A 57,250-nucleotide genomic window follows, 5' to 3' on the forward strand; every position below is an offset into this window, starting at 1 on the left:
AGCCGCAGGTCGCCGAACCGCCCCAGGCCAAATTCCAGTCCCAACATCAAACGCTCCGTGAATCATCACTCAACCCACGGAATCAGCAATCAAATCGCCTAGCAAGATGTGTGCATACGAGAGCCGCAAGCGGGGCGAGGTAAAGCAGAGCAATTCCGATCAAACACGGCGACAACGTCACGGCTACAGCGCTTGCAGGCGGCAACCAAACTGCCCATCATCGCGCCAACAACAAACCGGGAGCACGCCGTGGCCAAATCGCAATACAGCTTCAAGACCGCCGTCGAATTGTCGAAGGCGCTGCGCAACAAGCAGGTCTCGGCGGTCGAGCTCGCACAGGACGCGATCGGCCGCATCGAGCGCCACGACGGCAAGGTCAACGCGGTCTGCGTGCGCGATTTCGAGCGCGGCCTCGCCGCTGCGCGCGCCGCTGACGCCGCGATCGCGCGCGGCGAGCACAGGCCGCTGCTCGGCATCCCCATGACGGTGAAGGAATCCTACAACGTCGCCGGATTGCCGACGACCTGGGGTTTCCTGCCACACAAGGACTTTGTCCCGACCGAGGACGCGCTGTCGATTCAGCGCGTGAAGGACGCCGGCGGCGTGATCCTCGGCAAGACCAACGTGCCGGTCGGGCTCGCCGACTGGCAGAGCTACAACGAGGTCTACGGCACCACCAACAACCCCTACGACCTCGGCCGCACACCGGGCGGCTCCTCCGGCGGATCGTCGGCGGCGCTCGCCGCGGGCTACGGCGCGCTGTCGCTCGGCTCGGACATCGGCGGCTCGCTGCGCGTGCCGGCGTTTCATTGCGGCGTCTATGCGCACAAGCCGACCTTCGCGCTGCTGCCGTCGCGCGGCCACACCGCGCCGCCGGCGCCGCCCATCATCTATGAGCGCGACCTTGCGGTGACCGGCCCGATGGCGCGCGGCGCGGCCGACCTGTCGCTGCTGCTCGACGTGATGGCCGCTCCCGATCCGCTCGATGGCGGCAAGGCCTATCGCCTCGACCTGCCGGCGGCGCGCCACGCCAGCCTGAAGGATTTCCGCATCCTCGTCATCGACACCGATCCGGTGCTGCCGACCGACAAGGCGGTTCGCGGCAGCATCGACAAGCTCGCGAGCCACCTCGACAAGGCCGGCGCGAAAATATCGCGTTCGAGCCCGCTGCTGCCGGATTTCGCGGCGTCCTCGCGGCTCTATATGCGGATGCTGCTGTCGTTCCTCGCCGCGACCTTCCCACCGGAGGTCTATGCCGGCGCCTGCGCGGCGGCAGCCGCGCTGCCGGCCAGCGACAACAGCCTGCAGGCCGAACGGCTGCGCGGCATCGCGCTCAGCCACCGCGACTGGGTGCAGGCGACGGTCGCCCGCTCGCGGCTGCGCGCGCAATGGCGCGAGCTGTTCAAATCGTTCGACGCGGTGATCTGCCCGATCATGCCAACGCCGGCCTATCCGCACGATCATGCGCCCGACCAGGAGCAGCGGCGGATATTGATCGACGGCGAGCCTTACATCTACACCGACCAGCTCGCCTGGCCCGGCATCGCGACCCTGCCCGGCCTGCCTTCGACTGCGATCCCGACCGGCTTTGCGCCCGACGGATTGCCGGTCGGCGTGCAGATCGTCGGCTCATGGCTCGAGGACCGCACGCCGCTCAAGCTCGCCGAGCTGATCGAGCACGAATTCGGCGGCTTCGTGCCGCCGAAGATGTTCGATGATTGATCAGCGGTCATTGCAGAGCGACGAAGGGCACCTAACTCTATCGCCGTCACCCTGAGGAGCGCGCCGTTGCGCGCGTCTCGAAGGGTCGACGGCCCGACTGCGGGCCGTGCATCCTTCGAGGCTCGCAAGAGCTCGCACCTCAGGATGACGGTATACAGCGCTCGCGCAGCAATGACGAACAACAGCAACCGGGAGGAAACCAATGAGCAACGATCTCGAGGAGCTCACGAAGCTCAACAAGGACTACGTTGACTCGGTCCAGAACTGCGACGTCAAGCGCTTCGACGAAATTCTGGCGCAGGACTTCTACTGCACCAATCCCGACAAGAGCCTGGTCGACCGCGCTGCCTTCCTGAAGCAGACGGCGATCCCGGTGAAGATCAAGGGGCTGAAGGCCGAGGACGTCAAAATCCGCATCCTCGGCGATTTCGCCATCATCCACGCCCAGACCAGCTACACCAACGCGGACGGTGAGCCGGCGTCCGGCCGCTACACCGATTGCTGGGCGCGGCAGAACGGAAAATGGCTCGCGGTATCCGCGCATGTCGCGCGGTAGTTCGAACCGTCATTGCCGGGCTTGACCCGGCAATCCATCGCCTTCGAAAGATTCATTTGAGGATGGATGCCCGGGTCAAGCCCGGGCATGACGCGCAGCGCGGAATCAGTTGTCGAACATGATCACGCTGCGCAGCGTCTTGCCGGCTTTCATGTTGGCAAAGCCCTCGTTGATTTCAGAGAGCTTCAGCTTGGCCGAGATCCAGTCTTCCAGATGCAGCTTGCCGCGCATGTAGAAGTCGACGAGGCGCGGCATGTCGACGCGGAAGTGGTTGGAACCCATCGACGAGCCCTGGATGCGGCGCTCGCGCAGGAAGTCGAAGCCGTGCAGCTCGATCTTCTGGCCGAACGGGATCATGCCGACGATGGTCGCGGTGCCGCCCGCCGCCAGCATGGCGAAGGCCTGCTCGGCGGTGTCCTTGCGGCCGAGCACCTCGAAGGAGTGCTGCACGCCGCCGCCGGTGAGCTCGCGTACCTGCTGGACCACGTCGCCGCGGGCCGGATCGACGATATCGGTGGCCCCGAGCTTGGTCGCAAGCTGCAGCTTCGCCGGATTGGTATCGATCGCGATGATGCGGCCGGCGCCGGCGATCTGCGCGCCGTTGATCGCGGCCATGCCGACGCCGCCGCAGCCGATCACAGCCACCGTCTCGCCGGCGGTGACCTTCGCGGTGTTCACCACCGCACCATAACCGGTGATGACGCCGCAGCCGATCAGCGCGGCAAGATCGAGCGGCATCTCCTTCTTGATCTTCACGATGGCGTTCTCGTGCACCAGCATCTGCTCGGCGAACGACGACAGATTGAGAAACTGATTCAGCTTCTCCTTCCTGCCCCATGACAGGCGGTTGGAGGCGCCGGGCAGCATCTTCACCGTGGTGTCGGTGCACAGCACGGTGCGGCCGGTGGTGCAATTGTCGCAGGTGCCGCAGAACACCGACAGACAGGTGACGACGTGATCTCCGGGCTTCACGTAATTGACGTCGGAGCCGACCTTCTCAACCACGCCGGCCGATTCATGCCCAAGCACCGCCGGCAGCGGGTGCGGATAGAGGCCTTCCATGAAGTGCAGGTCGGAATGGCAGAGGCCCGCGACCGCGGTGCGGATCAGGACCTCGCGCGGCCCCGGATTGGGCACGCTGACATCCTCGATCACCAGCGGCTGATTGACTTCATGCAGAACGGCGGCCTTCATCGGGGTCTCCCTTGACGTTTTTGATTGTTTGAAAAGTTCGCTCGCGCGGCAGCCTACGCTGCGTCAAGCAATTCGCCAACCTCGGCCATGCCGACCGCGCGATCGCCGAGCAGGTGCTCGGTCATTGTGCGCTGAACGGTATTTTCCGTTAGCCGGAACGGATCGCCCGGCAGCACGCGGTGATCGATCACCATCCGCGACAGCAACAGCCGACGCGCATCGCCGCGCACCTCGTGGATGCGCCCGCCCTCCCACGCCAGCGCGACCGCGCTTGCGACATGATAGAGCAGGCTGGTGGCGCGCCGCGCGTCGCCCTCATTGTCGATGCGGCTCGCCACCTCGCGCGCAAACGCGACCGCACGGTCGCTAAGATCGCGCAGCCGGTTGCGCCAGGCCTGCGGCACATTCGGGCTGTCATCGAGCCGCGCATGCAGATCGGCGGCGAGCGCATTGTCGGCGCCGTGACGTCCGACCGCGCGCTTCAGCGCATCGATCGCGACGATATTGCCGGTGCCCTCCCAGATCGAGCCGAGATGCGCGTCGCGCAGCAGCCGCGGCGTGACGAATTCCTCAATGTAGCCGATGCCGCCGCGCATCTCCATCGCATCGCCGCAGACCTTTCGGGCGTCGCGAGTGGCGCGGAATTTCAGCGTCGGCGTCAGGATGCGGAGCAGCGCCGCGGCGTCCTGGCTGCCGGCCTCGGCGCGGTCGAGCGCGTCAGCGGTCAAAAAGCTCATCGACAGCGCCTGCTCGGTCGGCAGCATGATCTTCATCAACTGCCGCCGCGCCAGCGGCAGGTCGATGATGCGCTGGCCGAACACCACGCGGCCCTTCGCTACGGTGATCGCGTCGTGCCAGGCGCGGCGCATCAGCGCGGTCGATTTCACGCCGTTGGAGAGCCGCGACGAATTCACCATCTCGGCCATCTGCACGAAGCCGCGGTCGAGCTTGCCGACGGCGTAGGCAATCGCGCCATCGAGCTTGATCTCGCCCGAGGCCATCGAGCGGGTGCCGAGCTTGTCCTTCAATCGCACGATCCGATAATAGTTCTGCGAGCCGTCGTCGAGGAAACGCGGCATCAGGAACAGGCCGACGCCGCGGGTGCCCGGCCCGGCGCCTTCCGGTCGCGCCAGCAGCATCACCACCTTGGCATCGGCGTTGGAGCAGAACCACTTCTCGCCGTAGAGCCGCCAGTGGTCGCCCTCCTGCACGGCGCGCGTGGTCAGCGTGCCGACATCGGAGCCGCCCTCCTTCTCGGTCATGAACTGGCCGCCCTGCGTCAGCTTGCTCATGTCGGTCTGGGTCAGGCCGTCGAGATATTTCGCCTTCAACGCCTCGCTGCCGAAATTCGCCAGCAGCTTTGCACAACCGTCGGTGACGTTGATCGGGCAGCCCATGCCGAATTCGGTCTGGTTGAACAGGAAGGTGAAGGCGTGCTTGGCCACGACAGGGTATTTGTCGGGCCAACCCATGATGCCCTTGCGGAGCGACAGCGCGTGAATGCCGAACTCGCCGAACGCGGCCTTCTCGATCTCGCGATAGGCCGGATGATACTCGATGTGCTGCACGTCGCGGCCGAACTTGTCGCGCTGATGCAACACCGGCGTATGCCGATCGGCAAGCCGCGCACATTCGTCGAGATAACCTCCGGCCAATCCACCGAGGCGGTCGAGATGCGGCTCGATATGGCGGAACAATGCATCGGGCAAATGCATCTTCAGAAGGTCTGTCAGCGCCGGATCGGCCCGGTAGAAATTCATTCCCGTCGTGTCGGGCGCCAGCAGGCCCGGTTGGCTGACGGCTGACGTTTTCGGATCCTGCTTGTGCGGCTGCATTGAATTCCCGGCTTCGGTGCTCATTTGTTTGGGCACGACTATCCTCCTCCGGCCGAGCAAAGGAAAGCCCAATGGATATTCCAAAATACAAGATCGCCCTGATCGTCGGTGCCGGCGCGGGCCTCAGCGCCTCGTTGACGCGGCTATTTTCGCGAGAGGGAATTCGCGTGGCACTGGGCGCCCGCAGCATCGAGAAACTCGGCGCGCTCTGCACCGAAACCGGCGCACGCGCCTATGCCTGCGATACCACCAAGGCCGAGGATGTCGAACGGCTGTTCGGCCTTGTCGAGCGCGAGATCGGAACGCCTGATCTCGTGGTCTACAACGCCTCCGGCCGCTCGCGCGGCCCCTTCGTCGAACTCGTGCCCTCAGAGGTCGAGCAGGCGATCGCGGTCTCGGCGTTCGGCGGATTCCTGGTGGCGCAGGAAGCGGCGAAGCGCATGCTGCCCAACAAGAAGGGCGCAATCCTGTTCACCGGCGCTTCCGCCAGCGTGAAGGGCTATGCGCAATCGGCGCCGTTCGCGATGGGCAAGTTCGCCTTGCGCGGCCTCGCGCAGAGCATGGCGCGCGAACTGTCACCGCAGGGCATCCACGTCGCGCATTTCGTGATCGACGGCGGCATCCGCAGCGCCGCCCGCGCCGAGCCCGCCGACCGGCCGGACTCGATGCTCGATCCCGACGCGATTGCACTGAGCTACTGGAACGTGCTGCAGCAGCCGCGCAGCGCCTGGACCTGGGAGCTGGAATTGCGGCCCTGGGTTGAGAAGTTTTGAGATGACGAAGATCCATGTAAGCAGCGTAGGCTGGCGAAACGCCAGCGTGATCAAGATCGCGAGCAAGCTGTGAGGCGGTGCGCACGAGGCTTGGCGCCTTTTGCTCACCGCGTGAAGTAACTTTCACCGTCATTCCGGGATGGTGCGCTAGCACCAGACCCGGAATCTCGAGATTCCGGGCTCGATGCTTCGCATCGCCCCGGAATGACGAAACAAACAGACATGGGGAGCGACGACATGACCGCTGAAATCAAGATCGAGACCGGCACCGACGAACTGCTCTGCGTGATCCGCGATCGCGTCGCCGTCATCACGCTGAACCGCCCGGACGCCCGCAACTCGCTGTCGGACACGCTGACGCCGGCGCTGCGCACCATGATCCGGACCTGCGGCGAGAATCCCGAGGTCGGCGTGCTGCTCGTCACCGGCGCCGGCAAGGCGTTCTGCGCCGGCGGCAACGTCAAGGGCATGGGCGCGCATCGCGACAAAAAGAAGCTCGAAATGTCCTATGAGGACAAGGTCGCGGATTTGCAGGAGCGCCAGCGCTTGCTCACCGGCGCGCTCGCCTCGGTGCGCAAGCCGACCATTGCCGCCCTTCCCGGTCCCGCGGTCGGCGCCGGCCTTGCGATCGCGATGGCCTGCGACATCCGGATCGCGGCTCAATCCGCCTTCATCTCGACCGGTTACCTGCGCGTGGCGCTGAGCGGCGATTACGGCATGGCCTGGCTGTTGACGCGGCTTGTCGGCACCTCGCGTGCCCGCGAGCTGATGTTCACTTCGGAGAAGGTCGACGCCGCGAGATGCGAGCAGATCGGCCTCGTCAACCGCGTGGTGCCGGACGAGTCGCTGCAGGACGAGGCCTTTGCGCTGGCGAAGTCGATCGCCGAAGGCCCGACGCTTGCGCTGCGCTACATGAAGGACAATCTCGACGAGGCGCTGCAATTCGACTTCGCCACCGCGCGCGACCACGAGGCCGAGCGGCTGATCCGCCTCACCACGACAGCCGATCACAAGGAGGCCGTGCAGGCCTTCATCGAGAAGCGCAAGCCGGTGTTTCGGGGGAGTTGATCCCAGTTCAGCGTCCCGTCATTGCCGGGCTTGACCCGGCAATCCATCGCAAGGGAATGCCTTTGCTTGATGGATGCGCGGGTCAAGCCCGCGCATGACGATCTCGTAGCCCGGATGCAGCGCAGCGCAATCCGGGATCGGTCTCACCGCGGACGCAGTCTCCCCGGATTGCGCTTCGCTTCATCCGGGTTACGGGCTGCCGCGCGAAAAATCCACGAACGCCCGCAGCGCGGCCAGCAATTGGCGGCGGCTGGGGTAATAGAGGAAGAACCCGGGATAGGCCGGGCACCAGTCGGCCAGCACGCGTACCAGTTTTCTTTTGGCGATCAGCGCCTCGACCTGCGCCTCGAACACATAGGCCAGCCCTGCCCCCTCGAGCGCCGCATCGACCATCAGATCCTGGTCGTTCAGCGTCAGCGGCCCCGCGACATCGATATCGACCTCGATGCCGCCGCGCTCGAACTCCCAGCGATAGATCGCGCCAGAGGTGAAGCGGTAGCGAATGCAGGGCAGGCCTTTCAGGTCGTGCGGCGTCACCGGCGGCTTGTGGGTCCTGAAATAGGCCGGCGAGCCGACCACGGCAAAGCGATGCCGCGGCCCGATCGGCACGGCAATCATGTCGGCAGCAATGGTCTCGCCGAACCGCACGCCGGCATCGAAACCTGCGGCGACCATGTCGATCAACGCGTCGTTGATCATGATCTCGACGTTGATATCAGGAAACGCCTTCAGGAAGCGCGTGACGATCGGCAGCAGCACCAGTTGCGCCGACTGGCGCGCCGCGGTGAAGCGCAGCGTGCCCACCGGCCGTCCGCGAAAATTGTTGAGATCCTCCAGCGCATCGTCGATGTCGCGAAACGCCGGACTGATCCGCGCGAACAGAAGCTCCCCGGCCTCGGTCAGCGCCACGCTGCGCGTGGTGCGGTTGATCAGGCGCAGATCAAGCCGCTCCTCGATGTTGCGCAGCGCATGCGACAGCGCCGAGGCGGACACGCCAAGCTCGGTCGCCGCCGCGCGAAAACTCTTGTGGCGGGCGATGGCGAGGAAGGTGGCGAGGTCGGACGGATCGATCCGCATTGATGAATTTTTCTCAGTAGCTTGAGGAATTCATAGCGGATTATCTCAATTATGGCGAGGCGCTATCCCTTCGCCCATCAGCCCGGCAGCGCGCCGGGCCTTCCAGGAAAGGGCAAGATCATGCGTGTCTGGTTCATCACAGGAGCTTCGAGGGGATTCGGTGCCCTGATCGCGGAAGCCGCGCTCAAGGCCGGCGATGCGGTGGTGGCCACCGCCCGCGATCCCGCAACCGTCACCGCCCGCCTCGGCCAGCATGAGCAGCTGCTGGCCACCAGGCTCGACGTCACCAGCGAGGCCGAGGCCCACGCCGCGGCCGGCGAGGCGGTCAAAAAGTTCGGCCGCATCGATATCCTGATCAACAATGCGGGCTACGGCCTGCTCGGCGCGATCGAGGAGGCCAGCGCAGCGGAGACCCAGCGGCTGTTCGGCACAAATGTGTTCGGCCTGCTCGGCGTCAGCCGCGCGGTGCTGCCGCATATGCGCCGGCAACGCTCGGGCCACATCATCAACATCTCCTCGGTCGGCGGCTACACCGGCTATCCCGGCTGGGGTGTCTATGGCGCGACCAAGTTCGCGGTGGAAGGCATCAGCGAGGCGCTGGCCGCCGAAGTCGCGCCGCTCGGCATCAAGGTGACAGTGGTCGAGCCGGGCTTCTTCCGCACCGACTTCCTCGACGAGAGTTCGCTGTCGCGCACCGCGCATCAGATCGAGGATTATCATGCGAGCGTCGGCAAGACCCGCACCGCCGCCGCCGATTTCAACCACGGCCAGCGCGGCGATCCGCGCAAGCTCGCCGGCGCGATCCTCAAGCTCGTCAACGCCGACAGCCCGCCGCTGCGGCTGCCGCTCGGCAGCGACACCGTGGAGCGGATCGAGACCAAGAATGCGTTCGTCGCGAGGGAGCTCGCGGAATGGCGGACGGTGGCGACGTCGACGGATTTTACGGAGTAGTTTGATCCATCATTGCCGGGCTTGACCCGGCAATCCATCGAAAGAAGCGCTTTCGCTCGATGGATGCGCGGGTCAAGCCCGCGCATGACGAGCGGAAATCGCGGCAAAAGCACGGGCTATAGAAAAGGGCCCGGTTCTGGAGGGGCCAGAACCGGGCCTAGTCAGTCAAACCGCAAGCGAGGACATCGCGGCCAAGCGGGAAGTGGCGGCAAGCCGCCAGCTGGCACAGGGAATGTCTTGCGGTTCGACGTGGATCTCTTTCACGAAGCGCACCAGCTTCCAGTCGCCGGGGCTCTGGGTGAAGGCGTAGCCCGACTTGCGGGCGAGGCCGATCATCGTTGCATTGGAACGCAGCGTGTCGCCGAAGATGCGTTCGGCTCCGAAGGACGCCGCACGGCATTCGAGATTCTTCAGCAACGCCTTGCCAATGCCGTGGCCCTGCCACCGGTCATCGATCGACAGGCCGAACTCGACGCTCGACGTATCGGCATGGAAGGCGTAGCGGGCTTCGCCGACGATGGTCTCAAAGCCATCGACCAGCATCGTCGCGACCACCGTGAACCGGTCAGCCTCGCCGACATGGATGAAACGCTCGAGCTCCGTCTTCGGCAGCTCGCTCAACGCGCCCAGGAAGCGGTTGTAACGGGACCCCGCGGAGAGCGAGCGGATGTAGCTCTGCAGCTCCTCGCGGTCGCGCGGCTCGACGAAGCGCACCTTGACCTCGCTGCCGTTCTTGGCGCGCAGCACGTCAGAGTATTGCTTGAGATCGTCGAGATGCAGCGCAACCATGACACGCTCCTCGGGTGAAGAAATTAGCCGGCGCCCCTCGATCGAGGCGACGCCAGCGGTGGCGTCCTTCTCAGGCCCGCCAGAACGGCTTCTCGGTCTCGAACACGATGTCGCTGCGGGACATGCCGATGTCGTGCAGGTCGCGCTCGGTCCACTGCGACAGCTCGCGGCGGCGCTCGTAGCGCTCCCACCAGACATGCAGCGTCTCGCCGACCTGGTTCAGCAATCCGGGGGTATGATGATTTGTCATCGGTTCATGGGTGAAAATGGACATCTGCGGCTCCTGTCGGTAACCTGTTGGCGGTAATATCTGAGCTATTCGACCCGCCCACAAACGACACTTTGTACCGTTTCGCATGAATTAAAGTCATGTATTTGGAGGCGCCCCAGAGATGACCAGCCGCCTGCCTTCGCTGAATGGCCTGAGGGCGTTCGAGGCCGCCGCACGGCGTATGAGCTTCACCCTGGCGGCGTCCGAACTGAACGTGACGCAGACCGCGATCAGCCATCAGATCCGGCGGCTGGAGGAGGAGCTCGGCGTCCGCCTGTTCGTCCGCCAGAACCGCTCGCTGAGCCTGACGCCGGAGGCTGCCGAATACCTTCCCGGCGTGCGCGCCGCCTTCAACGACCTCAGGCTCGCCACCGATCGCCTGCTGCGCAGGGACGACGATCACGTGCTGACCGTCTCGACGCTGGCATCGCTTGCCGCCAAATGGCTACTGCCGCGGCTGTCGGCCTTCCAGGAGGCGCATTCCGGCATCGACGTTCGCATCACCACCTCGACCAGCCTGGTCGACTTCCAGCGCGACAAGGTCGATGCGGCGATCCGCTATGGCCGCGGCCAATGGGCGGGCCTGCGTGCCGATTGGTTGATGGCGGATGAACTGTTTCCGGTGTGCAGCCCGTCGCTGTTGCAGGGAACCAGACCGCTGAAATGCCCTGAAGACCTCAGGGATCACACGCTCCTCCACACCAGCAACGCCAACAGCGACGACTGGCGGCTGTGGCTGACCGCGGCGGGGCTGCCGACCGATATTTCCAAGCAGCCCGGCGTCACCTTCGACCTGCTGTTCGTGACGATCCAGGCCGCGATCGACGGCATCGGCATCGCGATGGGCCGCACCTCCTATGTGCAGGACGACATCGCCAAGGGCCGCCTCGTGGTTCCCTTCAAGATCGCGCTGCCGGCCGACGCCGGCTTCTACCTGGTTTCGCCGCAGGGACGCGCCGATACGCCAAAGCTCTCCGCGTTCCGGAGCTGGCTCGGCACAACGGCGCACGCCGCGCCTTGATGCGCCGCACGCGACGGCCGGGGCTTCGGCCCTACCAGAGCCGAAGCGCCAGATCGTTGTTTTGACAAGGTTTCTTCGCGCGAAACGGTATCCCCTTCGCTCGAGACGCTCCCTGCGGTTTCCACCTACGGCTTTTTTCCCATAGCCCCCCGCGTGATTTCGGGTTGGTCGCGCCGGACAGGCGTGCCAAATTGCCGCACATGGCAGTTAACTGCTTTGGCCGGCGAGACAATTTGCGCCGGCCGTTTTTGTCACGGGGAGGAAAGGGCGTTATGTCGCAGTCGAGTTCATCGCAAGTCCCGCAGATCAAATCGCGTCTTGGCGCCATCCTGCGCGCGACCAGCGGCAATTTCCTCGAGCAGTTCGACTTCTTCCTGTTCGGCTTCTATGCCCAGGCGATTGCGAAGGCCTTCTTCCCCTCCGAGAACGAGACCGCGGCGCTGCTCAACGCGTTCGGCGTGTTCTGGCTCGGCGCCCTGATGCGCCCGGTCGGCGCCGTCGTGCTCGGCGCCTATATCGACCGCATCGGCCGCCGCAAGGGCCTGATCGTGACGCTGTCGATCATGGCTATCGGCACCGTGGTGATCGCGCTCTGCCCGAGCTATGCGACCATCGGCATTGCGGCGCCGATCATCGTGCTGATCGCGCGCCTGCTGCAGGGCTTCTCCGCCGGCGTCGAGCTCGGCGGCGTCTCGGTCTATCTCGCGGAGATCGCCACGCCCGGCAATCGCGGCTTCTACACCTCGTTCCAGTCGGCGAGCCAGCAGGTCGCGATCTTCGTCGCCTCGATCCTCGGCTTCGTCCTCAGCGAGAGCATGCCGGCCGCGACCGTGGCCTCCTGGGGCTGGCGCATCCCGTTCTTCGTCGGCTGCCTGATCATCCCGGTGATCTTCTTCCTGCGCCGGACGCTGGAGGAGACCCCGGCGTTCCTCGCGATGAAGAAGCATCCGACCGCAAGCGAGGTGTTCGCCTCGGCGATCGCGAACTGGCGCATCGTCGTGCTCGGCATGATGATCGCGGTGCTGACCACCACCACCTTCTACTTTGTCACGGTCTATACGCCGACCTTCGGCAAGACCGTGCTGAAGCTCTCGACCCAGGATGCGCTGCTGGTGACGCTGCTGGTTGCGGTGACCAATTTCATCTGGAATCCGGTCGGCGGCGCGGTGTCCGACCGGATCGGCCGCAAGCCGGTGCTGCTGGCGATCGCCGGCCTGTCCCTCATCACGGCCTATCCGGCGCTGCACTGGCTGGTGACCAATCCCTCGTTCGGCAAGATGCTGGCGGTCGAGATGATGTTCTCGTTCTATTTCGGCGTCTACAGCGGCACCATGCTGGGCTGCCTGGTCGAGATCGTGCCGGCGCATGTCCGCACCACCTGCTTCTCGCTGGCCTTTGCGCTGGCGGCGGGGCTGTTCGGCACCTTCACGCCGTTCGCCTCGACCTGGCTGATCCAGCAGACCGGCGACAAGGCTTCGCCCGGCTACTGGCTGATGTGCGCCGCAGCTCTCGGCATCGTCGCCGCGCTGATCGTCTATCGTGGCGGCCAGACCATCGAGCAGCGCGAGACGGTTGCGGCCTGATATTCCACTTCGCGGCCGGGCGGGCTCGCTGGGCATGACTTCTCCGGAAAATCGCGACACGCTTTTCCGGATCATGCTCATGCGCCCGGCCGTGTTGCTTTCCATGCTAACAACGATAACAAGAGCGCATGGTTGATCTGACGCGCAGGTTCGACGTGCTGGTGATCGGCGGCGGCAACGCCGCGCTCTGCGCTGCGATCAGCGCACGGCGCGCCGGCGCCTCGGTGCTGGTGCTGGAAGGCGCCCCGAAATTCTATCGTGGCGGCAACACCCGCCACACCCGCAACATGCGCTGCGCCCATGACGCGGCGACCGAGATCCTCACCGGTCCCTACACCGAGGAGGAATTCTGGAAGGATTTGCTGCTGGTGACCGGCGGCCAGACCGACGAGGAACTGGCCCGCTTCATGATCCACGAATCCAAGGACATCCTGAACTGGATCGTCGAGCAGGGCGTGCGCTGGCAGCCGTCGCTCGGCGGCACGCTGAGCCTTGGCCGCACCAACTCGTTCTTCCTCGGCGGCGGCCGCGCGATGCTGAACGCGCTCTATCGCACCGCCGAGGAACTCGGCGTCGACATCCTCTACGATGCCGAGGTCATCGACCTCGCGATCGAGGACGGCATGTTCCTTTCGGCGCAGCTGAAGCAGCCGGTCGGCGGCAAGACCGAAGTCCGCGCCTCGACCCTGGTTGCGGCCGCCGGCGGCTTCGAGGCCAACATCGATTGGCTGAAGGAATCCTGGGGCGATGCGGCCGACAATTTCCTGATCCGCGGCACGCCCTATAATCGCGGCGCGATCCTCAAGATGCTGCTCGCCAAGGGCGTGCAGGAGATCGGCGATCCGACGCAATGCCATGCGGTGGCGATCGACGCCCGCGCACCGAAATTCGACGGCGGCATCATCACGCGTCACGACTCGGTGGTGTTCGGCATCGTCGTCAACAAGCATGCCGAGCGCTTCTACGACGAGGGCGAGGACATCTGGCCGAAACGCTATGCGATCTGGGGCCGCCTGGTCGCCGCGCAGCCGGACCAGATCGCCTACATCATCTTCGACTCGACCGTGGTGACGAGCTTCATGCCGACGCTGTTTCCGCCGATCGCGGGCGCGACGATTGCCGAGCTCGCCGGCAAGCTCGAGCTCGACGCGGCCGCGCTGGAAAAGACCATCACCGAGTTCAACGCCGCGGTGCAGCCCGGCACCTTCGACCACACCGTCCTCGACGACTGCGCTACCCAAGGCATCACGCCACCGAAGACGCATTGGGCGCGCCGGATCGAGACGCCGCCCTATCTCGCCTATCCGGTGCGGCCCGGCATCACCTTCACCTATCTCGGCACCCGCGTGAACAGGGAGGCGCGGATACTGATGAAGGACGGCAAACCGTCCGCCAACATGTTCGCCGCCGGCGAGATCATGGCCGGCAACGTGCTCGGCAAGGGCTATGCCGCCGGCATCGGCATGACCATCGGCAGCGTGTTCGGCCGCGTCGCCGGCCGGGAAGCAGCCAAGAATGCGCGGAACTGAAGGCGGGACTGACGCGATGCACGGGACGAGGATCTTGCAGGAAGCCGACCGTCTGATGACGGTGTGCAATTCCTGCCGCTATTGCGAGGGCCTGTGCGCGGTGTTTCCCGCGATGGAGATGCGTCGCGCCTTCTCCGACGGCGATCTCAACTACCTCGCCAACCTCTGCCATAGCTGCGGCGCCTGCTACACCGACTGCCAGTTCTCGCCGCCGCACGAATTCAACGTCAATGTGCCGAAGACGCTGGCGGTCGCGCGCGCCGAATCCTATGCCGCCTATGCCTGGCCGCGCGCCTTTGCCGGCGCATTCGCGCGCAACGGCCTCGTCATCAGCCTGATCGCAGCGCTCAGCGTCGCCGCCTTCATCTTCGGCTTCGCCGCGGTCAATGATCGCGGCGTGCTCACAGGCATCCACACCGGTCCCGGCGCGTTCTACAAACTGATGCCGCACAATGCGATGGCGCTGCTGTTCGGCGCCGCCCTGCTCTACGCGATCCTGGCGCTGGTGATGGGCGTGCGCGCGTTCTGGCGCGACATCGGCGAGCCGGTCGGCATGACGACGGATGCGAAGGCACTGTTGCAGGCGGTCCGCGACGCCGGCGAGCTGCGCTATCTCGACGGCGGCGGTGTCGGCTGCTTCAACGAGGACGACCAGCCGACCGACCGCCGCAAGCTGTATCACCACTTCACCTTCTACGGCTTCATCCTGTGCTTCGCCGCGACCTGCGTCGGCACGCTGTATCACTACCTCTTGGCGCGCGAGGCACCTTATGCGTGGTGGGATTTGCCCGTCGTGCTCGGCACGCTCGGCGGCATCGGGCTCGTGGTCGGTCCGCTCGGACTCCTGTCGGAGAAATGGAAGCGCGACCGCGTGCTGGTCGACGAACAGCGCATGGGCATGGACACCGCGTTCATCCTGATGCTGTTCCTGACCAGCATCACCGGCCTCGCCTTGCTGCTGTGGCGCGAGACCGCCGCGATGGGCCCGCTGCTGGCGCTGCATCTCGGCGTGGTGTTCGCGCTGTTCATCACCATGCCCTACGGCAAATTCGTGCACGGCATCTACCGCTTTGTCGCGCTGGTGCGCTACGCGCGCGAACGGCAGATGATGGCGGAATGAATGGTGGTGGGTTAACGCAGCGTAGCGCGGCTTACGCACTCATCCTGCATCGGGCTTTGTCGCCAGGGCACAGAACCACTCATTTGTCTCGACCAGCCGAGCCTGCGTGAAGCCGGCTGCTGCCAGCTGTTCCGCCACCCCTTCCTTGGGCTGTCCGGAGTAACGCGTAAAGCCGAGTGCGATCCTGCCGCCCGGCTTCATCACGCGCCGGACCTCCCGTAGCCCGGCGACGGCGTCCGGCCAGACTTGCATCGAGTTGATCGCCAGCGCCGCATCGAAGCTGTCCGCATCGAATGGCATGCGCTCCACCGAGCCAAGCCAAAGCTCGACACGACCATCCTCGATCGCGGCCGCGTTCCGGGCGCGAGCTTGCCCGACCATCTCCTGCGACGGATCGATGCCCGCGACGCGTCCCGCCGGCACCAATGTCGACAGGCGTTGAAGGACGACGCCCGGACCAAACCCGACTTCGAGCACGCTGTCGTCAGGTCCGACCTCAAGGCGATCTGCGACCCACGCGCCGCAATCGGCATTGGTGCGCGCCATGATCATGCCGCCGAGCCTCCCCAGCAGGCCCCGGGGACGGCCAAACGCTCGCAAGAGGATGCTTTGCATGACGCTCACCGATTGCCATCTCCGGTGAACAGGATTTCGGGACGGTCGCGGCTACAGATCCACCACCACGTAGTCGCTCTCCACCGCAACCTTGATGGTCTCGGCGACATACGGCCCCTTCACCACATTGGTACCCGGCTCGACGCTGACCGGATAGGCACGCACGCGGAAGCGGCGCGGATCGCAATAGGACTGGCCGGTGCGGATGTCGAACTCCCAGCCGTGCCAGGGGCAGCGCAGGATCTCGCCGAGCTTGGTGTATTCGATCTCGCCGGGGTCCGACGACGACGCGAGCCCGATCAGCGGCCCCTCGCACAGCGCCGCGCCCTGATGCGGGCAACGGTTCAGCAGGCCGAAGAACTCGCCCTTGACGTTGAAGACGGCGATGGGCCGTCCGTCGATCTCGAGGAATTTTCGCGAGCCCGGAGGCAGTTCGTCCACCGGGGCGATCACATGCCGCGCCATCAATCGTTCTCACGCATGATCTGATTCGAAAAACCGGTTCCCACTTTTTCGGATCATGCGATACCGTACAGCTGCTTGGCGTTGTCGAGATAGAACGCCTGGCGATTGGCATCGCTGACGCCGGCCGGCAGCACGCGCGACGGCTCGTCGTAATCCCAATGCGGGTAATCGGTCGCGAACAGCAGCCTGTCCCAGCCGATCCACTCGATGGTCTGGAACAGATGGTCGCGGCTCTCCGGATCCTCCATCGGCTGCGTCGTCCACCAGATGTGGTCGCGGATATATTCCGACGGCTTGCGCTTCAGATGCGGCACCTCGGCATGCAGCCGCGAAAGCACCTTGTCGAGCCGCCAGGCCAGCGACGGCGCCCAACCGAAGCCGGCCTCGACCATCACCATCTTCAGTTTCGGGAAGCGCTCGAACACGCCCTCGAGCACGAGGCTCGCCAGCGCGGTCTGCTGGCACTGCGAATGCCCGACCATCTCCTCGATATAGTAGCTCGGCCACCCCGACGCGGTAATCGGGTTGCCGCCGAAGCCGAAGGCGTGCACACCGATCGGAAGGCCGGCTTCCTGTGCCGCCTCATAGATCGGCCAGTAACGGCGCTGGCCGAGCGGCTCGACATTGCGGCTGAGCAGCAGCACCTGGACGAAATTTGTGTCGCCCGCGCGCTTGCGGATTTCGGCGGCGGCCGACATGCCATCCTCATTGGCGACGACGACCGAGCCTTTCAGGCGCGAATCCTTGCTGGTCCATTTCTCGATCTGCCAGTCGTTGATTGCCGAACAGATCGCGCCGGCGAGATCCTGGTTGCGGATGCCCTGTCCGGTGTTGAGCGGGTTGAGCACGCCGAGCGCGACATTGTTGGGATCGAGGTGCTGCTTCTGCATGAAGGACAGCGACGAGCCCTGCGGGCCGCCTTCCGGCGGATAGGCATCGCGGCGCGACGCATTCGGCTGCGCCTTCGGATAGGGCGGGCCTCCCATCATGCCCTGATAGGCATGGACGCCGAAGGTCTCGAGATGCGCATGCCAGCGCTTTTCGAGATAAGGATACAATTCATCCTTGGTGGCGCGGGCCGGATGGATGTCGCAGTCGGCGATCGCGGTCTTGATGCTGGTCGGCGATGCGGTTTCGGGACGCTCGCGGAGCTGGATGTTCATGGCGTCATCTCCTTCACCTTGAGCCGGCCATAGGTCGCATGCGGATTATCGATCATGATCTTGCGTACCAGATCCTGCGACAGCCCGTGCGGCAGCACCTCGTCACCGTCGAACTGCCAATGCGGATAATCTGACGAGAATAGGATCAATTCGTCCGACTGCATATGGTCGAACAGGCGGTTCAGCGTGTCTCCGTCCGGCGGCGCATCGACCGGCTGCAGCGAGAAGCGGATGTTGCTGCGCACAATCTCCAGCGGCGCACGGTCGACCCACGGGGTCTCCATGCGGACGCCGCGCCAGAACTTGTGCAGCCGCCACAGGAATGGCGACAGCCAGGTGAAGCCGGACTCCAGCATCACCATTTTCAGGTTCGGATGGCGCGCGAACACGCCCTCGACGATCAGGCTGGTGAGCTGGGTCTGGAACGCCTGCGCCTGCGCAACATAATCCTCGATGTGATAGGAGCCCCAGCCGACCGAGGTCGGCGGATTGTGATAGGCGCTGCCGGCATGGATGCCGACCGGCAGGCCGAGCCGTTCCGCCGCGGCGTAGATCGGCCAGTAGTGCCGCTTGCCAAGCGGCATGTCGCCCATCACCAGCATCAGCACCTGCACGAAGCGCTTGTCCTGCGCACAGCGCTCGATCTCGGCGACCGCCTTTTCGATGCTCTGCACCGGGATCACGATCGAGCCGCGCAGGCGATCGTCCTTGTCGAGCCATTCCTTGACCAGCCAGTCGTTCAGCGCGCGGCAGAACGCATCGGCCATGTCCTCGGAGAACACCATCTGCACGCCATAGAGCGGATTGCAGATGCCGTAGGCCGTGCCGAACCTGTCGAGCGCCTGATGCTGCATGTCCGCAAGGCTCGAGCCCGGCTTGCCTTGCGCTGGACGCCAGTCCGGCCGCGACGAGATCGGCGAATTGGTCGGATAGGATTGCGAGATCAGGTCGGTCATGCCGCGCGTCGTCACCTGGTCGCGCCAGTAGTCGTTCATGTACGGCAGCAGGCTGGTGAGGTGAGGTACGGCGGGATGCAGATCGCAATCCACGCCGCCCGCGATCGGCGACGTCATGATGTTTCCTCCGCGCACGCTCTCACGACAAGCTTGTCGGGCGGCGCTTGGTTCTTGTCTTGCATTCAATCAGGCCATGCCGCGACCTGCAACTCGGCAAGGGCCTGCGTGCTGTGCTAGGAAGGCAGGACGCCCCACGGGATTTTCATGGCAAGCAACGAGAAAGAAGGCCGATGAACGCGCTCACATCCATCGCCGAACAGGTCGCCGCAAAGCTGATCGCGAACAAGCAGACGATTGCGGTCGCGGAATCCTCGACCGGCGGACTGATCTCCGCATCGCTGCTCGCGGTTCCCGGCGCGTCGGCCTATTTCCTCGGCGGCGGCGTGATCTACACCCGCGACGCGCGGCGTGCGCTGATGGACATTCCCGACGACGCCATGCGCGGCATCCGCTCGGCATCGGAACCCTACGCGGAATTGCTGGCGCGGCAGATCCGCGAGCGCCTCGCGACCGATTGGGGATTGTCGGAGACCGGTGCCGCCGGCCCGACCGGCAACCGCTACGGCGATGCCGCCGGCCACAGCTGCATGGCGGTCGCAGGCCCCCGCCAGCAGGTGATCACGCTGGAGACCGCGAGCAGCGACCGGCAGGCGAACATGCAGGCATTTGCGAAGGCGGCGCTGGAGCTGTTGTTGAAGAATCTCGAACGGTGACTTCGTAGCCCGGATGAAGCGAAGCGCAATCCGGGACGACTTCATCCGCTGCGCGACTGTTCCCGGATTTCGCTGCGCTTCATCCGGGCTACAAGAGCAGCGCGCGGCTCACTTCTCGCGGAACGAGCGCATGAACTGGTCGCTCATCGGCTTCATCAGGTAGGACAGCATGGTGCGGTCGCCGGTCTGGACGAAGGCTTCCACCGGCATGCCCGGGATGATCTTCACCTCGCTGCCGAGGCGCGCGACTTCTTCCGGCGGCATCGAGACGCGGATGGTGTAATAGCTCTGCCCGGTGCGCTGGTCGGTGGTGACGTCGGCGGAGACGCGGGTGACGACGCCGTTCAGCTCCGGCGTGGTGCGCTGGTTGAAGGCGGAGAGCCGCAGCACGGTCTTCTGTCCGACCTGCAGCTTGTCGATGTCCTGCGGATTGACCTTGGCTTCGACCGACAGATCGTCCGCCTTCGGCACGATCATCATGATGGCGTCGCCCGCGGTGATGACGCCGCCGACGGTGTGCACGGTCGACTGCAACACCACGCCGTCCTGCGGCGCGCGGATATCGATGCGGCGGAGCTGATCCTCGGCGGTCACCTTACGCTCGACGAACTCGCCGATCTTGTCGTTGGTCTCGCGCAGGTCCTTCGAGACCTCTGCCAGCATGTCCTTGTCGACCTGGATGATCTGCAACTCGGTCTCGGTGATCTTGCCCTTGGCCTGCGCGCGCGAGGCGATGTACTGCGCGCGCTCGCCGGAGAGCCGCGCCGCGTCGCGCTCGAGCGTGGTCAGGCGGGTCAGCTGCACCAGATGCTGCTCATAGAGCTGGCGGACGCCGACCAGCTCCTGCTGCACCAGCGCGATCTCCTTGTCCTTGGCGCTCTCCTGCGCCTGCAGGCCGGAGATCTCCTCGTTGAGCTGGGTGACGCGCTCGCGCAACTGCGCCTTCTGGCCGGTGCGGCCGTTGACGCGAACCTCGAACAGCTTGGTTTCGCTCGCCATGATGTCGCGAACGTCCGGATCCTTGGCCTGCTCGAGCAGCTGCGGCGGGAAGGTGATCTTGTCGCGGCCCTGCTGCTCGGCCTCGAGCCGGGCCGCGCGCGCATAAAGACCGTTCAGCGTCTTGACCACGATCGCAAGGCTGGCCTTCACGACGGTCTCGTCGAGGCGCACGACGATGTCGCCCGCCTTGACCACGTCGCCGTCGCGCACCCGCACCTCGCCGACCACGCCGCCGGTCGGATGCTGCACCTTCTTGACGTTGGATTCGACCACCACCGAGCCCGGCGCGATCAACGCGCCCGAGATCGGTACCGTTGCGGCCCAGCCGCCGACACCCCCGCCGAGAATCAGAACCACGGCAAGGCCGACGATCAGATGCTTGCGGATCGAGCGATGGGCATTGCGCGGTTGATCGGTCATGACTTGGCGGCTCCCGCATCCGCGACGATCTTGATCGGCGTCGGCACCGGCGGCGCGGCACGCTGCAGCACCTGTGCGAGCACGGCCTCCTTCGGCCCGAAGGTCTGCATGCGGCCGTCCTTCAGCACCAGCAGATGGTCGACGCCCTCGATGCCGATCGGCCGGTGCGCAACCACAATGACGACCGCGCCGCGCTCGCGGGCGCCGCGCACCGCGCGGGTCAGCGCCTCGTCGCCTTCGCTGTCGAGATTGGAGTTCGGCTCATCCAGCACGATCAGGAACGGGTTGCCGTACAGCGCCCGCGCCAGCGCCACGCGCTGCGCCTGGCCCGCAGAGAGCGCGGTGCCCTGCTCGCCGACCTGGGTGTCGTAGCCCTCGCGCATCTTGATGATCATCTCATGCACGCCGGCCTCCTTGGCGGCCGCGATGATGCCGTCGGACTTGGCGTCGGGATCGAACCGGCAGATGTTCTGGGCGACCGTACCGGCAAACAGTTCGACGTCCTGCGGCAAATAGCCGACGTGGCGCCCCAATTGGTCGGACGACCATTGGTCGAGCGCGGCGCCGTCGAGCCGTACCTTGCCCCGCGCCGGCATCCAGACGCCGACCAGCGCCCGGATCAGCGACGACTTGCCGGAGCCGCTCGGGCCGATCACGCCGACGCCGCTGCCGGCTTCGACGGCGAAGGTGATGTCCTGCACGATGGCGCGCTGGTCGCCCGGCGCGACCATGGTCACGGCCTCGACCGAAAGCTTCTTCTCCGGCGCCTCCAACAGCGTCTGCTCGGGCCGCGCCGGAATTTGCTGCAGCAGGCGGTTGAGCCGCTGCCAGCTCTGCCGCGCGGCGACGAAGCCCTTCCAATGCGCGATCGCGAGATCGACCGGCGCCAGTGCCCGCGCGCTCAGGATCGAGCCGGCGATGATGATGCCGCCGGTGGCCTCCTGATGGATCACGAGATAGGCGCCGACCGCGAGCACGGCGGACTGCAGCATCATGCGCAGCACCTTGGCGACCGCGCCGAGCCCGCCGGTGACGTCGCTCGCACGCTGGTTGCCGGACAGATATTCCTCGTTGGCCTCGTTCCAGCGCCTGTTCATGCGGCCGGCCATGCCCATCGCCACCAGCACTTCGGCATTGCGGCGGCTGGAGGCGGCAAGATCGTTGCGCCGCGCCGCCAGCGTCATCGCTTCCTTGGCCGGCGTGCGCGACAAGTATTCGGTGATCAGCGTCAGCGTTACCAGGATGATCGCGCCGATCAGCGCCGTAACGCCAAGCAGCCAATGGAAGGCAAAGCAGATCACCATGTAGAACGGCAGCCAGGGCAGATCGAAGAACGCGCCGGGACCCATGCTGCCGAGGAAAGAGCGCACATTGTCGAGGTCGCGCAGCGGCTGCAGGCCTTCGCTGCGATTGCCGGCCATCAGCGGCAGCCGCACGACGGTGTCGAACACCCGCGCATTGAGCGCTTCGTCGAGCGATGTGCCGACGCGGCCGAGGATCCGTCCGCGCAGCAGGTCGAGCACGCCCTGAGCCATGTAGAGGACCGCGGCGATGACCACGAGGCCGACCAGGGTCGGAACGCTGCGGCTCGGCAGCACCCGGTCGTAGACTTGCAGCATGAACATCGAACCTGTCAGGTAGAGCAGGTTGATCATGCAACTGATGAGGCCGACGCCGATAAAGGCGCTGCGGCAAGCGCGCAGCGCCTCAGCCAGTTCGGAACGCCGGACAGCGGGCGCGGCTGCCATAAAAACTGATCTCTGCAAAACAAAAGGGTTACGTGATCGCCACGTTGTATAGACGTTTGCGACCACCGTCCATTTTAAGTCGCGTGAACCAAAGCATGGTTCGCGGCCTCATTTTGTGATTGCACCGACAGTTGACGGAATAAATTAGGGTTAACCGGCGGCGGAACCCTAGCCTCGCGCGGGCGCGCTTCCCGGAAGCGGCACGAGAATGACCGACATCGAGACCCGGCCGATCTCGCCATCCACATCGAGCAGCACCCCGCTGCCGACGCCGAGCCCGGCCTCCGGGCGCCAGCGCGCATCGGCGCGAACGCCGATCCAGGCGCCTCGCGGTGGCCTGAACAGCTGCACCGCGAGGTTCGGATTGGGGTCGGCCACCACGTTCTGGACGGGCCGCGCGATGCCGTGGGTCCAGTCAGCCGGGCCGAGCACCCGCGCCAGCGGACCGGCGCCCGCCATGACGGCGTGATGCAAGCGAAACCAGGCGGTATCGCCGCCGGCACGGGCTTCCATCGCATCCATGAACCAGCTGCGGCCATGGACCGCGTGTGGGCTGCGCAACGGAAACACCGTGGGATCCACCGGATCGGCTGCGCTCCCGTAAAATCCCGGGACCTCGACGGCACGCTCGCGCGACAGCGTCACGCGTACCGTCGCGCAGGGTTGCTCCTCACCGGCCGGCCAGAGCGTGTTGTCGACGACACTGACCCGGCCGCCTTCGGTCACCACGGTGACGTGCGTGCGCAGTTCCGCCATTGGCGTCGGCCGCAGGAACCAGGCCGCCGCCGAGATCGCGGTGCCCCAATTGCGCGCGCCGGCCATGGCCTCGACCTCGCCAGTCAGCAGGCTTGCGACCGCCCCGCCCTGAAGGCCTGTGAACGGCCCGGCCGCCAGCGCCGCCGGCTTCCAGTGATGGGACGTGGCGAGCGGTTCGAAGATGGCCAAGGCGAATGATCCCCTGAGATGAGCAGGATTGAGCGTTTGGCCAATCTGATCCAAGAATAGCGGCCATGACAAAAGGCAATTCATCACTTCAGGTGAGCAAGATTCACCCATTGGATGCCCCCGATCCGCGGGTGATCCCGCCGCTGCCGGCGCTGCTCGCCTTCGAGCGCGCCGCCACTCAACTCAGCTTCCGGCGTGCCGCGCGAGACCTGTCGCTGAGCCCGTCGGCAATCAGCCACCAGATCCGCGGACTGGAAGAGCAGTTCGGCACCAAGCTGTTCGTCCGCGGCGCGCGCCAGGTGCGGTTGACCGACGACGGCGAGCGCTACCTTGCAAAAGTGTCGGCCGCGCTGGCGACACTGCAGGAGGCGAGCCGGGACATGCTGCGGCAACGCGGCGAGGCCAGCGGCGAGCTCTGGATCAGCTCATTGCCGTTCTTCACCAGTGCCGTGCTGCTGCCGGCGCTGCCGGAGTTCAAGCGGCGCCATCCGCAACTGACGCTGCGGATCGAGGCCACCCACCAATATGCCGACTTCAACGGATCGCGCGTCGATGTCGCGATCCGCTACGGGCGGGAACATGCCACCGGGCTGAAGGTCGAGCCGCTGGTACAGGTCAAAGGAATGCCGGTCTGCACGCCGGCACTGGTCAAGGCTGGTCTTCGGACCCCAGCGGACCTGTCGCGCGAGGTACTGATCCATGTCACGACGCAGCCGCGGGCGTGGCCGGCCTGGCTGAGGGAGGCCGGGCTGCCGAATCTCGCTCCGCGCGGACATCTGTGGCTCGACAGCGTGCCGGCGATGCTGGAGGCCGCCGAACACGGGCTCGGCGTCGCGATTGCGATCGCGCCGCTGATCAAGGCGCGGCCGGGCTTCGGCAAGCGGCTGGTGCCACCGTTTGCGTTCGAGGCCGCATACAGCGAGACGATCTACCTGGTCTCCCGCACCGAGCAGGCGCGGGACCGCCGCATCGCCGCGGTGCGGCGCTGGATCACGGACGCGGTCGCGCGCGCAAGCTAAACCGTGGCGGGCGCCGGCTCGGCCAGGATGCACCGTGCCAAACGGCCGGGAGCGACCTGCACGACCGGCGGCAGGCGCTCGCTGCAGCGCGGCTCGGCGAACTTGCAGCGCGGTGCGAAGGAGCAACTGGACGGCGCGTGATCGAGCGAGGGCGGCGTGCCCGGGATCGTCTCCAACCGCTGGCCGCGCATCGCGCCGTGAATGGTCGAGGCCAGCAAACCCTTTGCATAGGGATGCACCGGCGAGCGCACGATGTCGCGCAAGGCGCCCTGCTCCACGATCTGGCCGGCATACATCACCGCGACCCGATCGCAGATCTCGATCGCGACACCAATGTCGTGGGTGACGAAGATGACCGACATGCCGAACTCGCGCTGCAGCTCGCGCAGCAGCAGCAGGATCTGAATCTGGACGGTGGCATCGAGCGCCGTGGTCGGCTCGTCGGCGAGCAGGATCTTCGGCTTGCAAGCCAGCGCCAGCGCGATCATCGCACGCTGGCGCATCCCGCCCGACATTTCGTGCGGATAGGAGTCCAGCCGCCGCTTCGCGGAGGGGATCCGCACCACCTCGAGCATTTCGAGCGCGCGGGCCGTAGCCTCGCGCTCGCTCTTGCCCTCGTGGCGCATCACCGTCTCCGCGATCTGGCGGCCGATGGTGTAGACCGGATCGAGCGCCAGCGCCGGCTCCTGGAAGATCATCGAGACGGTCTGGCCGCGGAACGCGGACAGCGCCTCATCGTCCATCGCCAGCACCTCCTGGCCCAGCACCTTGACGCTGCCGGAGATCTGCGTGCGCTTCTTCGGCAACAGCCGCATTAACGCGCGCAGCGTCACGCTCTTGCCCGAGCCGGACTCGCCGAGCAGCCCCAACACCTCGCCCTCGCCGAGCTGTAGGCTGAGATCGTTCACGGCATGGACCGTGCGATCGCCGGTGAAGCGGATGTTGAGGTTGTTGATCTCGACGAGGTTGGTCATGCGAGCTTGGGCACCCTGGCGTGGAAATCGGTGGCGCGCTGGAACGCGGCGCCGATCCGAAGCAGAACCGCTTCCTCGAAGGAGCGGCCGATCAGCTGCATGCCGACCGGCAGACCCGTCTTCGTGAAGCCGGAGGGAATCGAGAGCGACGGCAGACCGAGATAGTTGACCGGGCGGGTGAAGCGCGTCAGCCGCTGCAGCACCGCGTCGGCGCCCGGACCATTGCCGACATCACTCTCGGCAATCGTGGGCGCCGGCACCGGCGACGACGGCGCGATCACCGCATCGACCCCGTTGACCGCCGCGTTGTGCGCGGCGAGCGCGGGGCCACGCCAGCGCATCGCCTCGAGATAGGTGACCGCCGGAATGGTCAGGCCGTTCTGCAGCCGCATCAGGACCTGCGCGCCGTAATCCTGCGGCCGCTCGATCATCCAGCGCTTGTGGAAGGCGGCAGCCTCGACCGCGAGCACCAGCTGCGATGCCGAGGAGAGCTGGCGCTGATCGGGCAGCTCGACCTTGACGATCTCGGCGCCCTCTTTCTTCAAGGTGGCGATAGTCTCGTCGAGGATACGCGCCACCTCAGGGTCGAGGTCGTCGACATAGAACGCCGTCGGGACGCCGATCTTCAGACCCTTCAGCGACTGCTTGGTCGCGGCCAAGTAGTCGGGCACCGGCTGCGTCGACGCTGTCAGGTCCTCCGGGTCCGCCCCGGCCATCAGGCCGAGCAGCAGCGCGCAGTCCTCCGCGGTCTGCGCCAGTGGGCCGACCGTATCGAGCGACTGCGACAGCGGCATCGCACCGGCGCGGCTGACGCGGCCGACCGTCGTCTTCAGGCCGGTGACGCCACAGAAATGCGCCGGCATGCGCACCGAGCCGCCGGTGTCGGAGCCGAGCGCGGCGAAGGTGAGCCGCGCGGCGACCGCCGAGCCCGAGCCCGACGACGAGCCGCCGGTGATGTGCTCGGTATTCCAGGGATTGCGCACCGCGCCGTAATGCACGTTGTGGCCGGTCGGCCCATAGGCGAACTCGACCATTTGCAACGAGCCGAGGCGGACCTGTCCGGCATCCTTCAGCCGCTGCAGGGCGGTCGCGGTCGTCTTCGGCACGAAGTCGCGGCGAATCAGCGAGCCGCAGGTCACGACCTTGCCGGCGTCATAATACATGTCCTTGTGCGCCAGCGGCACGCCGTGCAGCGCACCGCGACTATCGCCCTTGGCGAGCGCGGCATCGGCCTCGGTGGCGGCGGCCAGCGCCTGCTCGGATTCGACCGCCATATAGGCGTTGAGGCGTGGCTGCCATTCCGCAACGCGATGCAGCACGGCGCGCGTCACCTCATGCGAGGAAACTTTCTTGTCGGCAATCGCCTTGGCGACCGCGGTCAGTGTCATCAGGGCCGGTTCGCTGCTCATTTCGACACCTTTGCGATCTGCGCCAGCAGGAAGCTCGCGGGTTCAAGATCGAAGGGCAGCGTGCCGGAGATCGGTGCGAAGCCGTCGAATGCCGGCCCGATCGAATTGGCGATGCGGGTGGCGACTTCGTCGTCGGCGGGCACGCCGGCGACGTGCGCGATCACCTTGACATCCTTGGGCGTGGGTCTGGTCATGCCGCGTTTTCTCCTTTTGCTTTTGCCGGCGCGCGGCTGTGCCCCGAGCCAGGAATGGCCATGTAGCACGCCGCTTGATGGCCCATTGTATCGAGATCGCTGAGTTTTGGCGTGTCGTTTGCGCAGAGCGGCTCCGCAAACGGGCAACGGGTGTGAAACCGGCAGCCCGGCGGCGGATCGATCGGATTGGGCGGATCGCCCGAGATCGGCGGCACCTCGGTGCGCTTGTCGGGATCGGATGACGGCATCGCCGCCAGCAGCGCGCGGGTATAGGGATGCGCCGGCGCGTCCCACACCGCATCGACCGGGCCGAGTTCGACGACCTCGCCGAGATACATCACCAGCACGCGGTCGGAAATGTAGCGGACGACGTTGAGATCGTGGCTGATGAACAGGTAGGTCAGGCCGAATTCCCGCTTCAGGTCGGCGAGCAGATTGAGCACCTGGGCCTCGACCGATTTGTCGAGCGCGGACACCGCTTCATCGAGGATCACGAGCCGCGGCGACAGCGCGAGCGCACGCGCGATATTGACGCGCTGCCGCTGGCCGCCGGACACTTCGTGCGGATAGCGGTTGGCGAAAATCTCCGGCCGCAAGCCGACCTTACCGAGCAATTCGCGCGCCAGCGTCCGCGCCGTGTCGTCGGCCATGCCGTGGACCTTTGGCCCGAAGGCGATCGATTCCTCGATGGTGAGGCGCGGATTGAGCGAGGCGTAGCTGTCCTGGAACACCATCTGCACGCCGCGCCGCAAATCGCGCAGCGAGAGCGACGGGCCGACCTGCCTTCCGTCATAGATGATATCGCCGGCATCGCGTGCCATCAGGTGCATCAACAGCCGCGCGGTGGTCGATTTGCCGCAGCCGGATTCGCCGACAATGCCGACGGTCTCGCCCTTCATGACCGCGAAGGTGACGTCGTCGACGGCGCGCACGGTCTTGCGCGGACTGAACAGGCCGCCGCGCACCGGGAAGTGCTTGGTCAGTCCCTTGACCTGCAGCAGCGGCTGCGCGGCGCCGCCGATGTCGGCGACCGGCTCCAGCATATCGACGGAGAGATTGGCGTCGCTCATGCTCTAATTCCTGATGTCCATGGCGCTGCGCATGCCGTCGCTGAGCAGATTGAAGCAGATCGAGACCGCGAAGATCATCGCGCCCGGCAGCGCCGCGACCCACGGATTGACGTAGATCGCGGTGCGCAGCGTATTCAGCATCAAGCCCCATTCCGGCTCCGGCGGCTTGGTGCCGAGCCCGAGGAACGACAGACCGGCGGCGAGGATCATCGACACCGAGATCAGGCCGGTGGCGTAGACGAAGATCGGACCGAGCACATTGCCGAGCATGTGGACGCGCATGATGGTGAAGGGCCCGGCGCCGGACGCGCGCGCCGCCTCGACGAAATCCATGTTGCGGACGCCGGTGGTGACGCTTTCGGCGACGCGGGTGATCTGCGGCACGAACACGATGGTCAGCGACACGATCGAATTGGTGATGCCGGCGCCGAGCGCGCCCGAGATCGCAATCGCCAGCAGCACCGACGGGAAGGCGTAGAACACGTCGACCGTGCGCATGATCGCGGTGTTGAGCTTGCCGCCGACATAGCCGGCGACGAGGCCGAGCGAGGTGCCGATCACGAAGGCGAAGATCACCGGCAGGATGCCGATGACCAGCGACAGCCGCCCGCCATAGATCAGCCGCGCCAGCATGTCGCGGCCGAGCTCGTCGGTGCCGAGCGGATAGCCCGGCGTGCCGATATGGCGCAAGCGGCGGATCATCGAGCCCTGATAGGGATCGGCAAGATGCAGCCACGGCGCCAGCAGCGCCGAGGCAAAGATCAGCACCAGGACGATGGCGCAAGCCATGCTGACCTTGTCGCGCCTGATGCGGCGGCCAACCGTCGCCCAATAGCCGCGCGCCTTGGTGGTCGGGGCAGCCTGCAACGCAGTATCGCTCATCGCGCTCATGCTCTAACTCCGCTTGATGCGCGGATCGATCGCGGCCTGCGCGATGTCGACCAGGAGATTGAGCAGCACGAAGAACAGCGCCAGCACCAGGATGGTGCCCTGCAGCAGCGGCAGATCGCGCTGGAAGATCGCCGAGTTCAACAGCAGGCCCGAACCCGGCCAGGAGAACACGGTCTCGATCAGGATCGAGCCGCCCAGCATGTAGCCAAGCTGCAGGCCCATCACCGCGAGCGCGGTCGGCGCCGCATTCTTGATGACGTGACGGAACACCTCGGTCTCGCGCAGGCCTTTTGCGCGCAGCGCCTCGACGAAATCCTGGCTCAGGATGTCGCCGGTCAGCGCGCGCACCGTGCGGGTGACGATGCCCATCGGAATCACCGAGGTGGTGATCGCCGGCAGCACCAGATAGCGCAGATGCTCCCAGTCCCACGCCCAGGCGCCGGAGCCGCCGGGTCCTGCGCCGACCGCGGGCAGCCAGTTGAGCTGCACCGAGAAGATGATGACCAGCACCATGCCGAGCCAGTAATGCGGCAGCGACACGCCGGCTATCGCAACCGAGGTCGCGACCTTGTCGACCCAGGTGTCGCGGAAATAGCCGGCGATCAGGCCAAACAGCAGGCCGAGCGTAAAGCCGATCATCGCGGCCGCGATCGCCAGCATCACGGTGTTGCCGACGGCGCGCATCACCTCGGTCAGGACGGGCCGCCCGGTCGCGATCGAATTGCCGAGATCGCCATGGATCGCGCGCCACAGCCACAGGCCGAATTGCACCGGCAACGGGCGATCGAAGCCGTAGGCCGTGCGCAATTGCGCGGCGAGCTCCTGCGAGGCATCGGCCGGCAGCACCGCGACCAGAGGGTCGCCGGGCGTGATGTGCACCAAGAGGAAGCACACCAGCGCCACGCTGAGCACGATCGGAATGACGTAGACGATCCGTCTGGACGTATAGGCGAACACGTTGCGTTCTTTCTTCCTTCTCCCCTTGTGGAAGAAGGTGGCGCGCCGAGCGCGCCGGATGAGGGGTTTCTATCCGCGGACAAGGTCATTTCGGATCGGAGAGGAGTGCCCGCGGAGACAACCCCTCACCCGGCTTCGCTTTCAGCGAAGCCACCCTCTCCCACAAGGGGAGAGGGTGCACCTGTTGCGCGACTAGCGCCTCACGGCGCGACCGTGACCGGAGAGAAGTCGACGAACCAGCTCTTCGGCTGCACAAATCCCTTGATCTTCGGGCTCATCGCGCGCGGCGCGACGTCGTGGGCGACATAGAGGAAGGCCGCGTCGTCGACCGAGGCCGCATGCAGCTCGGCCAGCGCGGCGTCGCGCGCCGCCGGCTCGAAGGTCTGGCGGGCCTTCTTCACCAGCTCGTCGAACTTCGGGTTGTTGTTGAAGCCCCAATTGTTCGATACCGGCGGCGCCATGCCCGACTGCAGGAAGCGCACCAGCGCGAAGAACGGATCCATCGCCGCATAGGTGACGTTGATGGCGTTCGAGCCGTTGGCGGTCGGATCCTTGGTGCCGCGCCGCCAATTGGTGAACAGCGTGTTCCACTCGATGACGTCGAGCCGCACATCAAAGTAGCACTCGGCCAACGCCTGTTGCAGATACTCGTTCATCGGCAGCGGCAGCATCTGGCCCGAGCCAGATGCCGAGGTCTGGATCTTGACCGTCAGCTTCTTGTTCGGACCGAAGCCCGCCTCCTGCATCAGCTTCTGGGCGGCCGGCTTGTCGTACTTGATCTGGAAGGTCGGGTTGCCGCGCCAGGGATGACCGGGCTCGAAGGTGCCGGTCGCCGGCACCATCAGGCCGGCGAGCAGGCCGTCACGCAGCCCTTCGCGATCGATGCAGAGATTGGCCGCCTTGCGGACGCGGATGTCATTCCACGGCGAGCCCTCGACGCGCGAGAACTGCCACGGCCAGACATGCGGCTCCTCGTTGGAATAGAGGTTGAAACCACGCTGCTTGATCTCGGGCAGGGCGTCCGGCGCCGGCGCCTCGATCCAGTTGACCTGCCCCGACAGCAGCGCCGCCGTCCGGGCATTGGCTTCCGGCATCGGCAACAGCACCATCTTGTCAGCCTTGGGCACGCGCGCCTTGTCCCAGTAGTTCTCGTTCTTCACCAGCTCGAGCCGCTCGCGCGGGGTGAAGCTCGACATCTTCCAGGGGCCGGTGCCCGACGCGTCCTTGGCAAACGCGGCCCACGCGGCCTGCGACTTCGCCTTGGCGTCGGCGCCTTCGGCCTTGTCGTAGAATTTCTGCCACTTGGCCGGGCTCGCCATGAACAAATTGGTGAGGTTGATCGGCAGGAAGCTGTCCGGCTCCTTGGTGGTCAGCTCCACCGTCATGTCGTCGATCTTGCGCGCCGAAACCAGCGTCGGCATGCGCGAGGCGGTGACGCCGACCTGGCTCGCATCGTATTGCGGCGCGTCCTGCTTCAAGACCTTGTCGACGTTCCAGACCACGGCGTCGGCATTGAACGGCGAGCCGTCATGAAAGGTGACGCCGGAGCGCAGCTTGAAAATCCACTTGGTCTTGTCGGCATCGTCGACCTTCCACTCGGTAGCGAGGCCGGGGATCATCGCGCTTGCCTTGTCCGACGACGACAGGTCCCACATCGTCAGCGCGTCATACATCGTCAGACCCGTGAAGCGATTGCCCTCAAAACCCTGGTCGGGCTGGCCGAGCGTGCGCGGAATATCGGCAGCGGTCATGCCAATGCGCAGCACGGTCTCGGCACTGGCGATCGCCGGCACGCCTGTGGCTATCGCAAGCGCCAGCATGATCGCCGTCGCATTGGTTTTCCTGTTACGCATCTGAGCAGCCCCTTCGAGTCTGGTGACGTTTTGGTGATTATTTCTTGGGCAAGCGTATGCAATGCCTGTGCCAAGGGGAATAGTTCATCAGCAAATAACCGCCGGGCGCGTCATTTCTTCCCACCTCAAGCCTGAACGGAGCGAAGATGCCTATTCTGGCATCATGCTTGCAGGATTTGGCTCCAACGTCTTTCCAACGGAGCCTTCATATGCGTGCGCGCAATTCGATCCTGATGGCGGCAATGGCGCTTGCCTTGACCGCGGGCTGGCCGGCCATGTCGGCGCAAGCCGAGTCCATTGTGCGCTACGGCATTTCGATGGCCGACATTCCGCTGACCACCGGCCAGCCTGATCGCGGCGCGGGCGCCTATCAGTTCACCGCCTACACGATCTACGATCCGCTGGTTGCCTGGGAGATGGATGTAGCCGACCGGCCGGGCAAACTGGTGCCCGGGCTCGCGACCGAATGGAAGGTCGACGACAACGACAAGACCAAATGGCGCTTCACGCTGCGCAAGGGCGTGAAATTCCATGACGGCAGCGACTTCAATGCCGACGCGGTGATCTGGAATCTCGACAAGGTGCTGAACGACAAGGCACCGCAATTCGACAAGCGACAGAGCGCGCAGGTCAAGACCCGCCTGCCTTCGGTTGCGAGCTACGCCAAGGTCGACGATTTCACCATCGAGATCACGACCAAGACGGTCGACTCCTTCTTCCCCTATCAGATGCTCTGGTTCCTGGTCTCCAGCCCCGCGCAATATGAAAAGCTCGGCAAGGACTGGGACAAGTTCGCCAGTCAGCCCTCCGGCACCGGTCCGTTCAAGCTGACCAAGCTGGTGCCGCGCGAGCTCGCCGAGCTGACGAAGAACCCGGACTATTGGGACAAGAAGCGGCTTGCGAAGGTCGACAAGATGATCCTGATCCCGATGCCGGAAGCGCTGACCCGCACCAACGCGCTGCTGGCCGGCCAGGTCGACCTGATCGAAACGCCGGCGCCCGACGCCGTACCGCAGCTCAAGGCCGCCGGCATGAGGATCGTCGACAACGTGACGCCGCATGTCTGGAACTATCACTTGAGCGTGCTGCCGGGCTCGCCATGGACCGACATCCGCCTGCGCAAGGCGCTCAACCTCGCGATCGACCGCGACGCGGTGGTTGGCCTGATGAACGGCCTCGCCAAGCCGGCCAAGGGCCAGGTCGATCCGTCGAGCCCGTGGTTCGGTAAGCCGACGTTCGAACTGAAATACGATCTCGCGGCCGCGAAGAAGCTGGTGGAAGAAGCCGGCTATTCGAAGGACAAGCCGCTGAAGACGACTTTCATCATCGCCCAGGGCGGCACCGGGCAGATGCTGTCGCTGCCGATGAACGAGTTCCTGCAGCAGAGCTTCAAGGAGATCGGCATCGACATCGACTTCAAGGTGGTCGAGCTCGAGACATTATATACGCACTGGCGCAAGGGCGCGGCGGACGAGATGAATGCCGGCATCACCGCCAACAACATCGCCTATGTCACGTCGGATCCGCTCTACGCCATCGTGCGGTTCTTCCACTCCGGCCAGGTCGCGCCGGTCGGTGTCAACTGGGGCGGCTACAAGAACCCGAAGGTCGATGCGTTGATCGACGAGGCCAAGCAGACCTTCGATTCCGCCAAACAGGATGCGCTGCTGGCGCAGGCACACGCGCTGATCGTCGACGATGCCGCGCTGGTGTGGGTGGTGCACGACACCAATCCGCACGCGCTGTCGCCGAAGGTGAAGACCTTCGTGCAGGCGCAGCACTGGTTCCAGGATCTGACCCAGATCGGGCTGGAATAGACATTCCATCGTCGTCCCGGCCTGGTGCGCAATTGCGCACGGGAGCCGGGACGACATCGGGTTTGCGTCGGCTATTTCGTCGTCAACGCGAATGCGCCGTTCCAGTCGTCGGGCGGCGGCTCCTTCTGGAAGGCGTGGATGCGCGCCTCATAGAGGCGATAGAGATATTGCAGCGTCTGCGCGTCGTCGGTCTTGCGGCCGCGTTCGATCGCGGCGAGCGCGCCGTCCCAATCGCGGCCGCGGTAGCAGGCGAGCATCTCGATGGTCAGGTTGCGCAGGCGCTGGAAGCGGCCGGAGCTCGCGACATCCTCACGGCCGGCAATCGCGTAGATCACCTCGGGCTCCTTCTTGCCCTTGACCATGATGAAATCGAGTTCGAGGATCGCAAACTTCTCCTTCACCGCAAGCGCGGTTTTCGATCCCACGATGATCGGGAAGCCGTATTCCTTGGACTGCCCCTCGAGCCGCGAGGCCAGATTGACGCTGTCGCCGAACACCGAATAGTCGAAGCGCACATCGGAGCCCATATTGCCGACCACGCAGGAGCCGGTGTTGAGACCGACACCGATGTTGAGCGGCACATAGACGTGGCCGCCGTCCTTCGCCTCCTGCTCGCGCTCACGGTTGAGGTCGTCGACGCGCTCCAGCATGTCGAGCGCCGCATCGCAGGCGTTGAGCTGGTGCTGCTTGTCATCGAGCGGCGCGTTCCAGAACGCCATGATGGCGTCGCCCATATATTTGTCGATGGTGCCCTTGCGGGCGAGGATCGCGTTGGAAAGCGGAGTAAGGAAGCGGTTCATCAGCGCCGTAAGGCCCTGCGGATTGCTCCTGTAGGTTTCCGAGATCGAGGTGAAACCGCGCATGTCCGAGAACATGATGGTCATCTCGCGTTCCTCGCCGCCGAGCACCAGCCGCTCCGGCGACTGCGCCAGCTGCTCGACCAGCGCGGGCGACATGTACTGCACGAATTGCGACCTGATCTGTCGGCGCTGCTGCTGCTCGCGCACGAAGGCGGAGAAGATCAGCGTGAGATAGATCGCCGTGGTCGACATCAGCGGATAGGTGAAGTCGATCAGCAGCCGGTGCTGGGAATAGAAATACCAGGACGTGCCGATCAGCACCGAGGCAAACATTCCGCCGACGGCGACCAGCGTGATCGGACCGAACTTCGGCGCAAAGGCGATCACAAGGAGCCCCATGATCAGCGCGGCGAAGAACTCGATGCCGATGCCGTAATTCGGCTGCGAAACGACATCGCCGGTCAGCGCGCTCTCCAGCACCTGGGCGTGAACCTCGACACCGGGCATCGCCGGCGTCACCGGCGTCGTCTTGATGTCGTTCAGCCCGGTCGCTGAGGTGCCGATCACGATCAGCTTGCCGGCAATTCGGTCCGGTGGGACGCGCCCGTCCAGCACATCGACGGCCGAGACATAGATCGAGGGATCGCGGCGAGCGTAGTGGATCCAGAGTTGGCCGTGGAGATCGGTCGGGATCGCAAAGCCCTTGAGACCCAGGCTCTTGATACCGGCCTTGTCGGCCTTGATCAGGATCGTGCCCGAGCCGCTCGCCACCCGCAGCATCTCGAAGCTCAGCGACGGCATGGTGATGCCCTGCGCCACCATGATCATCGGCACGCGCCTGACGATGCCGTCGCGCTCCGGCCTGATCGTGAACAGGCCGCGCCCGGCAGCCGCCTCCTCGAGCAACGGCACGTTGCGCAGCAGCCCCGGGAACATGAACATGAAAGGCTGCGGCTCCTCGCCGAGCATCGCAAGTCCGGTGACCGGAAGCTTTTCGTTGAGGTCGGCGCGCACGTTGGGTCCGCCGGATTCGCCGAGCACCACGCGCGAGTTCTTGATGGCTTCGGCCATGATGCTGTCGTTGCTCGGCAGCTGCCGCAGCCTCGCGCGCATCTCCTCATCGAGGCTGCTGAACGTATCGGCGGCGATATCGGGGTTGAGACGATCCGGCTCGGAGAACACCGCATCGAACGCGATCACCACGGCGCCGAGCCGGGTGAGATTGGTGACGATGTCGGCGAGCCGCGTCCGCGGCCACGGCCACTGTCCGAGCCGGGGATCGGCGAGGCTCTTCTCGTCGATATCGACGATGGTGACCGGCCGTGCGGTCTTCTGGCGCGGCTGCAGCGCCTGGAATGTGTCAAACGTCCTGACGCGAAGCTCCTGAACCGGAGCCGGATCCACGATCCGCAGCGCGGCAATGCCGATCAACAGCGCCACGCAGACCAGCCGCGCATAGCCGAAGCGCCGTGCGAACCACCTGCGTATCGCCTTCAGCCGTTTCATGCCATCTGGATATCACGCGCGCAGAATTGTTCCAATCGAGCAAGCGTGCGCAGTGCACAATCAGCCGGGCCAGCCCCCTGGCGGCACGGCCGCGCGCCCGTCACGTAAAATGAATAATGAAGTCGTTCTGGGACAGGCTCGCCTTCGCGACATTGTGCAATGTGATCGTGTCTGCGCTGTCGATCGTGATCAGCGTATCCGCCGAATTGGTCGGCGATGTCGCAACATGCTGATCGAACCAGCTACTGAAGGTGCTTGCCGAGACGACCGTGGACAGGTCGATCTGGTCCTCGCCTGGCGTGAAGTTCAGGATCGTGTCGTGGTTGAAGTTCGGCGCAAACACGAACTTGTCCTGGTAACCCGACCCGAAAAACACGTCCTTGTCGCTGGTCCCGGTCAGAATCACGGGCTCGGGCCGATCCTGTTGGACGTTGAAGATCAGGTTGACCGTATCGGTTGCGCCATGGCCATCGGTCACGGAAAGCGCGATCGTGTCGGTCGCCGGAGCCGTCTGGCCGGGGTTGTAAACGAGACCCGACGATCCAAGCGCGGTGTTGATGCCGGAGAGAAGCCCCTCCTGCGACGAAGGCGCAACGCTGCTGCCCGCACCGGGCGTCGTCGCCGCGACCATGGTGAAGGTCTCGTCGGCCGTCGCATCGGCGTCCGTCACGGTCAGGCCGGAGATCGTCTCGGTCCCGTTGGGATGTTCGATGATACTGACGTTGTCGGTATGGATCACGGGCGTGTCGTTGGCGCCGATCACGTCGATCGTCAGCTTCGCGGTCCCGACGGCGCCATGCGCGTCGATCGTCTCCACATCGAACGTGTCGGCATAGGTGCCCTTGCCGAGCGCGTTGATCGCGGCAGCATCGGGAACATAGCTGTAGGTGCCGTCCGGGTTGACGGTCAGCGAGCCGTAGAGGCCTGCGATCTGCGTGACCGCGGCGTGGTCCGAATTGAGCGCGGCATAAGTCAGCGTCGCGGTTTCGCCATGGTCGACGTCGTTGCCATGGAGCGTGCCGGTCAGCGTGCCGAACGTGTCGTTATCAGCGGTATCGGTGAGCGTGCTGGCATTGACGTCGGCGAGTATCGGCGCGTCGTTGGCGCCGTTGATCGTGATCGTCACAGGCTCGTTGATGACGCCGCCATGGTGGTCGTCGATCTGGATCGTGTAGGTCAGCGTCAGCGTCTCGCCGAGGGCGAGATAGTCGAAATTCTGGTCCGCGGCCGAGAACGTCCAGGTCGACGATCCGGTTGAACCGCCGGTCGCGTCCGTCAACGTACCCAGCGACAGCCAGTTCAGGATCGTGGACTCGTCGGGCAGGCCCGTGGTCGCCCCGGATTCGGCGACGCCGGTGATGGTCATGGTGTGGGTGTCGCTGAGATCCACATCGGTGAACGTCACGGTGCCGGATGCGCTGTCCAGCGTCGATGAACCGGTCGTATCGGGTTGTTCGGGGATGATGGCCGCCTGAGGCACCGACGTGACGATCGGCGCGTCATTGCTGCCGGTAATCGTGATCGTCACCGGTTGGCTGATCACGCCGCCATGATGGTCATTGACCTCGACCGTATAGGTCAGCGTCAGTGTCTCACCGTCGGCAAGATAATCGAAATTGCGGTCGGCGGCCGAGAAGGTCCAGGCCTGGGATCCGGCGACCCCGCCGGTCGAATCGGTCAGCGTCCCCAGCGAGAGCCAGTTCAGGATCGTGGACTCGTCCTCAGGCAGGCCTGTGGTCGTTCCGGATTCCGCGACGGCGGTAATGGACACAATGTGGGTGTCGCTGAGATCGACGTCGGCAAATATCACCGCGCCCTGGGCCACGTCGAGCTTGATCGATCCGGTCTCGCCGATCATCTCGGGGACCGTGGCGGTCGGCGGCTCCGACGTGAACGTCGGCGCGTCGTTGGTGCCCGTGATGGTGATGGTGACGGGCTGGGTGACGACGCCGCCGTGATGGTCGTCGACCTGGATCCGGTAAGTCAGCGTCAACGTCTCACCGGCAGCGAGATAGTCGAAATTTCTGTCGGCGGCTGAGAAGGTCCAGGCGCGCGATCCGGTTACGCCGCCGGTCGAATCCGTCAGCGTGCCGAGCGACATCCAGCCCAGTATCGTCGCCTGATCGGGAAGCCCCGTGGTCACGCCAGTTTCGGTGACGCCGGCCACGGTGACGCTGTGGGTGTCGCTGAGATCGACATCGACGAAGGTCACGGTACCGGATGCGGTATCCGGCACGACCGAGCCGGTCGTCTCCTCGGCTTCAGTGATGGCGGCCAACTGGGTCGGCGAGGTGATCACCGGCCTGTCGTCGGTGCCGACGATCGTGATGGTGACCGGCAGCGTGATGACGCCGCCCTGATGGTCGTCGATCTCGACCGTGTAGGTCAGCGTCAGCGTCTCGCCGGTGGCGAGATAGTCGAAACTCCTGTCGGCGGCCGAGAACGTCCAGGAGCGCGATCCCGTCACGCCATCGGTCGAATCGGTCAGCGCGCCCAGCGACAGCCAGCTCAGCACAGTGGCATGGCTGGCAAGTCCGGTGGTGACGCCGGCCTCGGTGACGCCGGTGATGGTGACCGTATGCGTGTCGGTCAGATCCGCATCGGTAAATGTCAGCGTGCCGTGCGCCGTATCAGGCTGGGCGGAATTCGTCGTTGCTGGGAGTTCGGTGATCGAACCGGCCTGCGCCGAGGACGTCACCACCGGGGAGTCGTTGGTGCCGGTGATCGTGATCGTGAAGGTCTTGAACGTGGTCTCGTTGTTCGGTGCGAAATTGTTATCGACGCGCGCGACATAGGCCAGCGTCAGCGTTTCTCCGGCAGCCAGGAAGTCGAACGCGCTGTCGGCAAGGTTGTAGGTCCAGGTCGCCGAACCGGCATTCTTGTTGTTCGGATCGGGCTCGAGCAGCAACGGGATCTCGACGGTCTTGATGGCCGCAAGCTGCGCTGCCGTCAGCGATGAGGTCACGTCGCTGCCGTTGGCGTCCCGATAGCTGAACGCGGAATAGTCGACCTTCGCACTCGGTATGTCACCGACATTGAGGTCTAGCCATTTGATCTGGCCCGTCGCGGTGTCGAACAGCCCGCTTTGGGTCAGCCCCGGCCGCTCGGTAAACGCCGCGTCCTGGGTCACGACCTGCGGCGGCCCCGGGATGTGCTCGATCCTGCTGTTGGGAACGCCGCCGGCCTGAGGGCCGGTCGTGTTGACGAAGGTCAGCAGAATGATGATCGGCGCGCCACTGTCGCTGCTGGTGAGCTTGAAGCTGCTCGAGACCGGGACGACGCTGTCCGTGAAGTTGGTGGTGAGCTTGGTGTTGGGATTGTTGTTGTCGGTGAACTTCAGCGCGAAGACGTCGGAGATCAGCTTCTGCGCATCGGTCGACAGTTGCGCCGACGAGACGAAGCTGACGCTGCCCTGGCCGTTGACGATGGTCTGGGTGCCGGCCTGATCGACGGTCGCGATCGGATTGAGCGTCGTCTTGTCGAACAGGATGTAGGAGCCGGTGCTGCCATCGGGCTCGACCAGCACCTGGAATTTGGCCGGCGGCACGCCGCCGGTGCCCTGCACGTCGAAATCGATCTCGACCAGCACCGCGGTGCCGCGGATGCCCATGGTCGCGACCGGCGTATCGACCTTCATGTCGCCGTGCTTGGCGGTCGCGCCGGCCACGAAGGAGATCGTGCCCGAGACCAGACTCATCAGCGACGTATTGCTCGACCCGTTCGGGTCGTAGATCATTTCGTTCAGCACCATCTTGGCGTTCGGTCCGAGACCGAACACGGTGCCGTCGATGAAGGTGATGCCGAGCGTAGAGTCGCCGCCGGACTGCACCACGTCACCCTTGTTGACGTTATCGCCCTGGTTCAGGACGATCGCGACGCCGTTGCGGATTGCCGTGGCGTTCCCGGTCAGCTTGGTGACATGGCCGATGACCTTAGCCGGCTCCGCCGCGCCGCCGGCCTGGGCATATTGGATGTAGCCGGTGAGTGCGTTGACGAGATCGCCGGTGAGATGCGCGCCGTCAGGCGACGCCAGCGGCGCGCGCTTCTCGCCCTTGAAATAGTCGTGCAGGACGAGTTCCCGATCGTCCTTCGCGATGACGAGGTCGAGCCCGGTCCGCTTGAAGTCGCCGGTGAACAGCAATTGCCCATCGTCGACGATGATCGCGCCGGGCGGAGCATGCGTGGAAACGCTGTCGACGTGCACATATCCACGGGCATAAGCGTCCGTGTTCGGCAACAGGCCGTCGAATTTCTCGACAAAGTTCACTGCGGATCACCGCACGAGAGTTAATATTGTTAAAATATCCGAATGATTATGCCTGCATATCATCGGATAAAGCTTGGCGAAACCACTCTGTGCTTGCGCAAGGTGGCCCTGTTGTGCGGTTTGACTGGATGTGACTTGGCTCACGCTGTGAAGAGCCGTGTAGTTCGGATTCGCTTGACGGTACCATAAGGTGGGATTTAAGCCAAGATACGTACTGAGCCACGTATTCGTGGTATTGATTGGCATTTCTGTACTTGCCTCTATTTCCCCTTAGCCCAGAGCGGGCATTTGACCCCAATTTCCCGGCCAAAGCTGTGACTTAGCTTACAAATCACAGCAGTCCCGTGCGCGGACCGGCCGGGTTAACCAGAAGGCAAGGATGAGTTGCAAAGCAGTGGAAAAAGGTTCGCCGCTTCCTTTCACAAACCGGTAAAGTTTTCGGGACCCCTAGCAGGCGCCCTTTAGCCTCTTCCCCTGATTCCCCACATCTTAAGTCGATTCGAAGGGATCGTTCGCCATGCTGCCCGGCATGAAACGATCCGGTCGCGTGCGCGGTGCAATGTCCACCCGCCGAAGAGCGGACAGGGGGTGTCAGATGAGATTCTCGCTTCGCCCGCTTGCGCTGCGCGCCGTCATGCTGGGCTTCGGCCTGGCCCTGGCCGCGCCGGTTGCCGAGCTCAATGCCGCTTCGCTGCTTTCGCCCGGTCCGGCGACGCTGATCAGAAAATCGACCGAGCCGTTCGGCCTGACCACCAGCCTGCTTGCCGACGGCGGCCTGCACGCCAAATGGCTCGGCGTACAGCGCCAACTCGCCGACGAATTGGAGCAACTGGCAGCCTGCGAGAGCGACCGCGCCGGTTGCGCGTCGCCGGCGGCGTTGCGATTCCTGGCGATCGTCGAAGCCGGACGGGCGCGTCAGGGTCGCGCCCGGCTCGGCGAGATCAACCGCGCGATCAACCTTGCGATCCGTCCGGGCAGCGATCTCGTGGCCTATGGCGAGCCCGACGTCTGGGCGACGCCGCTCGCCACCTTCGCCCGCGGCAGCGGCGATTGCGAGGACTATGCGATCGCGAAACTCGTGGCGCTGCGCAAGGCCGGCGTGGCGCCGGAAGATCTGCGGATCGTCGTCCTGCATGACCTGCTCGGCGGCGAAGACCATGCGGTGCTCGCCGCGCGGCTCGACGGCCGCTGGCTGACCCTCGACAACCGCCGCATGGCGATGATCGAGGACAGCGACATCAGGAGTTTTCGGCCGACCTTCGTGATCGACCAGCACGGCGTCAGCCGCTATGTCGATGCCCCGCTCGTCACCGAGGCCGCGTGGCGGCCGGCGGCGCGGACGAACTAAGAGCCGGCCAGACATACCTTTCCGTCATTGCGAGCGAAGCGAAGCAATCCATCCCTCCGCGGAAAGATGGATTGCTTCGTCGCTTCGCTCCTCGCAATGACGAGTGAATCCAGATGAGTGACTGCCCGTCAGAACATCAGATTGTCCTTCACCAGCACCCAGCGGCCGCCCTTGACCTGCTGCACCTGGGTGATGGTGTTGGCGAGATGATCCGTCTTGGAGAACTTGGTCGGCGGCGAGCTGAAGATGTCGAGGAATTTGTCGCCTGACTCCAGCGAGTCCAGCATCTTCTGGCCGGAGAGATCCTTGCCCGCCTTCTGCGCGTAGAAGGCGAAGGTCATCACCGCGTTGTAGCCGATGATCGCCTGGGTATTGGCGTCGGTGTTGAACATCTTCTTGTAGTTCACCAGCCAGTCCTTCACCTTGCCCTTGGCCGTATCCTCGTAGGGAATCTCGAAGCCCGAGGCCGCATAGAGCCCTTCGACGGCTTCCTTGCCGAGCGCCGGCACTTCGAGCACGTTGGTCGGGGTGGCGCCGAGGAAGGTCACGTCCCAGCCGAGCTTCTTGGCCTCGTTCATCGCGCCGATGGTCTCGCGGATCACGGTGCCGAGCACGACGAGGTCGCAGCCGTCGGCCTTCATCTTGGCGACCTGCGCCGAGAAGTCAGAGGCGCCGCGCTTGTAGCTCGTGACCGAGGCCGGCTGCACCTTCATCGCGCCGAGCTGCTGGGTGAAGCCGTCGAGCACGTTTTTGCCGTACTCGTCATCCTGATGCATGATGCAGGGCTTCTTGAAGTTCTTCCACTCCATCATGTATTTGAGCGCGGCGCGCGTGCTCTCGACATAGGGCAGGAGGTTGTTGAACTTCAGCCGTTCCTGCGGCTTGGCGGGATCGAACTTGAAGGTGAATTCGGCGGCCGTCAGCGGGAACAGCTGCAACACGCCCGCATCGAACAGGACGTCCTGCGCGGCGAGCACGGTCGGCGAGCCCATCGGGCCGATCATCGCGAACACCTTGTCGCGCTCGACCATCTTCTGCGAGGCCAGCACCGCCTTCTTCGGATCGTAGCCGTTGTCCTCCAGGATCATCTTGATCTTGCGGCCGTTGATGCCGCCGCCGGCGTTGATCTCCTCGACCGCCATCTTCATGCCGTTGGACACCGGAACGCCCCAGACCTTGATCGGGCCGGACAAGTCCTGATGCGTTCCGATCACGATCTCGGTCGGCGAGATGCCTTCATTGGTGACCTTGGTCTGGGCTGCGGCCGGCAGACAGGTCAGCGCCAGCGCGCTCACCGCAAGGCCCAGCGCCTTCAGCGATTTCGACATTGCAGTCTCCTCCTTAACAAAGGCCCATGTTGAGCGAAGGGTCGGGCCTGCTCGCTCCCTCGCCAATTTCCTTCTCCTCGGCTATGCCACCGCGCGTTCGCCATACATGGCGGCGATCTCGGCCGCGTAGCGCTTGTTCACGAAGCTGCGCTTCAGCTTCATGGTCGGCGTCAGCTCCTCGTCCTCGGGCGTGAGCTGGCGCTCGATCAGATAGAATTTCTTGACGGTCTCGACGCGCGCGAACTTGACGTTGACCGCCTCGACCTCGCGCTGGATCAGATCCTGGATTTCGCGTGCGCGGCACAGGCTCGCGTAATTGGTGAAGGGGATGTCGTGGTCCTGGGCGTATTTCTCGACATTCTCCTGGTCGATCATGATCAGGCAGGTGAGATACGGCCGCTTGTCACCGATCACGACCGCATCCGAGACATAGGGCGAGAATTTAAGCTGGTTCTCGATCTCGGACGGCGTGATGTTCTTGCCGCCGGAGGTGATGATGATGTCCTTCATCCGGTCGGTGATCTTGACATAGCCCTCATTGTCGATCGTGCCGACGTCGCCGGTGTGCAGCCAGCCTTTGGCGTCGATCGTCTCGGCAGTCCTCTCCGGCTGGTTGAGATAGCCCATGAACAGGAAGTCGCCCTTGATCAGGATCTCGCCCTTCGGGCAGATCATCACCTCGCCCCAGGGCGCGGCCTTCCCGACCGAGCCGAGCTTGATGCGGTCCGCCGGCATCATGGTGGCGACGCCGCAATTCTCGGTCTGGCCGTAGACCTCGCGCATGTCGATGCCGAGCGCGAGATACCAGCGGATCAGATCCGGCGAGATCGGCGCGGCGCCGGTCAGCGCAATCCGGCAGCGGTCGAGCCCGAGCATGCGGCGGATGTTGCGGAACACCAGCCAATAGGCCGCGCGGTTGGCGAGTCGCAGCGACAGTGGCGGCGTCTCGCCCTGCAGCCGGCACTCGGTCATCCGGTTGCCGATCGCGAGCGCGCGGGCATACATCCAGTTCTGGAACGGGGTCGCATCCTTCAGCGCGATGGTGATGCCGGAATAGAACTTCTCCCAGATCCGGGGCACCGCGAGGAATGCGGTCGGTTGCACCTCGCGAAGATTGTCCGGTACCGTCTCCGGGCTCTCGGCGAAATTCATCACCGATCCCAGCGCGAGCGAGAGGTAATAGCCGCCGACCCGCTCGGCGACGTGACAGAGCGGCAGGAACACCAGGCGCTCCTCGCTGTCGGTCGAGGGGTAGAGATCGTTGGCGTGGCGCATCTGGTGCGTCACGCTGCGGTTGGAATGCATCGCGCCCTTGGGCGGGCCCGTGGTGCCGGAGGTGTAGACCAGGATCGCGAGATCGGAGGCGGTGCGGCTGCCGGTCATCTCGTCCCACAGCGCCGGATTGCCCCAGGCATGATTGCGGCCGAGCGACGTGAATTCCGCGAGCGACAGCACCATCGGATCGGAAAAGCCGGAGAGGCCCTCCATGTCGAACACGACGATCTTCTCCAGCGTCGGACACCGCGACCGGCAGGTCAGCACCTTGTCGAGCTGCTCCTCGTCCTCGACGAAGATCACTCGCGTGCGGGAATCATTGATGAGGTATTCGACCTGCGCCGCCGAATCGGTCGGATAGATGCCGGAAGAGACGCCGCCGGCGCATAGGATGCCCATGTCGGCATAGACCCATTCCGGCACCGCGTTGGCGATGATCGAGCCAACGTCGCCGGGACGGAAGCCTGTGGCATGCAGGCCGTAGGAGATGTCCTTGGAGATCTGCAGCCATTCGCGCCAGCTGGTCGGTTGCCAGATGCCGAACTTCTTCTCGCGGATCGCGGGCCTGTCGCCACGCGTTTGAACCGCGAGCAGAAAGCTCCTCGCGATCGTGTCGGCAACCGTCAGCACCGCTGGTCCGGCCATGCGCGCTCCCTCCTCTGCCGCCGGTCTCACGCGCCGGCTTGTGTTGCCGGTCTTGTTGGCGAAACTGGCCTGAAATCTAGCTCCAACTCTCTTTCAGTGCCAAACCTTCCTGGGCGCCCTTGCCAGCGCCCAGTCATTCTCAACGCCACGTCTTCTTCTTTTTCCAGCGCCGCTCGCCGCGCGCGCCGGCTTCCTTGGCGCCGAGATAGAACTCCTGGATATCGGGTGAATTCATCAGCCGCTCGCAGCTGTCGTTCATGACGACGCGGCCGATCTCCAGCACATAGCCGTAATGCGCGGTCTCCAGCGCGATCTTGGCATTCTGCTCGACCAGCAGGATCGACATGCCCTGCTCCTCATTGACGCGGCGGATAATGGTGAAGATCTCCTTCACCAGGATCGGCGACAGCCCGAGCGACGGCTCATCGAGCAACAGCAGCGTCGGCCGGTTCATCAGCGCCCGCCCGATCGCCAGCATCTGCTGCTCGCCGCCCGAAAGCTGCCCGGCCGGCTGGCCGAGCCGCTCTCTCAACCGTGGAAAATAGCCGTAGACGCGCTCGAGGTCCTGCGCCACACCGTCGCGGTCCTTGCGCAGATAGGCGCCCATCATCAGGTTTTCGCGCACCGACAGGAACGGAAACACCTCACGCCCCTCCGGCACGTGGCTCAGGCCGAGCCGCACGATCCTGTCGGCCTCCATGCGCTGGATCGGCTTGCCGAGGAATTCGATCGAGCCCTTCTGCGGGTCGAGGATCCCGGAGATCGTCTTCAGGACCGTGGTCTTGCCGGCGCCGTTGGCGCCGAGCAGCGTCACGATCCGGCCGCGCGGCACCTCGAGGCTGATGCCGCGGATCGCCATGATCGGCCCGTAATAGCTTTCGATGTTGGAGAGCTTCAGGATGATGTCCGCTGTGCTCATGGCATCATCCTCATGCGCCGAGATACGCTGCGACGACGTCGGGATGGTGCTGCACCTCCGAAGGCGAGCCCATCGCCAGCACGCGGCCGTAGTTCAGCGCGATGACGCGATCGGAGACGCGGTTGACGAGCGTCATGTCGTGCTCGACCATCAGCACGGTGATGCCGAGCTCGCTCTTCATGTCGCGGATCCAGAACGACATGTCGTCGGTCTCCTCGACATTGAGGCCGGAGGACGGTTCGTCGAGCAGGATCAGCTTCGGTTCCGAGCACAGCGCCCGCGCCAGCTCGATCACCTTGCGCACGCCGTAAGGCAGTCCCGAGATCAGCTTGTCGCGGTAGGGCTCGAGATCGAGGAATTCGATCACCTGCTCGACGCGGCGGCGATGCGCCTTCTCGCTGGCGCGAACGCTCGGCAGGAACAATAGCTCCTGCCACAGCCGGGTGGTGGAATGGCGATGGCGGCCGACCAGGAGATTGCTCAGCACGGTCGCGTTCTCGAACAGCTCGATGTTCTGGAAGGTGCGGGCGATGCCGAGTTTCGCGATGTCGTAGGCCGGCTCCTGGGTGATGTCCTGATCCTCGAAGAAGATCTTGCCGGAGGTCGGCGGATAGATCCGCGAGATCAGGTTGAAGATCGAGCTCTTGCCGGCGCCGTTGGGCCCGATGATCGAGAGGATCTCGCCCTTCTCGACCGCGAAGCTGACCGCATCGACCGCCTTGAGGCCACCGAAGTGCAGCGACAGGTTCTCGGCGCGGAAATAGCTCATCTGTTCCGCTCCGATTTCACATAGATCTTCTGCCGCTTGAAGGTTGCGCGCTTGTAGAGCGGGAACAGCTGGAAGAAGAGCTTGATCTTGAGCCAACGGCCATAGAGTCCGAGCGGTTCAAACAGCACGAACAGCACGATGATGATGCCGTAGATCGCGCCCTTCAGTCCGTTGGCGGAGGCGAAGGCTGCGACCGCGTCCTGGATATGGCCCGCGCGCTCGGTGCCGGCGCCGAGGGTGGCAGCAATGCCGCCGATCACGCCGGGCATATCGTCCTTCAGATAGGTCAGGAACGGATCGATCATGACCAGGAAGATCGCGCCCAGCACCGCACCGTGCAGGCTGAACGTGCCGCCGATCAGGATCACGATGATGAACTCGATCGAAAGCTGCAGCGTGAACATCTCGGGCGAGATGAAGGAGAGCTTGTGCGCGAACAGCACGCCGGCAAAGCCGGTGATCGCCGCCGAGATCGCGAACGACTTCACCTTGTAGAGTGCGACATTGATGCCCATGCTGCGCGCCGCGGTTTCGCTGTCGCGGATCGCGACGAAGGCGCGCCCGGTCGGCGAGCGCAGCAGATTGAGCGTGCCGACGATGGTCAGCACCAGCACCGCAAGGCAGAGATAATAGAAGGTCGGGCCGTCGCGCGACACCGTGGTGCCGAGCAGCTGCATGGTCTTGACCCGCATGCCCTCATTGCCGTTGGTGACGCTTTCCCAGCGCGCCAGGATCTCCTCGACGATGAATGCAAAGGAGATCGTCGCGATCACCAGATAGATGCCCTGCAGCCGCAGCGCCGGAAATCCGACCAGCGCGCCGACCACGCCGGTCAACAGCCCCGCGGCGAGGAAGTACACCGGGAACGGCACATTGAACTGCTGCAGATAGGCCGCGGTATAGGCGCCGATCGCAAGAAACGCGGCATGGCCGAGCGAGGCCTGTCCGGTGAAGCCGGTCAGGATCAGGAGCCCGACGCCGACGGTCGCGTAGATGCAGACGAAGACGAGCTGGCTCATCAGATAGCTTGAGAGCACGTAGGGCGCGATCAGCAGCACCGCCAGCAACAGGCCGTAGGAATAGATGTAGCCCGAATGCGGGAACAGCTTGATGTCGTCTTCGTAATCGGTCTTGAAGAGAAACCGCATCCGTTGCTCCTCAGACTTTCTTCCGGACATGAAGACCGAACAGGCCCTCGGGCTTGAGCAGCAGCACCGCGAGCAGCACGATGTAGGGCGCGACGTCCTTCCATCCCTGCGGCAAATAGAAGCCGGCCATGCTCTCGATCACGCCGATCAGGACGCCGCCGACCACGGCGCCCGGGATCGAGCCGAAGCCGCCGAGCAGCGCGGCCGGAAACGCCTTCAGCCCCAGCACCAGGCCGACATTGGAATGGATGAAGGTGATCGGCGCCAGCAACACGCCGGCGCAGGTCGCGACCGCGGCCGAGATCGCCCAGACGATCGAGACCACCCGCTTGACCGGAATGCCCATGTAATAGGCAGCCAGCATGTTCTCGGAGCTGGCGCGCATCGCGGTGCCGAGCGTGGTGCGATTGAAGAACAAATAGAGCAGCGCGCACAGGATGATGGTCGCCGCGATCACCGACAGCTTGTCGTAGGCGAGCACCAGGCTGCCGATCCGCAGCACGCCCTGGCTGAACGGCGTCTCGATCTTGAAGTCGTCTGTGCCCCAGATCATGCCGGAGACCGAGCGCAGGAAATAGCCGAGCCCGATCGTCGCCATGATGATGGAGAATTGCGGATAGCCGAGGATCGGCCGCACCACGAGCCGCTCGGCCAGCATGCCGAACAGCGCCATGCAGATCACCGCGCCGGCGAACCCGACCCAGTAATTCAGCCCGAGCATGCCGATGAAGGTGAAGGCGAAAAAGCCGCCCAGCATCATCAAATCGCCTTGCGCGAAATTGACGACCTCGGTTGCCTTGTAGACCAGCACGAAGCCGAGCGCGATCAGGCCGTAAACGCAGCCGAGCGCGATGCCGCTGACGAGCTGCTGAACAAAGTCCAGCATCGTTCCCTCCCCGATGCCCGGCGATTCTTATCCGATCGCTCGTTGCATCCCGCCTTCACGCCCTTGTGTCTGGAGCGCCGAAAGCCGCCTATGTCCGCCCCGATTGAGCCAAAAGGCCCGATCCCTGTCAACAAACCGCTGTTGTCGCTGTATCATCACATTTGCGGAGATTTGCCGCAGCACGGACTAATACGGATATCACCTTTGATTTGCCCCGTGCGATTCACTGCACCGAAACGGTTTTTGTCCAAGCTTTGCGCAACCGACGAGCGAAATTCCGGATCGCCACCACGCCATGACACCTGAACTGTCCGCACTCGCCGTGCGAGGGTTAACCAAGCGTTTTGACCGCCCGGCGGTCGACGCGCTCGATCTCACGATCCGTGTCGGTGAGTTCTATGCGCTGCTCGGACCGAACGGCGCCGGCAAGACCACGACGCTGCGCATGGTGGCGGGGCTATTGCGGCCCGATGCCGGCTCGGTGTCGATCCTCGGCATCGACGCGCTGGCCGATCCGGTCGCCGCCAAGCAGATCATGGCTTGGGTGTCCGACGAGCCGATGATCTACGACAAGCTGACGCCGCTGGAATATCTCGAATTCGTCGCCGGCCTGTGGGGCATCGATCCGCGCACGTCGGAGAGCTCGGCGCGCGATCTTTTGGTGTCGCTCGGGCTCGAGCCGCATCTCAACGAGCGCTGCGAAGGCTTTTCCAAGGGCATGCGCCAGAAGGTGGCGCTGGCCGGCGCGCTGGTGCACGATCCCCGCCTGATCATTCTCGACGAACCGCTGACCGGCCTCGACGCGCTGTCGGCGCGTCACGTCAAGGGACTGCTGCAGGAGCGCGTCCGCGCCGGCTGCACCGTGATCATGACGACCCACATTCTCGAAGTCGCCGAGCGGATGGCCGACCGGATCGGCGTGATCGCGGCCGGCAGGCTGATCGCCGAGGGTACGCTGGCCGAGCTGCGCGCGCAGAACGGCCGCAACGACACCACGCTCGAGGACATGTTCATCGCGCTGGTCGATACCGAAGCGGCGGCCGCGTGAGCTCGGTCGCCCACCTCACCTGGTTCGCGCGGCACGAATTCCGCCTGGCGTGGCGCGAATGGCTGGCGATGATGACCGGCGGCCGTCGCCGGCGCAATCGCGCCGTGATCGGGCTCCTGATCTTCGCGGCGATCCTGCATCTGCCGGCTTATGCCGTGGTCAACCGCTATGCCGACCTGCGGTTTCCGCTCGACCCGTCGTCGCTGATCGTGCTGACCGCGACGATCTTCCTGGCCTGGGCGCTGATGCTCTCGCAGGCGATCGAGTCGGTGACGCGCGTGTTCTACGCCCGCGCCGATCTCGATCTGATCATGTCGTCGCCGGCAAAACTCACCAACATCTTCTCGATCCGGATCGCCGCGATCGCGCTGACGGTGAGCAGCATGGCGCTCTTGCTGTCGACGCCGTTCATCGACGTGCTGGTCTATCTCGGCGGCCCGCGCTGGCTCGCCGGCTTCGGCGTCGTCCTTGCGATCGGGCTGTCGGCGGCAGCCGCCGCGATCACCGTCACCGCGTTCCTGTTCCGCCTGATCGGGCCGAGCCGGACGCGGCTGGTAGCGCAGGTCGTCTCCGCCGTGATCGGCGCCGGCTTCGTCATCGCGCTGCAGGTCGTGGCCGTGCTGTCCTACGGCACGCTGTCGCGCTTTGCCTTTCTGACCTCGGAAACCGCGGCGCGAATTGCCCCCGCTTCCGACAGCCTGCTGTGGTGGCCGGCGCGGGCATCGCTCGGCGAGCTCGAAATCATGCTGCTGCTGCTCGCCGCGGCGCTGGTGATGCTCGGCGGCGTGATGGCGCTATTCGCACCGCGGTTTGCCGATACGGTCGCCAGCGTCGCGGCCAATCCGGCTGCGGTGACGCGGGGACGCGCCCGCGCCTTCCGGGCCGGCTCGCGGCAGCAGGCGCTGCGGCGCAAGGAATTCTTGCTGCTGCGCCGCGATCCGTGGCTGCTGTCGCAGACCCTGATGCAGATGCTCTATCTGCTGCCGCCGGCGTTGATGCTGTGGCGCAGCTTCTCCGGCACGTCGACCGCGATCGTGCTGATCACCCCCGTCATCGTGATGGCCGCCGGCCAGCTCGCCGGCGGGCTCGCCTGGCTGACCATCTCCGGCGAGGACGCGCCCGATCTGGTGGCGACCGCGCCGCTGCCGCCGTCACGCGTGACCCGCGCCAAGGTCGAGGTGGTCCTGATCGCAATCGCCGTAATCTTCGCCCCGCTGGTGGCCGCGTTGGCGTTTGCCTCGCCAGGGCAGGCCGCGGTCACGGCGATCGCAATCCTCATCGCGACCGCATCCGCCGCCGCGGTCCAGCTCTGGTTCCGCGCGCAGGCCAAGCGCAGCCAATTCCGGCGGCGTCAGACCTCCTCCCGCATCGCCACCTTCGCGGAAGCCTTCTCCTCGATCGGCTGGGCTGCAACTGCGGCGTTGGCCCTGACAATCCCGACGGCCGCGCTGGTCAGCGGCATTCTGACGCTGCTGACGCTTGCCATCGCCTGGAAGATCAGCCCGCGGCGCTAGCCTTCATCACCTCCAGCACTGCGGCGGCAAACGCCTCCGGCGCTTCCTGCGGCAGATTGTGGCCGGCATGCGGAATCAGGCGATGGGCAAGGCGGCGGGTGTACTTTGCCGCGGTGCGACTGCCGTCGGTCGCGAACGTCACGCCGTCGTCGGCGCCGTCGAGCGAGATGGCGGGGACCCTGATGACAGGCAATGTGTCGAGCCGCCGCTGCAAATCCGCATATTGCGGATCCCCGTCGACAACGCCGTAGCGGTGGCGATAACTGTGGATCACGACGTCGACATAATCAGGATTGTCGAACGCGACCGCAGTCCGCTCGAAGCAGGCGTCGTCGAACGCCCAGCTCGGCGACCATTGCGACCACAGGATTTTGGCGATGCCGCGCCGATTGGCGGCAAGCCCGGCCCGCCCCCGCTCGAGCTGGAAGTAGTACTGATACCAAAGCGGCACCTCGCGATCGGGCGGCGCCGGCACCATCGCATGCGCGATGTCCTGGATCATGTAGCCGTTGGTGCAGACGAGTCCGATGCATCTCTCCGGCCACAGCGCCGCACCGATCGATGCGGCGCGGCCGCCCCAGTCATAGCCGGCGAACACCGCGCGCGCGATGCCGAGCGCGTCCATCAGCGCCATCATGTCGGCGCCGACCGCCGCCTGCTCGCCCGAGCGCGGCGTCGCCTTGTCGCGGAAGGCCGTCGGTCCGTAGCCGCGCAGATAGGGCACGATGACCCGACAGCCTTGCGCCGCCAGCATGGGCGCGACGTCCACATAGGAGTGGATGTCGTAAGGGAAGCCATGCATCAGCAGCACGGCCGGCCCATCGGAAGGGCCCGCTTCGTAATAGGCGATGTTGAGCACACCGGCATCGACATGGCGCAATGGCTCGAGCCGTTTGGTCGAAGGCGCGCGCTGCGAAGAGACGGTATCAGTCACGCAAAACTCCCTGATCTCGATCGTTTGCGCGGCATCCTAGCGTGTCCCGACGCAATAATCGCCCGGCTCGTGTTGCAGCCCGCGCCATGGAGCGATGCACGGGCCTCATCATGACGGCGCGCCAAATGCGCGCTAGTCTTCCCGTCCGCGGATGCCGCCGCAGACGGAACAGGTCATGCTGAGATTGCTCGCCGCGCTGGTCTTGCTTGGATCACTGACCGGTCACGCTTTCGCGCAGGATGCCCGGCGCAGCGAATGTCTGGCGATGGCCAATGCGCCGCCGCGCGCCGTCCCGGTGAACTACCGGCGCGTCGCAGCCAAAGCCGACGAAGTCGCGATCACCTATGCCGGCCATTCGACCTACTATATCGACACGCCCGGCGGCATCCGGATCGCGACCGACTACAACGGCGTCTATCGGACCGGGCGGCTGCCCGACGTCGCGACCATGAACCGGGCCCACGCGACCCATTACACGCTGTTTCCCGATCCCAAGATTCCCCACGTGCTGCATGGCTGGGGCGAGAACGGCCAGGCCGCGCATTACGCCGAGCGCATCGGCGACGCTTATATCCGCAACGTCACCACCGACATCCGCCGCTACTGGGGCGAAGACTCCGGCGGCGAGATGATCAAGGACGGCAATTCGATCTTCATCTTCGAGGTCGCCGGCCTCTGCATCGGCCATCTCGGCCACCTCCACGTCAAGCTCGACGACAGCCATTTCGCCGCGATCGGCCGGCTCGACATCGTGATGGTGCCGATCGACGGCACCTATACGATGTCGCTCGACGGCATCTCCGAGATCACCAGGCGATTGCGCGCCGCCGTCGTGCTGCCGATGCACCGCTTCGCCACCCCACTCGACGAGTTCATGCGCCTGATCGGCCAGCAGTTCGAGATCGATCGCCGCGGCGGCGAGCGCACCTTGCGGATTTCGCGCGACACCCTGCCGGCGACGCCGACGGTGATCATCCTCGACGGAGTGTGAGGCTCAATGGACTCATTCCTCCGCCGCTTGGCTGCGCCGGTAGTGCCGCCGCGATTTGGCAAGATTGCCGCAATCGCCCATCGAGCACCACCGCCGGTTCTGGGTACGGCTCTCGTCAACGAACAACCAACCGCAACCCCGCTCATCCTGGCACTGCTTCACCCTCAGCGCACGGGGCCCGGTCAGAAGGCTCACCGCCGACCATGCGATCGGCTTGAGCAGCGTCTCGGGCGCAACTTTCCCGGCTGTCGGCAGCCACCGCAGGGTGTCGCCGACAGGTCCGAGCGCAACACCGCTCAACGCGGCTTCGAGGTATCGGTTGATATCGGCCAGCGCCGTCGGATCGATCCGGCCGCCTCCGATGCGGGCGATAAAGATCCTGTAGAGCGCCTCGCGCAGACCATGCGCCGCATTCAGAAAGGCATCGGCCTCGTGCGGTGAGGCTTTCCATCGCGCCCTGAGCTGCGCGGCGATCCGGCGATCCGCCAGTTCGGCATCGACCAGCCATTTCAGAATGGAATCCGAGGTCGCGATCCGATCCTCAACCAGGTCGCGGAGACGCCATGCGACGGTATTGACGAACTTGATGCTGAGCTCTTCCCGGGACGACGCCTCAGGCGAAGGAACGCGCGGCATGGTCCAGCAACTCCTCCGGAACGCATAACCCCTTAATGGGTTGGATTTGATAACCCATTAAGGGGTTAGAATCTAGCTCGGGAGCTTCGTATGTCCAAGCGCCTTTTGATTGTCGGCGCGTTCGCCGCCATCTATCTGCTTTGGGGTTCCACCTACTTCGCGATCGCGCTCGGCTTGAAGTCGATCCCGCCGTTCCTGCTGATGGGCCTTCGCTCGCTCGGCGGCGGCCTGATCCTGATCGCGCTGAACGGGGCGGACGTCACGCGTGTTTCGCGGTGGAACTGGCTGACCGCAGCACTCTGCGGCGTGCTGTTCTTCGTCGGCTGCCATGGTGTTCTCGCTTATGCCCAGCAATCGGTTCCGTCCGGCATCGCCGCGATCATGCTGGCTACGATCCCGTTCTGGGTGTTGCTCATCGATTTCCTGTATCCGCAAACCCGGCGTCCTGCGACCATGACGCTGGCCGCATTGCTGCCCGGCCTTGCTGGTGTGGCAATCGTGGGCTGGCAATCGGCCGAACAGGGCCATTTCAGTATCCTTCCCATTCTGCTGCTGCTCGCTGCGGCGTTCTCCTGGGCGATGGGAACGGTGCTGTCGCGTCGGACTTCGGATCATGGTTCGCCAACATTGTCGTCAGGCATGCAACTGTCGATCGGTGGCGCGGTCCTGTTAGCAATCAGTCTTGCGTCCGGTGAATTGGAAGGCTTCTCGCCGCGCGACGTTTCGGCGCCCTCGCTCGCGGCCGTGATCTATCTCGCCATTGCCGGCAGCGTCATCGGCTTCACGGCATTTCGCTGGCTGCTCGACAATGTGTCGACGTTCATGGTCTCGACCTACATCTTCGTCAACCCGATCATCGCCGTGCTGCTCGGCACGCTGATTCTGGGCGAGCCGTTTTCCGTCACGATGTTGTTTGGAGCGCTTCTTGTCATCGCCTCGGTCATCATCACCTGGCGCACCGAGCAGGCATCGCCGGCGTCGGCGCGGCAAGCTCAGTCGATGACATGGTCGCGAGCGGCAATACGGTCGGGTTGACCGGCACGCGCAGACGTACGCATGCCTCCTCAGGCAGAGGTCAGGCAGAGGCCCGGGTTTGACGCGTCGCTGCGCGGCTCGTTATCCTCCACGCAGCCGACATCGTATCGGCGGCCGACAAGAGCAAGAACAGGGAGCATCATCAATGGCCAGCACTCTGCCCGCCTCCGCCAGCGGGCTCTATGCCAATCCGCGCGAAGACTGGCTCGCCCAATACACCGAGGAGATCATCGATCCGGCCCGGCCAATCGTCGATCCGCATCACCATCTCTGGGATCGTGGGGGCTTGCGCTATCTGATCGAGGACATGCGCGACGACATCGCGTCCGGCCACAACATCGTGGCCACCGTTTATGTCGATTGCCGGTCGATGTACCGCGCCGACGGCCCGGAGGCGTTCCGTCCGGTCGGCGAGGTCGAGTTCGCCAACGGCGTCGCGGCGATGGCGGCGAGCGGCGGCTACGGCAAGGCGGCGATCTGCGCCGGCATCGTCAGCCACGTTAACCTTCTGATCGGCGATCAGGCCAAGGCGGTGCTCGAGGCGCAGATTGCCGCCGGCAACGGCCGGTTCCGCGGCATCCGCCACTCCTCGGCCTGGGACGAGGATCCCAACGTCGCCCACATGTACGCGAACCGGCCGAAGGGCATTCTGCTGGACCCCACCTTTCGTAGGGGGTTCGCCTGCCTGGCGCCACTCGGGCTCAGCTTCGATGCCTGGTTGTTCCACCCGCAGATCGGCGAGCTGACCGACCTCGCCCGCGCCTTTCCCGATACCAGGATCGTGCTCGACCATTGCGGCGGCCCGGTCGGCACCGGCCGCTTCGCCGGCAAGCGCGCGGAGACCTTTCCGGTCTGGAAGGCGTCGATCCAGGAGATCGCCAGATGCCCGAACGTCGTGGTCAAGCTCGGCGGGCTGGCGATGTGCCTGCTCGGCTACGATTTCCACCTCCGCCCCAGGCCGCCCTCGTCGGAGGAACTTGCCGCCGCCTGGCGGCCTTATGTCGAGACCTGCATCGAGGCGTTCGGTCCGGACCGTTGCATGTTCGAGAGCAACTTCCCACCTGATAAGGGGCAATGCAGCTACCAGGTCATCTTCAACACCTTTAAACGGCTTGCATCACAATATAGCGAAGCCGAAAAGACGGCGTTGTTCTTGAAGACGGCAAAGGATGTCTATCGGCTCGATATCGGGTAAACTCTCGACTCATGGATGACGGCATCACCATCCGGCCGCTTCGAGAGGCTGATGCGGAAGCGGTGGTCGAACTTTACGCAAAGGCAGCCGCGGTGGAACCGCGGCTAGGCCCTGTCACGCTGCCGCAATGGGACCAGTTCCTGAAGCTGCCGCAGAACCGCGGCGGGCGCGGCTTTCGTGTTGCCGAGCGCGATGGCGCACTCGTCGGCCTCGCCGAGTCCTCGTTGCGCGACCAGGGCGCGCATCACACCCGATTCCTCAAGATCGTCGTGGCGCCCGAGATGCGCCGCCACCGGATTGGCCTCGCGCTGTTCGACGAGGTGCTTGCGATCGACGCCGATGCCGATCTCACCGTTCAGACGCTGGTGAGCAGCGACTGGCCTGCGGGTATGGCCTTCGTCGCGGCCTTCGGCTTCGTTCACGTCGAGTCCGAGATCGGCATGAAGTGCGTCGAGCCGTTGCAGCCGGCGCGCACGCTCGCGGCCGCGCGCGCCACCATCGAGCAGGTCAGCGACGTCACCGCCTGCGCGGGCGAGGTCGCGCGCATCCACAATGCCGCCTATGCCTCGGACGCCGCCTTCCGCCTGTACTCGCCGGAGGAGATGGCGCAGGTCCTGACCGAGAGCGAAGTCTGGATCGCGTCGGAGGATGGACAGATGTCGGGCTTCTGCCTGACCGAGCCGGAACGGAACTCGATGTGGATCGAGTCGGTCGCCGTCGATCCGGTGCGGCAGGGACGCGGGCTCGGCCAGCTGCTGGTCTATCGCGTGCTGGCTGCACATGACGTATCGGTCGAGCACCCGTGCTGGCTCAACGTCTCGAGCCGCAACGCTCCCGCGCTGAAGATCTATCGCCGGCTCGGATTCCGGCCGCAGCACGAGACCTGCCGCTTCAGCGCGCCACGCGGCGACCTGCTCGCCGCGCGGGGGCGGAGGTTTCAGTAGAGCGCGATGAGATTGGGTCGGTAGCGACGGCGACGGGATTGCGCTCCCTCGCCCCGTTCTTACGGGGAGAGGGTTGGGGTGAGGGGCCTCTCCACATATTCGGTGACAGCTGCATTCGCGGAGGCGCCCCCTCACCCGGATCGCATCTGAAGATGCGATCCGACCTCTCCCCGCAAGCGCAGGGCTGTCCGGGGAACGTCATCCATAGCAGAACTCCATCTGGTTTGGGGATGTTCTGCATTTGCGGTGGCTGGGATTGATGGGCGGAGGCTGGTCGATGGTGGCGAGTGCTCGACGGGTGAACA

The 57,250-nt window shown here is 64.9% G+C and carries 48 protein-coding genes; 19 read left to right on the forward strand and 29 right to left on the reverse strand.

What is annotated here, in order from left to right:
* Positions 1-249 precede the first annotated feature (249 nt).
* Together I6F38_RS32640 and I6F38_RS32645 are read left to right on the forward strand one after the other, a co-directional pair.
* Positions 250-1,722: an amidase gene (locus I6F38_RS32640; RefSeq protein WP_225163309.1), complete on the forward strand. Its 1,473-nt coding sequence runs from the start codon at positions 250-252 to the stop codon at positions 1,720-1,722.
* Positions 1,723-1,924: 202 nt separating this feature from the next.
* Positions 1,925-2,278 carry a nuclear transport factor 2 family protein gene (locus I6F38_RS32645; protein ID WP_225163310.1) on the forward strand — a complete coding sequence of 118 codons (354 nt, stop codon included), beginning with the start codon at positions 1,925-1,927 and terminating at the stop codon, positions 2,276-2,278.
* 105 nt (positions 2,279-2,383) lie between these two features.
* On the opposite strand, the gene I6F38_RS32650 is transcribed toward I6F38_RS32645, so the two are convergent.
* Together I6F38_RS32650 and I6F38_RS32655 are read right to left on the reverse strand one after the other, a co-directional pair.
* Positions 2,384-3,472: a Zn-dependent alcohol dehydrogenase gene (locus I6F38_RS32650; RefSeq protein WP_225163311.1), complete on the reverse strand. Its 1,089-nt coding sequence runs from the start codon at positions 3,470-3,472 to the stop codon at positions 2,384-2,386.
* A 53-nt stretch (positions 3,473-3,525) separates the two neighbouring features.
* Positions 3,526-5,307 (reverse strand): acyl-CoA dehydrogenase family protein, encoded by a 1,782-nt coding sequence (locus I6F38_RS32655; RefSeq protein WP_225163342.1) that lies wholly within the window; start codon positions 5,305-5,307, stop codon positions 3,526-3,528.
* A 71-nt stretch (positions 5,308-5,378) separates the two neighbouring features.
* Between I6F38_RS32655 and I6F38_RS32660 the strand changes: the two genes are divergently transcribed.
* Positions 5,379-6,080: an SDR family NAD(P)-dependent oxidoreductase gene (locus tag I6F38_RS32660; RefSeq protein WP_092085284.1), complete on the forward strand. Its 702-nt coding sequence runs from the start codon at positions 5,379-5,381 to the stop codon at positions 6,078-6,080.
* A gap of 237 nt (positions 6,081-6,317) precedes the next feature.
* Positions 6,318-7,148 (forward strand): enoyl-CoA hydratase, encoded by an 831-nt coding sequence (locus I6F38_RS32665; protein ID WP_225163312.1) that lies wholly within the window; start codon positions 6,318-6,320, stop codon positions 7,146-7,148.
* 189 nt (positions 7,149-7,337) lie between these two features.
* Here I6F38_RS32665 and I6F38_RS32670 read toward each other — a convergent pair whose 3' ends face one another.
* Positions 7,338-8,225, reverse strand: coding sequence for a LysR family transcriptional regulator (locus tag I6F38_RS32670; RefSeq protein ID WP_225163313.1), 888 nt, complete (start codon positions 8,223-8,225; stop codon positions 7,338-7,340).
* 120 nt (positions 8,226-8,345) lie between these two features.
* Between I6F38_RS32670 and I6F38_RS32675 the strand changes: the two genes are divergently transcribed.
* Positions 8,346-9,176 (forward strand): oxidoreductase, encoded by an 831-nt coding sequence (locus I6F38_RS32675; RefSeq protein ID WP_225163343.1) that lies wholly within the window; start codon positions 8,346-8,348, stop codon positions 9,174-9,176.
* A 165-nt stretch (positions 9,177-9,341) separates the two neighbouring features.
* Here I6F38_RS32675 and I6F38_RS32680 read toward each other — a convergent pair whose 3' ends face one another.
* The gene (locus I6F38_RS32680; protein WP_168858646.1) at positions 9,342-9,965 is read right to left on the reverse strand and encodes a GNAT family N-acetyltransferase; all 624 of its coding nucleotides are present in this window, start codon (positions 9,963-9,965) and stop codon (positions 9,342-9,344) included.
* Between the two features lie 70 nt (positions 9,966-10,035).
* A complete protein-coding gene (locus tag I6F38_RS32685) occupies positions 10,036-10,239 on the reverse strand; it encodes a DUF1127 domain-containing protein (protein ID WP_076832566.1) in 204 nt (67 codons plus the stop codon).
* 118 nt (positions 10,240-10,357) lie between these two features.
* Between I6F38_RS32685 and I6F38_RS32690 the strand changes: the two genes are divergently transcribed.
* From I6F38_RS32690 to tcuB, 4 genes are all read left to right on the forward strand, one after another.
* Positions 10,358-11,257 (forward strand): transcriptional regulator GcvA, encoded by a 900-nt coding sequence (locus tag I6F38_RS32690; protein ID WP_225163314.1) that lies wholly within the window; start codon positions 10,358-10,360, stop codon positions 11,255-11,257.
* Between the two features lie 272 nt (positions 11,258-11,529).
* Positions 11,530-12,840 carry an MFS transporter gene (locus tag I6F38_RS32695; protein ID WP_016846804.1) on the forward strand — a complete coding sequence of 437 codons (1,311 nt, stop codon included), beginning with the start codon at positions 11,530-11,532 and terminating at the stop codon, positions 12,838-12,840.
* Between the two features lie 137 nt (positions 12,841-12,977).
* Positions 12,978-14,369 (forward strand): FAD-dependent tricarballylate dehydrogenase TcuA, encoded by a 1,392-nt coding sequence (gene tcuA, locus I6F38_RS32700; RefSeq protein WP_276573526.1) that lies wholly within the window; start codon positions 12,978-12,980, stop codon positions 14,367-14,369.
* 16 nt (positions 14,370-14,385) lie between these two features.
* On the forward strand, positions 14,386-15,489 hold the full coding sequence (gene tcuB / locus I6F38_RS32705; RefSeq protein ID WP_225163316.1) for a tricarballylate utilization 4Fe-4S protein TcuB: 1,104 nt from the start codon (positions 14,386-14,388) through the stop codon (positions 15,487-15,489).
* Positions 15,490-15,528: 39 nt separating this feature from the next.
* Here the strand turns inward: tcuB and I6F38_RS32710 are convergent, their stop codons facing one another.
* The 4 genes from I6F38_RS32710 to I6F38_RS32725 are packed head-to-tail and all read right to left on the reverse strand — an operon-like array spanning position 15,529 to position 18,805.
* The gene (locus I6F38_RS32710; RefSeq protein WP_225163317.1) at positions 15,529-16,104 is read right to left on the reverse strand and encodes a class I SAM-dependent methyltransferase; all 576 of its coding nucleotides are present in this window, start codon (positions 16,102-16,104) and stop codon (positions 15,529-15,531) included.
* Positions 16,105-16,155: 51 nt separating this feature from the next.
* Entirely contained in the window at positions 16,156-16,569 is a 414-nt protein-coding gene (locus I6F38_RS32715) for a Rieske (2Fe-2S) protein (RefSeq protein ID WP_016846808.1), read from the reverse strand.
* A 53-nt stretch (positions 16,570-16,622) separates the two neighbouring features.
* Positions 16,623-17,732 (reverse strand): amidohydrolase family protein, encoded by a 1,110-nt coding sequence (locus I6F38_RS32720; protein ID WP_225163318.1) that lies wholly within the window; start codon positions 17,730-17,732, stop codon positions 16,623-16,625.
* Positions 17,729-18,805, reverse strand: coding sequence for an amidohydrolase family protein (locus tag I6F38_RS32725; RefSeq protein ID WP_225163319.1), 1,077 nt, complete (start codon positions 18,803-18,805; stop codon positions 17,729-17,731). Before I6F38_RS32725 ends, I6F38_RS32720 begins: the two co-directional genes overlap by 4 nt.
* A 173-nt stretch (positions 18,806-18,978) precedes the next feature.
* On the opposite strand from I6F38_RS32725, the gene I6F38_RS32730 reads away from it, so the two are divergent.
* Positions 18,979-19,461 carry a CinA family protein gene (locus tag I6F38_RS32730; RefSeq protein ID WP_225163320.1) on the forward strand — a complete coding sequence of 161 codons (483 nt, stop codon included), beginning with the start codon at positions 18,979-18,981 and terminating at the stop codon, positions 19,459-19,461.
* A 108-nt stretch (positions 19,462-19,569) separates the two neighbouring features.
* Here the strand turns inward: I6F38_RS32730 and I6F38_RS32735 are convergent, their stop codons facing one another.
* From I6F38_RS32735 to I6F38_RS32745, 3 genes are all read right to left on the reverse strand, one after another.
* Positions 19,570-20,880: an HlyD family type I secretion periplasmic adaptor subunit gene (locus I6F38_RS32735; RefSeq protein WP_225163321.1), complete on the reverse strand. Its 1,311-nt coding sequence runs from the start codon at positions 20,878-20,880 to the stop codon at positions 19,570-19,572.
* Positions 20,877-22,628: a type I secretion system permease/ATPase gene (locus tag I6F38_RS32740; protein WP_225163322.1), complete on the reverse strand. Its 1,752-nt coding sequence runs from the start codon at positions 22,626-22,628 to the stop codon at positions 20,877-20,879. Before I6F38_RS32740 ends, I6F38_RS32735 begins: the two co-directional genes overlap by 4 nt.
* 168 nt (positions 22,629-22,796) lie before the next feature.
* Positions 22,797-23,573, reverse strand: coding sequence for an acyl-CoA thioesterase domain-containing protein (locus I6F38_RS32745; RefSeq protein WP_225163323.1), 777 nt, complete (start codon positions 23,571-23,573; stop codon positions 22,797-22,799).
* A 65-nt stretch (positions 23,574-23,638) separates the two neighbouring features.
* Here I6F38_RS32745 and I6F38_RS32750 point away from each other — a divergent pair, with 65 nt between their 5' ends.
* Positions 23,639-24,592 (forward strand): LysR substrate-binding domain-containing protein, encoded by a 954-nt coding sequence (locus I6F38_RS32750; RefSeq protein ID WP_225163324.1) that lies wholly within the window; start codon positions 23,639-23,641, stop codon positions 24,590-24,592.
* Here I6F38_RS32750 and I6F38_RS32755 read toward each other — a convergent pair.
* From I6F38_RS32755 to I6F38_RS32785, 7 genes are all read right to left on the reverse strand, one after another.
* Positions 24,589-25,566, reverse strand: coding sequence for an ABC transporter ATP-binding protein (locus tag I6F38_RS32755; RefSeq protein WP_225163325.1), 978 nt, complete (start codon positions 25,564-25,566; stop codon positions 24,589-24,591). The genes I6F38_RS32750 and I6F38_RS32755 overlap by 4 nt on opposite strands.
* Positions 25,563-26,975, reverse strand: a complete 1,413-nt coding sequence (locus I6F38_RS32760; RefSeq protein ID WP_225163326.1) for an amidase — start codon at positions 26,973-26,975, stop codon at positions 25,563-25,565. Before I6F38_RS32760 ends, I6F38_RS32755 begins: the two co-directional genes overlap by 4 nt.
* Complete coding sequence (locus tag I6F38_RS32765; protein ID WP_225163327.1) at positions 26,972-27,169, reverse strand: hypothetical protein; 198 nt, start codon at positions 27,167-27,169, stop codon at positions 26,972-26,974. The genes I6F38_RS32760 and I6F38_RS32765 overlap by 4 nt, the downstream gene beginning before the upstream one ends.
* On the reverse strand, positions 27,166-28,239 hold the full coding sequence (locus I6F38_RS32770; protein WP_028336599.1) for an oligopeptide/dipeptide ABC transporter ATP-binding protein: 1,074 nt from the start codon (positions 28,237-28,239) through the stop codon (positions 27,166-27,168). Before I6F38_RS32770 ends, I6F38_RS32765 begins: the two co-directional genes overlap by 4 nt.
* A gap of 3 nt (positions 28,240-28,242) precedes the next feature.
* Complete coding sequence (locus I6F38_RS32775; RefSeq protein WP_225163328.1) at positions 28,243-29,130, reverse strand: ABC transporter permease; 888 nt, start codon at positions 29,128-29,130, stop codon at positions 28,243-28,245.
* A gap of 3 nt (positions 29,131-29,133) precedes the next feature.
* The gene (locus I6F38_RS32780) at positions 29,134-30,087 is read right to left on the reverse strand and encodes an ABC transporter permease (protein WP_050382524.1); all 954 of its coding nucleotides are present in this window, start codon (positions 30,085-30,087) and stop codon (positions 29,134-29,136) included.
* A gap of 200 nt (positions 30,088-30,287) precedes the next feature.
* Positions 30,288-31,907 (reverse strand): ABC transporter substrate-binding protein, encoded by a 1,620-nt coding sequence (locus tag I6F38_RS32785; RefSeq protein WP_225163344.1) that lies wholly within the window; start codon positions 31,905-31,907, stop codon positions 30,288-30,290.
* A 242-nt stretch (positions 31,908-32,149) separates the two neighbouring features.
* Here I6F38_RS32785 and I6F38_RS32790 point away from each other — a divergent pair, with 242 nt between their 5' ends.
* Positions 32,150-33,757, forward strand: coding sequence for an ABC transporter substrate-binding protein (locus I6F38_RS32790; protein ID WP_057020088.1), 1,608 nt, complete (start codon positions 32,150-32,152; stop codon positions 33,755-33,757).
* 71 nt (positions 33,758-33,828) lie between these two features.
* Here I6F38_RS32790 and I6F38_RS32795 read toward each other — a convergent pair whose 3' ends face one another.
* Complete coding sequence (locus I6F38_RS32795) at positions 33,829-36,063, reverse strand: adenylate/guanylate cyclase domain-containing protein (protein ID WP_225163329.1); 2,235 nt, start codon at positions 36,061-36,063, stop codon at positions 33,829-33,831.
* A 100-nt stretch (positions 36,064-36,163) separates the two neighbouring features.
* Positions 36,164-40,330 (reverse strand): VCBS domain-containing protein, encoded by a 4,167-nt coding sequence (locus I6F38_RS32800; RefSeq protein ID WP_225163330.1) that lies wholly within the window; start codon positions 40,328-40,330, stop codon positions 36,164-36,166.
* A gap of 595 nt (positions 40,331-40,925) precedes the next feature.
* Here I6F38_RS32800 and I6F38_RS32805 point away from each other — a divergent pair.
* Positions 40,926-41,678, forward strand: a complete 753-nt coding sequence (locus I6F38_RS32805; protein WP_225163331.1) for a transglutaminase-like cysteine peptidase — start codon at positions 40,926-40,928, stop codon at positions 41,676-41,678.
* A 128-nt stretch (positions 41,679-41,806) separates the two neighbouring features.
* On the opposite strand, the gene I6F38_RS32810 is transcribed toward I6F38_RS32805, so the two are convergent.
* The 6 genes from I6F38_RS32810 to I6F38_RS32835 all read right to left on the reverse strand — a co-directional run bounded on the left by I6F38_RS32810 (position 41,807) and on the right by I6F38_RS32835 (position 48,648).
* Positions 41,807-43,006, reverse strand: coding sequence for an ABC transporter substrate-binding protein (locus tag I6F38_RS32810; RefSeq protein ID WP_225163332.1), 1,200 nt, complete (start codon positions 43,004-43,006; stop codon positions 41,807-41,809).
* Positions 43,007-43,087: 81 nt separating this feature from the next.
* Positions 43,088-44,926: an AMP-dependent synthetase/ligase gene (locus I6F38_RS32815; RefSeq protein WP_225163333.1), complete on the reverse strand. Its 1,839-nt coding sequence runs from the start codon at positions 44,924-44,926 to the stop codon at positions 43,088-43,090.
* A 139-nt stretch (positions 44,927-45,065) separates the two neighbouring features.
* Positions 45,066-45,845 carry an ABC transporter ATP-binding protein gene (locus I6F38_RS32820; protein WP_076832616.1) on the reverse strand — a complete coding sequence of 260 codons (780 nt, stop codon included), beginning with the start codon at positions 45,843-45,845 and terminating at the stop codon, positions 45,066-45,068.
* Positions 45,846-45,855: 10 nt separating this feature from the next.
* Entirely contained in the window at positions 45,856-46,614 is a 759-nt protein-coding gene (locus tag I6F38_RS32825; protein ID WP_212054575.1) for an ABC transporter ATP-binding protein, read from the reverse strand.
* Positions 46,611-47,762: a branched-chain amino acid ABC transporter permease gene (locus I6F38_RS32830; RefSeq protein WP_016846829.1), complete on the reverse strand. Its 1,152-nt coding sequence runs from the start codon at positions 47,760-47,762 to the stop codon at positions 46,611-46,613. Before I6F38_RS32830 ends, I6F38_RS32825 begins: the two co-directional genes overlap by 4 nt.
* A 10-nt stretch (positions 47,763-47,772) precedes the next feature.
* Positions 47,773-48,648, reverse strand: coding sequence for a branched-chain amino acid ABC transporter permease (locus I6F38_RS32835; protein ID WP_225163334.1), 876 nt, complete (start codon positions 48,646-48,648; stop codon positions 47,773-47,775).
* Between the two features lie 295 nt (positions 48,649-48,943).
* Between I6F38_RS32835 and I6F38_RS32840 the strand changes: the two genes are divergently transcribed.
* On the forward strand, positions 48,944-49,696 hold the full coding sequence (locus tag I6F38_RS32840) for an ABC transporter ATP-binding protein (protein ID WP_050382508.1): 753 nt from the start codon (positions 48,944-48,946) through the stop codon (positions 49,694-49,696).
* Positions 49,693-51,210: a permease gene (locus I6F38_RS32845; protein ID WP_225163335.1), complete on the forward strand. Its 1,518-nt coding sequence runs from the start codon at positions 49,693-49,695 to the stop codon at positions 51,208-51,210. Before I6F38_RS32840 ends, I6F38_RS32845 begins: the two co-directional genes overlap by 4 nt.
* Here the strand turns inward: I6F38_RS32845 and I6F38_RS32850 are convergent.
* Entirely contained in the window at positions 51,194-52,144 is a 951-nt protein-coding gene (locus tag I6F38_RS32850) for an alpha/beta hydrolase (RefSeq protein WP_225163336.1), read from the reverse strand. The genes I6F38_RS32845 and I6F38_RS32850 overlap by 17 nt on opposite strands.
* 175 nt (positions 52,145-52,319) lie before the next feature.
* Here I6F38_RS32850 and I6F38_RS32855 point away from each other — a divergent pair, with 175 nt between their 5' ends.
* Positions 52,320-53,135: an MBL fold metallo-hydrolase gene (locus tag I6F38_RS32855; protein WP_225163337.1), complete on the forward strand. Its 816-nt coding sequence runs from the start codon at positions 52,320-52,322 to the stop codon at positions 53,133-53,135.
* A 12-nt stretch (positions 53,136-53,147) separates the two neighbouring features.
* Here I6F38_RS32855 and I6F38_RS32860 read toward each other — a convergent pair whose 3' ends face one another.
* Positions 53,148-53,771: an ABATE domain-containing protein gene (locus I6F38_RS32860; RefSeq protein WP_225163338.1), complete on the reverse strand. Its 624-nt coding sequence runs from the start codon at positions 53,769-53,771 to the stop codon at positions 53,148-53,150.
* 90 nt (positions 53,772-53,861) lie between these two features.
* Between I6F38_RS32860 and I6F38_RS32865 the strand changes: the two genes are divergently transcribed.
* The 3 genes from I6F38_RS32865 (at position 53,862) to I6F38_RS32875 (ending at position 56,945) form a co-directional block, all read left to right on the forward strand.
* The gene (locus I6F38_RS32865; protein ID WP_225163339.1) at positions 53,862-54,806 is read left to right on the forward strand and encodes an EamA family transporter; all 945 of its coding nucleotides are present in this window, start codon (positions 53,862-53,864) and stop codon (positions 54,804-54,806) included.
* Between the two features lie 145 nt (positions 54,807-54,951).
* A complete protein-coding gene (locus tag I6F38_RS32870; RefSeq protein ID WP_225163340.1) occupies positions 54,952-56,001 on the forward strand; it encodes an amidohydrolase family protein in 1,050 nt (349 codons plus the stop codon).
* Positions 56,002-56,012: 11 nt separating this feature from the next.
* The gene (locus I6F38_RS32875; protein ID WP_225163341.1) at positions 56,013-56,945 is read left to right on the forward strand and encodes a GNAT family N-acetyltransferase; all 933 of its coding nucleotides are present in this window, start codon (positions 56,013-56,015) and stop codon (positions 56,943-56,945) included.
* Positions 56,946-57,250 lie beyond the last annotated feature (305 nt).

This window comes from Bradyrhizobium sp. BRP56 (genome assembly GCF_020194035.1).
GTDB lineage: Bacteria > Pseudomonadota > Alphaproteobacteria > Rhizobiales > Xanthobacteraceae > Bradyrhizobium > Bradyrhizobium australafricanum.

Bases quoted from the DNA above. Each gene is read 5' to 3' on its own strand.
- I6F38_RS32645 (WP_225163310.1), top strand. From the start codon at position 1,925: ATGAGCAACGATCTCGAGGAGCTCACGAAGCTCAACAAGGACTACGTT.
- I6F38_RS32650 (WP_225163311.1), bottom strand. From the start codon at position 3,472: ATGAAGGCCGCCGTTCTGCATGAAGTCAATCAGCCGCTGGTGATCGAG.
- I6F38_RS32655 (WP_225163342.1), bottom strand. From the start codon at position 5,307: ATGCAGCCGCACAAGCAGGATCCGAAAACGTCAGCCGTCAGCCAACCG.
- I6F38_RS32660 (WP_092085284.1), top strand. From the start codon at position 5,379: ATGGATATTCCAAAATACAAGATCGCCCTGATCGTCGGTGCCGGCGCG.
- I6F38_RS32665 (WP_225163312.1), top strand. From the start codon at position 6,318: ATGACCGCTGAAATCAAGATCGAGACCGGCACCGACGAACTGCTCTGC.
- I6F38_RS32670 (WP_225163313.1), bottom strand. From the start codon at position 8,225: ATGCGGATCGATCCGTCCGACCTCGCCACCTTCCTCGCCATCGCCCGC.
- I6F38_RS32675 (WP_225163343.1), top strand. From the start codon at position 8,346: ATGCGTGTCTGGTTCATCACAGGAGCTTCGAGGGGATTCGGTGCCCTG.
- I6F38_RS32680 (WP_168858646.1), bottom strand. From the start codon at position 9,965: ATGGTTGCGCTGCATCTCGACGATCTCAAGCAATACTCTGACGTGCTG.
- I6F38_RS32685 (WP_076832566.1), bottom strand. From the start codon at position 10,239: ATGTCCATTTTCACCCATGAACCGATGACAAATCATCATACCCCCGGA.
- I6F38_RS32690 (WP_225163314.1), top strand. From the start codon at position 10,358: ATGACCAGCCGCCTGCCTTCGCTGAATGGCCTGAGGGCGTTCGAGGCC.
- I6F38_RS32695 (WP_016846804.1), top strand. From the start codon at position 11,530: ATGTCGCAGTCGAGTTCATCGCAAGTCCCGCAGATCAAATCGCGTCTT.
- tcuB (WP_225163316.1), top strand. From the start codon at position 14,386: ATGCACGGGACGAGGATCTTGCAGGAAGCCGACCGTCTGATGACGGTG.
- I6F38_RS32710 (WP_225163317.1), bottom strand. From the start codon at position 16,104: ATGCAAAGCATCCTCTTGCGAGCGTTTGGCCGTCCCCGGGGCCTGCTG.
- I6F38_RS32715 (WP_016846808.1), bottom strand. From the start codon at position 16,569: ATGGCGCGGCATGTGATCGCCCCGGTGGACGAACTGCCTCCGGGCTCG.
- I6F38_RS32720 (WP_225163318.1), bottom strand. From the start codon at position 17,732: ATGAACATCCAGCTCCGCGAGCGTCCCGAAACCGCATCGCCGACCAGC.
- I6F38_RS32725 (WP_225163319.1), bottom strand. From the start codon at position 18,805: ATGACGTCGCCGATCGCGGGCGGCGTGGATTGCGATCTGCATCCCGCC.
- I6F38_RS32730 (WP_225163320.1), top strand. From the start codon at position 18,979: ATGAACGCGCTCACATCCATCGCCGAACAGGTCGCCGCAAAGCTGATC.
- I6F38_RS32735 (WP_225163321.1), bottom strand. From the start codon at position 20,880: ATGACCGATCAACCGCGCAATGCCCATCGCTCGATCCGCAAGCATCTG.
- I6F38_RS32740 (WP_225163322.1), bottom strand. From the start codon at position 22,628: ATGGCAGCCGCGCCCGCTGTCCGGCGTTCCGAACTGGCTGAGGCGCTG.
- I6F38_RS32750 (WP_225163324.1), top strand. From the start codon at position 23,639: ATGACAAAAGGCAATTCATCACTTCAGGTGAGCAAGATTCACCCATTG.
- I6F38_RS32755 (WP_225163325.1), bottom strand. From the start codon at position 25,566: ATGACCAACCTCGTCGAGATCAACAACCTCAACATCCGCTTCACCGGC.
- I6F38_RS32760 (WP_225163326.1), bottom strand. From the start codon at position 26,975: ATGAGCAGCGAACCGGCCCTGATGACACTGACCGCGGTCGCCAAGGCG.
- I6F38_RS32765 (WP_225163327.1), bottom strand. From the start codon at position 27,169: ATGACCAGACCCACGCCCAAGGATGTCAAGGTGATCGCGCACGTCGCC.
- I6F38_RS32770 (WP_028336599.1), bottom strand. From the start codon at position 28,239: ATGAGCGACGCCAATCTCTCCGTCGATATGCTGGAGCCGGTCGCCGAC.
- I6F38_RS32775 (WP_225163328.1), bottom strand. From the start codon at position 29,130: ATGAGCGCGATGAGCGATACTGCGTTGCAGGCTGCCCCGACCACCAAG.
- I6F38_RS32785 (WP_225163344.1), bottom strand. From the start codon at position 31,907: ATGCTGGCGCTTGCGATAGCCACAGGCGTGCCGGCGATCGCCAGTGCC.
- I6F38_RS32790 (WP_057020088.1), top strand. From the start codon at position 32,150: ATGCGTGCGCGCAATTCGATCCTGATGGCGGCAATGGCGCTTGCCTTG.
- I6F38_RS32795 (WP_225163329.1), bottom strand. From the start codon at position 36,063: ATGAAACGGCTGAAGGCGATACGCAGGTGGTTCGCACGGCGCTTCGGC.
- I6F38_RS32805 (WP_225163331.1), top strand. From the start codon at position 40,926: ATGAGATTCTCGCTTCGCCCGCTTGCGCTGCGCGCCGTCATGCTGGGC.
- I6F38_RS32810 (WP_225163332.1), bottom strand. From the start codon at position 43,006: ATGTCGAAATCGCTGAAGGCGCTGGGCCTTGCGGTGAGCGCGCTGGCG.
- I6F38_RS32815 (WP_225163333.1), bottom strand. From the start codon at position 44,926: ATGGCCGGACCAGCGGTGCTGACGGTTGCCGACACGATCGCGAGGAGC.
- I6F38_RS32820 (WP_076832616.1), bottom strand. From the start codon at position 45,845: ATGAGCACAGCGGACATCATCCTGAAGCTCTCCAACATCGAAAGCTAT.
- I6F38_RS32825 (WP_212054575.1), bottom strand. From the start codon at position 46,614: ATGAGCTATTTCCGCGCCGAGAACCTGTCGCTGCACTTCGGTGGCCTC.
- I6F38_RS32830 (WP_016846829.1), bottom strand. From the start codon at position 47,762: ATGCGGTTTCTCTTCAAGACCGATTACGAAGACGACATCAAGCTGTTC.
- I6F38_RS32835 (WP_225163334.1), bottom strand. From the start codon at position 48,648: ATGCTGGACTTTGTTCAGCAGCTCGTCAGCGGCATCGCGCTCGGCTGC.
- I6F38_RS32840 (WP_050382508.1), top strand. From the start codon at position 48,944: ATGACACCTGAACTGTCCGCACTCGCCGTGCGAGGGTTAACCAAGCGT.
- I6F38_RS32855 (WP_225163337.1), top strand. From the start codon at position 52,320: ATGCTGAGATTGCTCGCCGCGCTGGTCTTGCTTGGATCACTGACCGGT.
- I6F38_RS32860 (WP_225163338.1), bottom strand. From the start codon at position 53,771: ATGCCGCGCGTTCCTTCGCCTGAGGCGTCGTCCCGGGAAGAGCTCAGC.
- I6F38_RS32865 (WP_225163339.1), top strand. From the start codon at position 53,862: ATGTCCAAGCGCCTTTTGATTGTCGGCGCGTTCGCCGCCATCTATCTG.
- I6F38_RS32870 (WP_225163340.1), top strand. From the start codon at position 54,952: ATGGCCAGCACTCTGCCCGCCTCCGCCAGCGGGCTCTATGCCAATCCG.
- I6F38_RS32875 (WP_225163341.1), top strand. From the start codon at position 56,013: ATGGATGACGGCATCACCATCCGGCCGCTTCGAGAGGCTGATGCGGAA.